The following is a 54,583-nucleotide window of genomic DNA, read 5'->3' as shown; positions in this document are numbered from 1 at the left end:
GGGTAGGTCAAAGAGGGGACCCCGCGCACCCGACAGAGCCCATTGACCCTTGCTGCCTTCCGGCCCTGGGGGAGTTCACAGGATAGACGCCGCGCGGGGTCCTCCGGCGAGTCTAGTACCTGGACGGAAGCGAATAGCGGCGGCCATTAAAGGAACGCGCACGCTCGGTTACCATGGCCCACGGAGGATTCGCCTAGTGGCCTATGGCGCTCGCCTGGAACGCGGGTTGGGTTAACAGCCCTCGCGGGTTCAAATCCCGCATCCTCCGCCACCGGTCGCCCTCGGTTGAGGCGACCACGCACGGGGGTTGTTTGGAATCGCTTTGACCGGCCTTTAGGCTGGCTTGGGCTTACCAGCAGCATGAGGAGGCGTATGGGGCGCAAGGTCGCCATACCGTGGCACGCGTCGTTTTCGGTCGCTGCCGGCGTCCTCTACTTCTTTTTCGTGCTGCCCCGCTGGCCTGAGTTGATGGGCGACACGACGCATTCGTTGGGGACGACGCTTCGGATCGTGACGGGTGTGCTGGTGGCCCTGGCGGCGCTGCCCGTGGTGTTCACCCAGTTGCGGACCCGAAAGCCTGAGCTGGGGACGCCGCAGCTGGCGCTGTCCATCAGGCTCTGGTCGATCGTGGCGCACGTGCTGAGCGGCGTGCTGATCGTCGGCACGGCGATCAGCGAGATCTGGCTCAGCCTGGACCACGCCGGGCAGTGGTTGTTCGCCATCTACGGCGCGGCCGCCGCGATCGGCGTGATCGGCTTCTTCGCCTTCTACCTGTCGTTTATCGCCGAGTTGCCGCCGCCACCGCCGAAACCGATCAAGCCGAAGAAGGCCAAGGAGCCCAAGAAGCGAGGCCTGCGCCGCAAGAAGGCGGACGAGGCCGAAGAAGTCACCGAAGCCGACGAGACCGAAGAGGCCGAGGAAACCGGCGAAGCCGACGAGACCGAAGAGGCCGAGGAAACCGGCGAGGCCGAAGAATCGGAAGCGGCAGAACAGCCGGTCGAGGCCACCGCCGAGTCCGAACCGGCCACCGAGGAGACCGAGGACACCGACGCAGCGCCGGCAGAAGCGGAAGCCGAGGCCGCCGACGCGCCCCGGGGCGGACTGCAAAACCGCCGGCCGACCGGCAAGGGCTCACACCGGATGCGGCGCAGGCGCACCCGCGGCGGCGTCGCGCTCGACGAATGACGCCTCAGCGGCGGCGAAGACTCTCGACGTAGGCGGCGATGCGCCGCCGCGTCTCGTCGGAGGCCCACAGCCGGCGCACCTCGCTGTCGACCAGAGCGCCCTCGCGCATCCGCGCCAGGATCGGGGCCCGCAGCTGCGCCTTCGTATGGCGATAGGCCTCGATCGGAATGCCGCCGAGGTCGGCAGCCTCCGCCACCGCCGCCGCGACCCGGTCGTCGGCGACGACGCGATGGGCCAGCCCGTTGGCGATCGCTTCCTCGCCCCGGTAGACGCGGCCGCCGAGCGCCACCTCCTCGGCGCGGTCCCCGCACGCGTAGCGCATCACCTCGAGCGCGGCGACCGGAAACGCCACGCCGACGCGGACCTCGGTCGCCCCGATCTGTGCTTCCGGAGCGATCAGCCGGCGGTCGCAGGCGCAGGCCAGCACGCAGCCGCCGGCGATGGCGGCACCGTTGATCGCGGCCACCGTCGGGCCCGGGTAGCAGAACAGCGCCTCGAACGCCTCGGACAGCGCCGGGATCAGCCGGTCGGTGTATCCCGCACCGCCTTCCACCACACGGTTGAGCTCGACCCCGGCGCTGAACGCGCGGCCGGCGCCGGTCACGACGAGTGCGCCGCCGCCGGAGTGCTGCAGCTCGCCAAGGGCGTCCGTCAGCTCCTTGAGCAGGTCGACATCGAGGGCGTTGACGCGCCCGGAGGAAATGGTGAGTACGTGGACCGCACCGGCGGCTTCGATCTGGATCACGATGAGACGATAACGACGGGGATGTCGGTGTTCTCGTCGGTGTGATAGCTCGCGCAGACCCGGTGGTAGCCGTCCGCGATCTGCAGCGGGACACCCGTCGTGAAGTCGCCGCGCACCAGCAGAATCGGTGACAGCGCCTGCCCCTTCTTGATCTTGGACAGGTCGGCGGCGACGTGCGGGTTGTCGTCGGGCAGCAACCTCAGCTGCGCCGCCCGCAGAATGTCTTTGGCCTTCTTGTGGCTGACGACCCCGGCCTTGAGTTTTTCGGCCAGCTGATTGGCGGTGCCTGGCTCCGCGAGCAAGGCGAGATAGTCGGCCGCCGCCGGGAAGTCGTGCGCCTCAGGCTGTTCGAGCCACTTCACGCTCGCCATCGCGCGTCTCCCTTCGTTGGGCCGTGTCGAGGCAGCCTACCGGGTGGGCTTCGAAATTGGGATCGGTAGCGACGCGGCCGGTCTGTACTTGCGCCCATGACGACGCCACTGGGGCGGCGCATGAAGGAAGGAAATGCAGTGAATCGACTTCTCGTGGGAGCGATTGGAACCCTCGGCGTCGCATCTGCGCTGGTGGGCTGCTCGAGCGGCGGCCACTCGTCCAGCCCGGCGTCGAGCGCGGCGCCCAGTGCCTCCACCGGCACCGGCACCAACGCGTCGGTCAAGGTTGGCGGCACCGACCTGGCCGGCCTGAACCCGTCCGCGGTGACCTGCGTCAGGACCGGCGGCAAGATCGACATCGGCAGCGGCTCCACCGGCGGGCCCCAGCAGGCGCTGGCCGTGGTCATGACCGACGCGAACCCGCCGTCGGTCGAGTCGCTGGCGCTCTTCGTCGACGGCAACGCCTTGTCGGTCAGCAACGGCATGGGCGCGAAGGTCGGCTCGGCCAATGTGGCGGTGGACGGCAAGACCTACACCATCACCGGGCAGGCGCAGGGCGCCGACATGAAGAACCCGATGGCCGGGATGATCACCAAGGACTTCACCATCAAGGTGACTTGCGGTTGATCGATCGAACGCCGGGGCGGCGGGCGTGCCCTCACTCACACGCCCGCCGCTCCGGTTCCTCGCCACGTCCACGGCGGCGGACTTATGATGCAGCCGTGTCGATCCCCGGCGAATTGGAGAACGCCCGCCAGTTGGCGTTTGCCGCCGACGAAACGCGGGCGCGGGATCTGCTGCTGTCGCTGATCCCGCAGATCGAGCGGGAAGACCGGGACGATCTGATGCTGGAGGCGCTTGCGCAGCTCGGTGAGATCTACCTGGCGCGCGGGGCGAATGACGGAGTGCGCGAGTCTATCCGGCGCATCCGCGACTGCCTTGCCGTCTATGACGCGATCGCCGCGGGCACCATGCCGGAGGCCGCCGAACGCGTGCGCATGTCCGATGCCGAGGTTTCGCACATGAGCGTGCGGTACTCGCGACGGGCGCAGTTTCTGGAAACGGGCCTGGCCGCGGCCCTCGGCGATCACGAGGGCGCCGCGGCGGCGCTGGCGGCGTTGTCGGACCCGGGCCCCGCGAACGATTTTGCCGACCTTGCCGACGAGCACGGCTACCTGGTCACCTATGCCCAAATGCTGTGCGCCGGCGCGCTCTGCGACGACGACCTGCATGTGCAGTCGGTTCCGCTGTGGGAGCAGGTGCTGGCCGCACTGGAGGATCCCGACCGGCTGAGCAGCGCCAGCCCGTTCGGGGACTATGTCCGGGTGGCGGCGGCCACCGAATACGGCAGGTTCTGCGTCGAGACCGGGCGATTGGCCGAGGCCGAACCCTGGCTGCGCCGTGCGGGGGCCCGGGCGCAGGCGAACGGCTGGGAACTGGCAACCGCCAGAACACAATTGGAGCGGGCGGTCGCCTGCTGGTCGTCGGCCGATCACGCCGGCACCGAGAAACTGGTCTCTGAGGCCTACCCCGTCATCGCGCGCTACGATCGGGCGCACGACGTCGCCCGCTGCTGGCTGTACATGGGGTTCACCCGGCTGGGATCCGGTGCCCTGCAGGAGGCCGACGAGTGCTGGGAGCACGCCGAGCGGCACTGGCGCGAGCTGGGCAAGCCGCTGTACCTACACCGTATTCTGTTGCAACGCAGCTGGATCGCGATCTTTTGGAGTAAGTTCGCCGACGCGGTCGAGCTGATCGCCCAGGCCCGGGAACTGCTCGACTCGTCGCCGCGCAGCAGCTGGCTGCAGTACGCCCAGCTCGACAACCACCTCGGCACCGTGTGGCGCGCGGATGCGTTGGCGGACCTCGGCTTTGACAGCTCGGGCGATCCCGACGAGACGCTGGAGGAAACCGAGGCGCGGCAGGCCGAGGGCCTCGGCATCCTCAAGGGTGAGATCGGTACCCCGGAATACTGGCGCGGCATGAGCAAGCTCGAACAGGCCGCGGAGCTCAAGGTGCCGGCGGCGCTCGCCGTGGATTCGGTGCGGTATTCGATCGCCGACGCCGACGCGAGATCGCGCTGGGCGACCAGCGTTTCGGCGCCCATCCTGGCCGGGGCCTTCGCCGTCGCATGGGAATGGGAGAACACCGAGCTGATCAGCGAGCTGGTCGAATACCACAGCGCCCGAGGGACTTTCGACATGGAACCGGAGCGCGCCAAAATCGGCGAGTGGGCATCCACGGCCGCCCCACCGGTGCTCATCGAGGACGGCGAGGCACTGGCCGCGGCCGGTCCGCCGGCGGGCGGTGGCCGCTCGCTCACGCGGCTGGGCCCCTTGCCGCCGCTGCAGATGCAGCCCGATGCCGCGCCGATCATGAGCCACTACCGCGAACTCGCGTTGCAGCGCTACGGCCGCGAGGTCACCGCCCGCGAACCAGCCTGGTCCACTTGGCCATGAGTGATACGGACCGGCCCACTCTGGTCCTGCGGTTCGCCGACGTCGGGATCGTCACGTACGCGAGTTTGCGGATAGTCGGTCAGCCGTCCAGGACCGTCAATTGGGTGATCGAGGAGCCGATCCTGCTCGCGGCCCTACAGGAGCTGGTCGGCGCGTTGCCGGAGCCGCACGGCACCGAGAGCCTCAGCGACGCGATCGAGCGCGCACTGACGACGGGCCCGTTCGCGGCACCGGACACCGAGCTGACGATGGCCTACATCCTGGGCGTGCTGCTCATCGGCGCGCCCGGCTGGCAACTGTTGACGGAATGCGCGGCGACCCCGCGCGCGGCGTTGTTCGTCTCGCCCAGCTCCCGGCTGGCTCGCGTGCCGTGGGGCCTGCTGGCGGTGCCGAAATCGGGGCCGAGCAAGGAAGAGCTGGTGCGGGCCCGCCAGGATGCGATCACCGCCAGCGGCCGCGTCGCGGCCCAGATCCCCTGGCAGCTCGACGATATCGGCGCCCGCACCGACGGCCACCGGCTGATGGAACTGGTCGACGTGCTGATGGCGGTGCCGCCCAACATCGTGCACTCGCCGCGGGCGCCGGCCGGCTGGGACGCCCGGCGCGACGGCCCGCCGGTGCTGGTCCTCGACCCGCGGGTGCCCGGGCAGCGCCCGGACTCCGCGCTCGGCTCGGTGCTCGGCCGGCCCTCGGCGGAAACCCAACTGGCGCAACACTTCGCCGGACTGATGAAGCGCCGGCCGGTGCTGCCGGACGTCGACGACGCGGTCGAGCTGTTCCGCCGCCAGGACGCCGACCGTGTCTGGCTGGCCAAGCAGCTCGCGCGATCCCCGAGTCGGCTCGTGTACGTCGGCCACGCCAGTTCGGCACACGGCCAGGCCGACCGCGCGGCGCTGCACCTGGCCTGCACGGCGGAGATTCCCGGGGACGCCGAGGCCATCGGCGATCATCGGCCGCTGACGGCTTCGGACCTGATGTCGTTGCAATTGCCCATCCCCCCGCGGGTCGCCCTGCTGGCCTGCGGGTCGGGCGGCGACTATCAATTCGACGAGGCGACCGGCCTGGTGGCGGCGATGGTCCTGGGCGGCGCCGAGTTGGTGAGCGCCACTCTGTGGTCGCTGCCCACCTCCGCGGCGTATCGACGGTTTGCGGCCCACGAATCCGCCGACCCGATGGCCGATGTCGTTGTCGCCGTGGACGACGCGCACGACGGACCCGACGCGGGGTGCGCGGTCAACCGTTGGCAGCGCGCGCAGATGCGCCGCTGGCGCGACGGCGCCCTCACCGCCAGCCCGCTGTATTGGGGCGCCATGGTCAGTTTCGCGGTGGACGGCGCGCGTTAGCGCCGTCAGGTCGACGCCAGCCAGGACGCGTTGACGGCCAGCACATCGTCGGGCAGCGAAAGCTCCTCGCGGGCAGCGGGATCGAACGCCACCAAAACGACCAGGCCGGGGCGCAGCATCGACACGTCGGCGTCGCCGTCGCAGCTCGCCAGTTTTCCGATGAACGTCTCGCCGGACACCGCCACCACCTCGATGAATACCTGGCGCTCGTCGCCGACGGTACGCACGGTGCCGACCCCGACGGTGGGCCCCGCCGCGTTCCGGCGCCTGGTGAACCGGATCCCGACGGCCCCCAACAGCAGCATGATCAGCTTGTTCATGCCACCACGCTCTAACGGCCAAGCGGCTACCGAACCCAACTTTTCGGCTGCCGATATTTTTCAAAAGCCCCTATCCTGTCCAGGTGAGCGCGGATTCGCAGGTTGCGACTGACGTCGCCGTGGGCCACCCACGCCGGTCGGTGATCGAGGCCGCGTGGCGTGCGATCGGCCCCGGCGTCGAGGTGCTCAGCAGCGACGACGGCGGCCCCTTGAGCCGGACCGTCAAGCGCATCATCGACCCCCTGGTGCTCCGGCTGCGATCCAATCCGCAGTATTCGGCCCCCGTCGTCGCACCGGAGACCGCGGCGGCGATGCACGAGCTCATCGTCGGCAGCGCACGCGAACTGCGTTCCGCCGCAGCGTGGTTCGACACACTCAAGCTCGAGCGCCGCCGGCAGCGCATCCGCACCGGCAACGCCCAGGAACTGTACTTCCCCGTTTGCTTCGAGCTCGCGGTGACGAAAGGCCCACCGGCGCCGCAGGATAGCGAGACGGCGGCCGCGGTGCTCAACGACATTCACCAGGGCCGCGACCGCACCGCGATCGAGGTGCTGCACCAATACGTGGCGAGCCCCGACGTGGTGGCCGGGCTGGCCGCTCAGCTCGACCGCAGCTGGCGCGACGTGCGTCCCGCGGAAACGGACCCGGCGACCGGCGCCGGGCCGTTTTTTGCCGAGCTCGGCATGGTGCTCGGGCCGGCCAACAGCCACCGCGCCGCGGCGGCCCGGCAGCGGGTCTGGTCGGCGGTGATCGCCGACGCCACCCCGTACAACCTCGGGGCCGTGGCCCGGGTCGAGGCGGCCGAACTGCCGTGGTCGATCGTCGGGCTGGGCCTGAGTTCGGTTCAGCCACAACGGCAACCACCGATCGCGGGTGGCTCCGACAGCGATCGCCCGCTGGATCGCACCGTGGTGGACCGGGTGCGCGGCACGCTGCGGCGCGCGCTGGACCGCGACGCGCTGCCCGACATCCCGCTGCTGTGCGAGGAGGAGGTCGACCGGGCCGCGGCGCCCTGGGGGCTGCTGTCCGAGGACAAACAGGCGACCCTGGTGGCCGGCATCGAGATCGCCGTCGAGCTGGCGCCGCTGGACCCCTCCGTCTCCAGCCGCTACGCGCTGGCGGCCCAGATCCAGGCCCGGCTGCGCAAGGAGGCCTACGTGCTGCACGCCCGGCGCTACCTCGCCGAGGGCGGCCCGATCCATCCGCGCCAACGGCAAGTGGTCGACGACCTCGCCGCATACGCCCAGCCGTACCTGAGCCGGCTGTGGGCGCGGCTGCACGGACGCGACGTCTGGCAGGAGCCGTGCGATGACGTCGACGAGGTGCGGTCCCTGCTGGAGGGCGTCGCGCGGTCGGTGAGCCTCGACCACCGCCAACGCATCAAGGCGATGCTGGAATTGCAGGTGGCCGGATGAGACTGGTTGCCGATTCCGGACTGTGGAGCACCGGCCCGACCACCGCGGATAGCCCGCTGGCCGCGGTGCTGGAGGTCAGCGGCGGCGTGCTGTCGTGGACCCTCGACGACCCACCCGGCGCCGCGTCGGCCCGGATCACCTTCACCGATTTGGCGCGCGCCGACTGGATTTGGCGCGTGCTGGGCGAATCCGGGCACGTCGCGCTCGCCACCGCGGTCGAGGGCGCGCCCGACGAGCCGCACATCGAGCTCGCCGGGGTCGACATCGTGCCGGGCTCGGTCGATCCGCTGCGGCGGCTCGCGATCGGGCACTGGCTGCGGCGGTGGTGGCCCGCCAGTCGCCTCGAGGGCATCGCCGGTCTCGATCGCGCGCTGCTGGACGTCGAGGTCGCGCTGCTGACCTCCGGGGCGCAGGGTTTCTTCACCGACGACACTCTGGATTCCGACGTGGTGGGGCTGCTGGCGCCGCACGCCCCCGCCCTGATCGCACACCTGCGCGGCGGCGATCCGCGGGTCCGCGATTTGGTGCGGGCCGGCGCCGGCCTGGCCGAGGAGGTCGGCGTGGACGGCGACGGCTGGGCGGAACTGTATGCGGCCCTGGATGATCCGGGTGCCGAGGTCGCCGCCCCCAGCGGGCGCCGCGACGACTACGCGCTGGCCGCCGGCGCCGACGCCGGTCCGCGCGGCGGCGCCCCGATCGCCCGCGGTGTCGCGTCCCTCGGCTGGGGCGCCGTTCCGCCCCGGGTCTTTGACGCGGGCGAGGACACGGTCGACTGGACCGTCCAGCTGGCCGACGCGGCGGTGGTCGCCGTCGTGCGGGCGGCCGTCATCGGGCCGGACCCGGCCACCGGCATCGCGGTTCGACTGCGATCCGGGGCCCTCAGCGGCAGCGGCGCCCTGGACGCGCACGGCGGCGCGATCCTCCCACTCGTCGACGGCGGGCAGCACCCGGTGACGGAAGCCGCCGCCTGGGACCATGATTGGTCGGCGACGTCGGTGATCGTCGGCGCCCCGGTGTCGGAGGCCCGCGAGACCCGGGACCGGGTTCGCCGGTGGGCCAGGGCACGGCTGGAACGGCCGCCGCACGACGCGTTCCTGGCGGAGATCCTGGCCGGCGAATCCGACTACTGATCGCACGCGCCGCGCGGAAACTTCACTCTCGCTTCCGAGAGCGTCATTCTCTATGCTGAGCGAGTGCCAAACAACTATCGCGTCGTCCAGTGGAACACCGGGAACGTCGGCAAGAGCTCGCTGCAGTCGATCGCCGACAATCCCATGCTCGAACTGGTGGGGTGCTACGCCTGGTCTCCGGACAAGGTCGGCCGCGACGCCGGCGAACTCGTGGGCATCGCGCCGCTGGGCGTCGCCGCCACCAACGACGTCGACGCGCTGCTCGCCATGAAGCCGGACTGCGTCGTCTACAACCCCATGTGGATCGACGTCGACGAGCTGGTCCGCATCCTGTCCGCCGGTGTCAACGTGGTGACGACGGCGTCGTTCATCACCGGAGCCAACCTGGGCGAGGGCCGCGACCGGATCGTCGAGGCCTGCCAGAAGGGCGGCTCGACGATGTTCGGCTCGGGCGTCAGCCCGGGCTTCGCCGAGCTGCTGGCCATCGTCTCGGCGATGGTGTGCAACCGGATCGACAAGGTCTCCGTCATCGAGGCGGCCGACACCACGTTCTACGACTCGCCCGACACCGAGAAGCCGGTCGGCTTCGGCCAGCCGATCGACCACCCGGAGCTGGCGGAGATGGCCCGAAAGGGGACCGCCATTTTCGGCGAGGCCGTGCGCCTGGTGGCCGACGCGCTCGGCGTCGAACTCGACGAGGTGCGTTGCGTGGCCGAATTCGCCCAGACCACAGCCGATCTCGAGATGGCGTCCTGGACCATCCCGGCCGGATGCGTCGCGGGCGTCTACATCAGCTGGCAGGGCGTCGTCGGCGACAAGACGTTGATCGACCTCAACGTCCGGTGGCGCAAGGGACAGACGCTCGAGCCCGACTGGAAGATCGACCAGGACGGCTGGGTCATCCAGATCGACGGGCAGCCAACGGTGACAACCAAGGTCGGCTTCCTGCCGCCCCCGTACTTCCAGGCCGAGACGATCGCCGACTTCATGGCGCTCGGGCACATCATGACGGCGCTGCCCACCATCAACGCGATCCCGGCGGTCGTCGCCGCCCCGCCGGGCATCGTCACCTACACCGATCTGCCGCTGACGCTTCCTCGCGGCTTCGCGAAGGTGTAATCGGCGAACAGCCCGGGCTAACCCCCGCCGGATGCCACCGCGGCCCGACGCCGGGCGGACTTGTAGGCCGCTCCGAGCGCCGGCACCTCGAGCGGGCCCTGATGGCGGGCGGCCTCGATGGCGTTGCGCAGCGGGCTGGCCAGGCCCGCAAACGATCCCATGTCGAAGAGCAACGGCGTCAAGAGCCGGTTGTGCACAAAACCGAAGGCGCTGCCGGATTCCGGGTCGGCCCAGCCGAGCGTCCCGCCCAGGCCCACGTGACCAAAGCCCTTGAGCAGGCCGGGCACCGGCGACTCGTGGTAGCCCAGGTGAAATGGCATGGGCACCACCATGTTTGCGTCGGGCCACTTGCGTTGCGGCTGCCCCGCCAGGCCGCGCGCCAACTCCTCCGACAGATATTTCTTGCCGTCGATCCGGCCGTCGTTGGCCAGCGCGGCGTACATCTTGGCGAGCCCGCGGCCGGTCACCACGCCGTTGGCCGCCGGCACCTCGCCGTCCAGGAATCCGGTGTCCCCCTTGATGAGCGAGATGACGCCGGGGAAATACATCGCCCCCAGGGCGCCGGAGAAGGGCAGGCCGGCCAGCTTCGGTGCGATGAAGTTGAACACCGGGGCGCGCAGCCTCCCCTGCGGTATCAGGATCTGGGCCGCCCTGGTCGGCGCCCCCTCGGGCGGGCGGCCGAGGTGCAGGCCGTCGGTGTTGAGCGGGCGCGCGATCTCCTGGCGGATCAGCTCCCGCATGCCCTTGCCTGTCACCGCCCGGGCCAGACCGGAGAGCAGCCACCCGTAGGTCAGCGCGTGATAGGCCTGCACGCCGCGCAGGTGATCGACGGGCGCGGCCGCCAGGCGCTCCTCCATGAGCGCGTGGTCCATCAGCTCCGTCTTGGTGACACCGCGCAGGTGCGACAACCCCGATCGATGCCGCAAGACGTCGCGGACCGAGATGTCGCCCTTCCCATTGGCCGCGAATTCGGGCCAGTACTCGGCTACCGGATCGTCGTAGGACAACAGGCCGCGGTCGGCCAGCCGGTGAATCACGGTCGACGCGACGCCCTTGGTCGCCGAGAACACCATCGCGCCGGTGTCGGCGGTCCAGCGCTCGGTTCCGGCCCGGTCCGACCACCCCGTCCAGACGTCGACGACGGGCGCGCCGTCGATGTAGACGGCCAGGGCTCCGCCGCCAAAACGGCGGCCGGGGAACAGCCGCGAGAACAGCCCCACCACGTTCGCGAAATGGGGGTCGGCCGCACCGGACACACCGCGGGGCAAGCCATCGTCGGTCACCAGCAGGGTCGATCCCCGGCGCGATGCCATCACGGCATCAAGCTATCAGCCGCCAAAAGCGCTGAACACAGCTCAATCCGGCGGGAGGTGGGGGTGTTCACCAGGCGGTTGATCCGGGGGCGGGGCGTTCAACCACTTCCTGAGCCGAAACAGCTGATTGACCACCATGCCGATGCCCAACAACATCAGTACGGCCACGATCGCCACCACCACCGCGGTGCCCACAACGTCCATCATGACAGGCGGTGCGACCTGCGGGTTTCGATATGGCCCGCCGCGGGGTAGCCACCATCCCATGAGCGCTACAGACAAAGCAAAGAACAAGATCGACGACTTGGGCGGCCGGGCCAAGGAAGCCGTTGGCCGGGCCACCGGGGACGACCGCACCAGGGACGAGGGCCGAGCCGATCGGGCGAAGTCCAGCCTCAAGGATGCCGGCGAGAAGGTGAAGGACGCCTTCAAGAGGTAATTGGGTCGTCGCCCAGGCCGGCAATCCACGGCCCACGCGGCGTCGAATGTCAGGTAAACGACACCGATGATGCGGAGGGTCTACGAACATGCGCCGATTCACGACATCCCTGGGAGTTGCGGCGCTGTTGGGCGCCTTCGCACTGTTGGGCGCCCCGGCGCCCACCTCCTTAGCTGACCCGTGCCCCGACGTCGAGGTGGTGTTCGCCCGCGGTTCCGGTGAGCCGCCCGGCGTCGGCGGCGTCGGCGGGTCCTTCGTCGACGCGTTGCGCGGACAGATCGGCGGCCGGTCGCTCGGCGTGTATCCGGTCAACTACCCGGCCAGCACCGACTTCGCGAACCCCGATTTCCCGGCGACCGTCGTCGACGGCATCCGCGACGCGGGCACGCACCTCGAGTCGATGGCGGCGAACTGCCCCAAGACCCGGGAGATCCTGGGCGGGTACTCCCAGGGCGCGGCCGTGGCCGGATTCACCACCTCGGCGGCCATACCGCCGGGCGTCCCGGCGTCGGCGGTGCCGCGGCCCATGCCGCCGGACGTCGCGAACCACGTCGCCGCCGTCACGCTGTTCGGGACGCCGTCGGGTCCGTGGCTGCAGAAGTACGGCGCACCGGTGATCGCCCTCGGCCCGCTGTATCAGCCCAAGACGCTCGAGCTGTGCGCGCCGGGTGACGGGATCTGCGGTGACGGCAACGACGCCTTCGCGCACGTGTCCTACTCGGTGAACGGGATGACAGGCCAAGCGGCGACCTACGCGGCGAGCCACCTGTAGGCCCGTGCAGAATCGCAGCATGCATGTTCTGGTCACGGGCGGCACGGGATTCGTCGGCGGTTGGACCGCCAAGGCCATCGCGGACGGCGGGCACTCCATCCGCTTCCTGGTGCGAAATCCCGATCGGCTGAAGACGTCCGTCGCCCAGTTGGGCGTCGACGTGTCGGACTTCGCCGTCGGCGACATCACCGATCGCGTTTCGGTGCGGGAGGCGCTGCGCGGCTGCGACGCCGTCGTGCACAGCGCCGCCCTGGTGGCGACCGATCCGCGTCAGACCAAAGAGATGCTGACGACGAACATGCAGGGCGCGCAGAACGTCCTCGGCCAGTCCGTCGAGCTGGGCCTGGATCCGATCATTCACGTGTCGAGCTTCACGGCGCTGTTTCATCCGGGCCTGGAGACGCTCACCGCGGACCTGCCGGTGGTCGGCGGGGCGGACGGTTACGGAACGTCCAAGGCGCAGGTGGACATCTATGCCCGCGGGCTGCAGGACGCCGGCGCGCCGGTCAACATCACCTACCCCGGCATGGTGCTCGGCCCGCCGGTCGGCGATCAGTTCGGTGAGGCCGGCGAGGGCGTCAAGGCCGCCGTGCAGATGCATGCGATCCCAGGTCGCAGCGCGGCGTGGCTGGTCGTCGACGTCCGCGATCTGGCCGCGTTGCACGCCGCGCTCTTGGAGCCGGGGCGCGGACCGCGCCGCTACACCGCGGGCGGGCATCGGGTTCCGGTGGCCGAGCTCGCGACCATGCTCGGCGAGGTTGCCGGGACCCCGATGGTCGCGGTTCCCATCCCGGATTCCGCGCTGCGCATGGCCGGGGCGGTGCTGGACCGGGCGGGCCGGTTTCTGCCCTTCGAGACACCCTTCACGTCGGCGGGGATGCAGTACTACACGCAGATGCCCGCGTCAGACGACTCGCCCAGCGAGCGAGAGCTCGGCATCACCTATCGGGACCCGAAGGACACCGTGGCCGACACGTTCGAGGCCCTGCGGAGCGCGGGCAGCTAATTTCGGCGCGAGTTTCGCCGAGCCTGTAAATCTGCAGACAAAGTGCGAGTGCGGGCCTGCAGATTTACAGGCTCGGCGAGGCTATCTGGGTGCCGGCCGGCGTAGGAGGATCGAGAGATGAAGACCGTCACGTGCACCAACGCGAAGCTCGAAGTCGTCGACCAGCCGAGCCCGGTGCCGGGCAAGGGCCAGTTGCTGATCGAGGTGCTGCGGTGCGGCATCTGCGGATCCGATCTGCATGCGCGGCACCACTGCGACGAGCTTGCCGACGTGATGGTCGAATCCGGCTACGACGCGTTCATGCGATCGAATCAGTCGGTCGTGTTCGGTCACGAATTCTGCGGCGAGGTGCTCGATTACGGGCCCGGTACCCGCAAGGCCCCACGAGCCGGCACCCGGGTCGTCGCCTTGCCGCTGCTGCGCCGCGGCAAGGAGGTGCACGGGATCGGGCTGTCGACGATGGCCCCGGGCGCGTATGCCGAGCAGCTCCTCGTCGAGCGGTCGCTGACGCTGCCCGTCCCCAACGGGCTGGCTCCCGAGGTGGCCGCCCTGACCGAGCCGATGGCCGTCGGCTGGCACGCGGTGCGGCGCGGCGAGGTCGGCAAGGGCGACGTCGCGATCGTGATCGGCTGCGGGCCAATCGGTCTCGCGGTGATCTGCATGCTCAAGGCGCACGGCGTGCGCACCGTGATCGCCAGCGACTTCTCGCCCGGCCGGCGCGCGCTGGCGACCGCCTGCGGCGCCGACACCGTCGTCGATCCCGCGCAGGACTCGCCCTACACGACGGAGGCGAGCGGCAAGCACCTGCAGGGCATCCTCGAGGCGTTCGACCTCGCGGTCGGCACCATCGAAAAGCTGCAACGGCTGCGGTTGCCCTGGTGGCACTTTTGGCGCGCCGCCGAAGCCGCCGGCGCGGCGACGCCCAAGCACCCCGTGATCTTCGAATGTGTCGGTGTCCCAGGCATTATCGACGGGATCATCGCGGGCGCGCCGCTGTTCTCGCGCGTCGTCGTGGTCGGCGTCTGCATGGGCTCGGACCACATCCGGCCGGCGATGGCGATCAACAAGGAGACCGACCTTCGGTTCGTGCTCGGCTACACCCCGCTGGAGTTCCGCGACACGCTGCACATGCTCGCCGACGGCAAGGTCAACGTCGCCCCGCTGATCACCGGGACGGTCGGGCTGCCCGGGGTCGAGGCCGCGTTCGACGCGCTCGGCGATCCGGAGGCACACGCGAAGATCCTCATCGACCCGAAGAGCGACGCTACGCAGCCGGTGTGATCTCCAGGCCGACGTGCACCTTGTCGATGCCGCCGCGCACGATCGAGTGCGCGTAGAACCACCAGGCGTGGTACCAGTACCGCTTGAGCACGGCGTTGTAGACGCGCCGCGTCTCGGACTTCGGCAGGACCCGGGCGATCCCTTCGACCGGTTCGCCCTTGGGCTTGCCGAGCGCGGTGCTGCGGGCGATCGTCACCCGGGGCGTGTTGTTGATCCGCCTGACCTTCCACGACCCGTCGTCGGTGATGACCAGCAGCTTGTCGTCGTCAGGCACACCCCAGATCGCCGTCGGCTTGGGCCGGCCGTCCTTGGTGAAGGTGGTCAGGAGCAGGTACTTGGACTTCACGACGTCGGAAAAACTGGGAGCCACACCTCATGCTTATCAGGTGTTGCGGCCGCCGTTGACCCCCAATATCTGGCCGGTGACGTAGCCGGCTTCCTCGGACACGAAGAACGCGCACGCCGCGGCGATGTCTTCGGGCCTGCCCACCCGGCGCACCGGGGTGCGTGCGATGTGGTCCTCCACGGTGCCGCCCAGCAGCTGCCGCCGCTCGGCGCTGCGCAACATCGGGGTGTCGACGAACCCCGGCGGCACCGCGTTGACGGTGATCCCGCTCGGACCGTATTCGAGGGCCAGCGACTTGGTCAGGCCGTTGACCGCTGACTTGGCCGCCACATAGTGGGCCATGAAGGGCTGCCCGGAATGAGTGCTCGACGAGGAGATGTTGACGATGCGCCCCCATCCCGCCTCGACCATGTCGGGAAGCACGGCCTGAATGGTGTGGAACACGCCGTTCAGGTTGACGTCGATCACCTTCGACCACGCCTCGAAGGACATGTCCAGGAATTTCTTGAACCCTTCCACGCCGGCCGCGTTGACCAGCACCAGGATTGGGCCGAGCGCCGCGCGGATTTCCGCGATCGCGGCATCGACCTGCGCGCGATCGGTGACGTCCGCGACGTAGCCGAAGCCGTCGTCGGTGGCCGACAGATCGATGACGGCCACGCGGAATCCGTCGCTGCGCAGTCGTTCCGCGACCGCGCGGCCGATCCCGGAGGCACCGCCGGTCACCACGGCAGTCTTCACGCGCACCCACCTTCCTGAGCGATCGCCCAGCACGTGGGCTCGACATTGCCTATCACCCTTTCGCGAGGTGGGTCAAGTGGCCGCACGATCATCGCGGCGGGCGGTTGATTTTTGGCGATCGCCCAATTTAGGGTCGGTAATGGCCAGGGACTCCACGACGCGCGACATGCTGATCGACGCGACGATTCGCATCATGATCGAGGAGGGCTACGCCGCGGCCACGTCCCGGCGGGTGGCCGCCGAGGCCGGCGTCAAACCGGCGTTGGTGCACTACTACTTCCCGACGATGGACGAGCTGTATCTGGACGTCTTTCGTCGCGGCGCCGCCGTCTATCTGGAGCGCCAGCAGAAGGCGTTGGCCTCCGACCGCCCACTGCACGCGTTCTGGGAGACGCTCATCGAACCCAAGGACACCCGGCTGTTGCTGGAGTTCATGGGTCTTGCCAACCACCGCAAGGAGATTCGCGCCGAGATCGCGGCCTGGCAGGAACGCTGGCGCGAGGCGCAAATCACCGCGCTGAACTTCATCGTGCGCGAGCATGACATCGATTCGGATGAATTCCCGCCGGCGGCCTTGGCGGTCGTCATCGCGTCCATCGGCCGCATGCTCATATTCGAGCAGGGGCTCGGTTCCAAAGTCGGTCACGATGAGGCCATCGCGCTCGTCAACCGATTCCTGGACCGGTTCGAGATGCCCAAGAAGGGGCGGCGCGACTGACCGGTTAGGGCAGCACGACCCGCAGGCGCTCCCAACCGCGCACGGTCGACGTGGACGCCAATTGCGCCGTGTCGTAATCGATGTCCCATTCGGGCCACCGATTGAGGATCTCGTCGAGCGCCACGCGGCCCTCGAGGCGCGCCAGGTTCGCCCCGAGGCAGTAGTGCACGCCCTTTCCGAAGGTGATGTGCGAGATGTTGTCGCGGCGGATGTTGAACGTGTCGGGATCGGTGTACCGGCGGTGATCGCGGTTGGCCGCGCCGAACAGCAGCAGCATGGCGCTGCCGGCCGGAACGGTCCTGCCGTAGCACTCGAAATCCTGTGCCATCCAACGGGCGACGTGCGGGCCGGTGGGCTCGAACCGCAGCGTCTCGTCGACCGTTCGGGTCAGCAGCGAGCGGTCCTGGCACACCTCGCGGCGCTGGTCGGGGTGCTCGGCGAGCACCTTGGCCAGCCAGCCGATCAGCCGGCCCGTCGTCTCGTTTCCGGCGCCCGCGACCACCTGGGTGTAATGCAGTACCTCCTTGCGCGTCAGCTTTCGGTGCACCCCGTGCTCGTCGTCGAACTCGACGTTGAGCAGGGTGGTCATCAGGTCGTCCGACGGGTTCTTGGACCGCCATTCGACGTAGTCGGCGTAGATCCGCCCGTCGGCGATGGAGTCGGCGTCGGCGACCTTCATCGGTGTGCCCGGCTTGGTGCGCAGGTTGGCGTCGTTGGCGTCGCGGACCGAAACCTGTTCGGACTCGGGGATTCCCAGCAGCATGCCGATCACCCGCATCGGCATCATCGAGGCGAGTTCGGCGATGATGTCGAATCCCCCGGACCCGACGAGCGGGTCCAGGCACCGCACGCAGTACCGCCGGATCTGGTCTTCGAGCTCGGCCATCCGGCGCGGGGTGAACACGCGCGACATCAGGCCGCGCAGCCTGGTGTGTTCGGGCGGATCCTGGAACATCATGACGCCGCCGGGCATGTCGAATTTCGATTGGATCAGCTCGAGGATGTCGCTTCTGCGGTTGGAGAAGGTCTCCCAGTTCGCCAGCGCGCGTTCGACGTCGGAATGCCTTGATATCGCCCAGAAGTCATAGCGCTCGTTGTAGTAGATCGGCGCCTCTTCGCGCAGCCGCGCGTAGGTCGGGTACGGGTCGGCGATGATGCCGGTGTCGTAGGGGTCGTAGTAGACGTCGGTGTCGTTGGTGACGGTCATCGATGCTTCCTTACTTCAGGCAGCTGCCGGCATCCACCGGCAGCGCCACACCGGTGATGTAGCGCGCTTCGTCGGAGGCCAAGAACAGCACGGCATTGGTGATGTCTTCGGGGGTCACCCAGGGGATCGGCAGGTAATGGAAGCTCTGACACACCGGCGCCAGGTCGTCGGGTCCCGGGTTCTCCAGCTCCGGCCGGAAGGCGCGGTAGGTGGCCTCGTTCATCAGCAGCGGCGAGTTCACGTGCGTCGGGAGGACGGCGTTGACCCGGATCATGCGCTGGCCCAATTCCACCGCGAACGAACGCATCAGCCCGATCACACCGTGCTTGGCCGCGACGTAATGGCCCATGTGCGGATAGGCCTTGTTGCCGGCCACCGAAGACGTCAGCACGATCGACCCGCCGCGGCCGCCGTCCAGGATGTGCGGGACGCCGGCCTTCACCGTCTTCCACACCCCGCTGAGGTTGACGTCGATCATCTCCTGCCACAGCGCCTCGTCGGTCTTGTGCAGCTTTCCCGCCGTCGTGCCGATGCCGGCGTTGGCGACGATGACGTCCAGGCGCCCCAGCTGTTCGACACCGCTGTCGACGGCGGCGCGCAACGCGTCGAAATCGCGGACGTCGACTTCGGCGGTGACGACGCGGCCACCGGCGTCCTTCACCAATCCCGCCGTCTCGTCGAGGTCTTCGGGGGTCGCGCCGTCGGCCGGGGACGCCTCGAACTCGCGGCAGATGTCGACGGCGATGATGTCGGCGCCTTCCCGCGCGAGCCGGACCGCGTGACTCCTGCCCTGCCCGCGCGCCGCGCCGGTCACGAACGCGACCTTGCCCTCCATCCGGCCCATTGCCACCTCGCTCCCGATATTTGGGCGATCGCCCAAACTTGGGCGCACGCCATGTCTAGCAGCACCGGGAGGAGCTAGTCAAGGGCGCAACGCGGCATCGATCAGGGTGGCGGCGGCGGCCCGGGCGTGGACGACGGGCGCGGTGTCGTTCAGCGACGTCGCCATCGCCGTGGCGCCCTCGAACAGCACGGCCAACTGCTGTCCGATCAGATGCGCATCGGCGACACCTGCCTGCTGCGCCACCGCGATGAGGCGTCGGGTGAACTCCTGCTTGTGCGCCCGCACGATCTCGTCCGCGCTCGGCAGACACCCCGCGGATTCCACGGCCGCGTTGTGAAAGGGGCAGCCCCGCAATACTTCTCGAGGCGGCATTTCGAAGATCGCCAACAGGCGGTCCCGCGGGGACATGGCGGTGTCTTCCAGCCGCCGCTCATTGGGCGAGCCGCCGCGGGCCTCGAAGCCGCGCAGGTAGTTGTCCACGAGGTCGTTCTTGCTGGCGAAGTGCTGATAGAGCGTGCGCTTGGAAACGCTGGCCTCCTGGGCGATCCGTTCGACGCCGGTTGCGTGGATTCCGTTGCGGTAGAAGAGCCGCGCCGCCGCGCGCTCGATGCGTTCGCGGGCCCCCCGCCCGCCGGCCGGACGCGTCTGGGATGTGGCATCGTTCACACTGTCATCGTACACCGAACGGTTTACAGAGCTCGTAAGCAGCGGTAGGTTCGGTTACAAATGTAAACCGATCAGTTTCCGGAGGCGGGGGCATGAAGACTTCAGTCGGCTGGGGCGTGGAACAGTCGCGGGTGGTCACCTGGCGCGACCCGATCACCACGCAGGCCGCGGCCGCGTCGATGTCCGGGCTCGCGTACTGGCGGGCGGTCGCCGACGGGCAGCTGCCGCCCTCACCGATCGCCGAGCTGCTGCGGATGCGCCTCGAGGATGTGCAAAACGGGCGCATCGAGTTCTCCTGCACCCCGGATGCGTCCATGTACAACCCGCTGGGCGTGGTGCACGGCGGCGCCGTGTGCACCCTGCTGGACACCGCAGCCGCCTGCGCGCTGCACACCACGTTGCCCGACGGCATCGGCTACACCTCGGTCGAGATCAAGGTCAACTACCTCAAGGCGGTCACCGTCACCAGCGGCACGCTGACCGCCGTCGGCAGCGTCGTCAAAGCGGGATCGCGGATCGGGTTCGCCGAAGGGGAAGTGACCGACGCGTCGGGCAAGCTCGTCGCGACGGCGACCAGCACCCTGTTGATCTTCGAGTTGCCCAGTGGGCCAAAGCCTCCCAGCACCAACGGAAACCACTCCTGAAAGGACTGCCCGCCATGTCATCCGTTCTGATCACCGGAGCCAGCCGCGGCATCGGCCGCGCCATCGCCACCGAGTTCGCCCGCCGGGGCCATCGCGTCGTGGCCACCGCGCGTGACCCGCGCGCGCTCGCCGACCTCGACGTCAGCGAGCGGCTGGCGCTCGACGTCACCGACGACGCGAGCGTGGCGGCGGCCGTCGCGGCCGCCGGCCGGATCGACGTCCTGATCTCCAATGCCGCCGAGATCGTGTACGCCGCCGTGGAGGCCACCCCGCTGGCCGAGCTGCAGCGCCTGCTCAGCCTCAACACCGTCGGCGCCATCCGGGTGGCCCAGGCGGTCCTGCCGCAGATGCGCGCCCGCGGCGAGGGGAAGCTGATGTTCATGTCCAGCGTCGTCGGCCGCGTCGTGCTGCCACCCGGCGCGGCCTATGCGTCGACGAAATGGGCGCTGGAAGCCTTGGTCGAGGCGCTCGCCATCGAGGTCGCCCCGTTCGGCGTCCAGGCCGCCCTGCTGGAACCCGGCGCGGTGAGCTCCGGCGCCCTCGACGACGTGACCACCTACACGCTGCCCGACGATCCGTACGCCGCGATTCTCGCGGGCGGCGGCGCACGCGCCGGGATGATCACCCCGGAGCAGGTCGCCGCCGAGGTTGCCGACGCCGCCGAGAAACCGCAACTTCCGCTGCGTATCCCTATCGGTGACGCCGCGCGGGCATTGCTGTCGGCCCGTCACGCGGCACCCGACGACGTTCCCTTCGTCCCGGCGGCCTATTTCGCCTAGTCGGACCCCGGGTGACCGGCCCGCCGTGATGGTTCCGTGAAGATTAATCACACGCGTGTGAAAGCTTCGTTAAGAACGCGGCAGACACCGCTTTGCGCCTGCACCTTGGAAGCATGACGCTGTCCGAGCTGCTTGTGTCGCAGCGGCGCGAGGTGAGACCGCACCTCGACCGCGCGATCTGGCCGCTGAGCAGCTCCGTCGACGAAACGGGCCGGTTGTGCATCGGCGGGTTGGCGGTCAGCGAGCTCGCGGCGGAGTTCGGCACGCCGGCCTACGTGCTCGACGAGGAGGACTTCCGGGCCCGCATCCGCGGCTACCGCGCGGCGCTGCCCGGCGTCGAGCTGATCTACGCGGGCAGGGCCCTGCTCAGCGCGGCCGTCGCGGGGTGGGCCGCCGAGGAGGGCGCGGGCGTGGAGGTCTGCTCGGGCGGCGAACTGGCTACCGCCCTGACCGGCGAGGTGCCGCCGTCGAACATCGTGCTCAACGGCACGGCCAAGAGCGCCGGCGAACTCGACGACGCCGTCGCGGCCGGGGTGGGCCGAATCGTGATCGACACCCCGAACGAGATCGCGCTGCTCGCCGGGCGAGTGCGCCGCCGGCAACGGGTGCTGATCCGGGTGATTCCCGACATCGACGCCGTCGACCAGAGATTCGGCTTCTCCCTGGCCGGCGGCCAGGCGGCCGGCGCGGTCAAGCGCCTGCTCGGGGAGCCGTGGCTCGACCTGGTCGGGCTGCACTGCCAATTGGGGTCGCAGCTGGCCGACGCCGCCCTCTACGGTGCGGCGATCCGGCAGATCCTCGCCCTGATGGCCGAGGCCCGCGATCGCCATGGTGTCGTACTGACCGAACTCAGCCTCGGCGGCGGACACGCGGTTCCCTACCGGAGCGGCGAACCCGCCTTCAACCCGCGGGCGTTCGGCACGGTCATCGACGCCGCGCTCCAATCCGCCTGTGCCCAATACGATTATCCCCGACCGCGGATCGTCATCGGGCCGGGCCGCGCGATCGCGGCACGCGCCGGGATGACGCTGTACCGGGTGGTCGCGGTCAAGCGCCGGGCCGACGGGCACACCTTCGTCGCGGTGGACGGCGGGATGAGCGACAACCCGCGGCTGGCTCCGGCCGGTGCGAAATACACCGTGGCACTGGCCAACCGGCACGCATCGGCGGCCACCGCGCCGGTCACGGTGGTGGGCCGGCACTGCGAGGCCGGCGACGAGATCGCCCGCGACGTCGAGCTGCCCGCCGACCTCCACCCCGGCGATCTGCTGGCGGTGGCGTGTACCGGCGCTTACCACTACTCGATGGGATCGAGCTGCAGCGTGGCGGGACGCCCGCCGCTGGTCGCGGTCGCGGGGGGCCGGGCGCGTGAACTGGTGCGCCGCGAGACCACGGCGGACTTGCTCGCCCGGGACCGGGGCTGGTCGGGCCGTTCGGATCGAGGCGAATAGCCGTGGCTACCATGGCTATTCGCGACAACGCCGAGCGTTGGTCCGCCGTGGCCGCGCGGACCGTGTCGGGCGCGGCGTCGGTGCGCATCACCGCGGCATACGCCGTCCTCCTGGTCGCGGTGTCGCTCGTGCTGACCGCGCTCGGTCCGCACGCCCGTGAGGTCGCGGTCAGTCGCATGAGCACCAACCTGCACAATTTGGCCCACGGCCGCCTCACCACGCTCATCGGCAGCGCGTTCGTCGACGACGGCGGCGAGATCTGCGCGTGCCTGCCCGGACTCGTCTGCCTGCTGGCTTTGGGCGAATTGATCTGGCGCGGCCGGGGTTTGATCATCGCGTTCGCGGTCGGTCATATCGGTGCCACGCTGATGGTGGCGGTCGGGCTGGTCGTCGCGGTGGAGGTTGGCTGGCTGCCGTTCTCCATTGCGCGGGCGAGCGACGTGGGCGTCAGCTACGGCGCGGTTTGTGTCCTCGGCGCGCTGACGGCATCCATTCCGTCGCGCTGGCAGCCAGTGTGGATCGGCTGGTGGCTCGGCATCGCGGTGACGGTGGCGATGGGAGCTGATTTCACCGCCGTCGGACATGTCCTGGCCCTGCTGCTCGGCATCGCTTTGTCCTACCGGCTGCCCTCGGCGGCCGCGTGGACGCCGCCGCGAGTCGTTTTGCTGTGCGGCGGCGCCGCTTTCGGATACTTCATGCTGTCGGCGTCGTCGGCGGTGGCAACGGTCGCCGGGTTGGCAGCGGCGCTCATCGGCCTGCTGGTCGGCCGGGTATCGCGGTCGCAGCCGTCGCCCGCATAGCTGTCCGGCGGTCCGGCTCCTCTAGCGCCGCTGTGCGCCAACGGATGCCGTGTCGCCCTCCAGGTCGTCGAGAATGGCCTTTTGGGCCTTGGGGGGCAGCGTGTGCAGTATCTCGCGAACCCGAGCGCGGCGGCGCTCGACGGCCTTGCGCTCCGGCATCCCCGGCGTGGCGACGACCTGGGGCGGGACGCCCTCGACGTCCTCGACACCGCCGGCGTGCTGGCCGGCGTCGACCATGGCCTGCTCCTCGGCCATCGTCGACTCGTCCTTCTCCTCCGACATTCCGATCGGGCCGATGCGACGCCCGTTGAGGAATTGCCCCACCACCGGCTCGTCGCTGGTCAGCAGCACCTCGCGCGGGCCGAACATCACCAGCCTGCGCCGGAACAGCATGCCGATGTTGTCGGGCACCGTGCGGGCGACGTTGATGTTGTGCGTGACGATCAGAATGGTCGCGTCGGTCTGCGCGTTGATGTCGATCAGCAGCTGGCACAGGTAGGCGGTGCGCACCGGGTCCAGACCGGAGTCGGGCTCGTCGCACAGGATGATCTCCGGGTCGAGCACGAGCGAGCGAGCGAGGCCGGCGCGCTTTTTCATGCCCCCGGAGATCTCGCCGGGCATCTTGTGTTCATCGCCGCCCAGCCCCACCAACTGAAGCTTCTCCATGACGATGTCGTGGATCTCGCTTTCCTTCTTCTTGGTGTGCTCGCGCAGCGGGAACGCGGTGTTGTCGTACAGGTTCATCGATCCGAACAGCGCGCCGTCTTGGAACATGACGCCGAATAGGCGGCGGATCTCGTAGAGCTCCTTGGCCGTGCTCGTGATGATGTCCTGGCCGTCGATGACGATCGAGCCGCGCTCCGGCAGCAGGAGCCCGATCAGGGATTTCAAAAACACCGACTTGCCGGTTCCTGACGGACCTATCAGCCCGCTGACCTCACCAGCCGGGATGTCCATCGTGACGTCTTCCCAGACTCGGGACGGCCCGAACGACTTGGCCAGCCCCTTGACCGAAATTCCGATGCCCATGTGTGTTCTCCCTGCGGATTTGCCGGCCACCGCATCAATGGCCGTATGACTGGGGTAGCCGTTTAGTCGCCGCGCAACCGTCCCAGCTCAGAATTCATCGCCGGCGGTGCCGCGGGGGCCGCCGGCGGCGCCTTCGTCGGGGGTCCGGTGCCTCGGCAAAGCCACCGGCGGCGACGGCGGGTCGGGCGGCTAGTCCCCGCGCTTGTTTTTGAGGTCCGTATCCCGGCTCGGCTGAACGCGTTTCGGTTCGCCCGGCATCTTCGGGTAGTTCGGCGGATACGGCATATCACCGAGCCCGCGCTCTTCGTCGGCCGCGGACATCTCCAGCAGGGGCGCGATCGACTGGTGCACGTCGTCGATGGCGGCCCACGGGTCGTCCCGCCGCTTCACGAAGTCGGGCACGGTCGCCATCGTGTAGTCGTCCGGGTCGGCGCCCGCCAATTCGTCCCACGTCAGGGGCGTCGACACCGTCGCGATCGGCGTGCGCCGCACCGAATACGGCGACGCCATGGTGCGATCCCGGGCGTTCTGGTTGAAGTCGATGAAGATGCGCTCGCCGCGCTCCTCCTTCCACCACGACGTGGTCACCGCGTCGGGCGCGCGGCGTTCCACCTCGCGCGCGAGCGCGATGCCGGCCCGGCGCACCTGCACGAAATCCCAGTCGGTGGCGACGCGCAAAAACACGTGCACACCGCGTCCCCCGGACGTCTTTGGGTAGCCGACCAGACCGAGTTCGTCGAGCAGCGGCCGCAGCACCTCGACGGCGACCGACCGCGCCTGCTGAAAACCGGTGCCGGGCTGCGGATCCAGGTCGATGCGCAACTCGTCGGGATGATCGGTGTCCGGGCAGCGCACCTGCCACGGGTGCAGCGTCACCGTGCCCATCTGCGCCGCCCACACGATCGCCGACGGGTGGGTCACCTTCAGCGCGTCGGCGGTGCGACCCGACGGAAAGGTCACCCGGCACGTCTCCAGATAGTCGGGGCGATGCTGCGGCACCCGCTTCTGGTAGATCTCCTCGCCGTCGATGCCGTCCGGGAAGCGCTGCAGATGGGTGGGCCGGTCGCGCAGCGCGGTCAGCATCGGTCCGCCGGCCACGGCCAGGTAGTACTCGACGAGCCGCCGCTTGGTCCCGTTCGACCCCAGCTCAGGGAAGTACACCTTGTCGGGGTTGGTCACCCGCACCGAGACGCCGTCGACGTCGATTTCCTCCGCTGCTACAGCCACATGACGATTCCAGCACAATGACCTCATGCAGTTGCCCGTCATGCCGCCGGTGTCGCCGATGCTGGCCAAGCCGGTGCGATCGATGCCGCCGGACTCGTCATACGAGCCCAAATGGGACGGATTCCGGTCCATCTGCTTCCGCGACGGCGACGAAGTCGAGCTCGGCAGCCGCAACGAGCGGCCGATGACCCGATATTTCCCCGAGCTGGTCGCGGCCGCCAAGGCCGAGCTACCGGAACGCTGCGTGATCGACGGCGAGATCGTCGTCGCCACCGACCACGGCCTGGACTTCGAGGCGCTGCAACAGCGGATCCACCCGGCCGACTCGCGGGTGCGGATGCTCGCCGAGAAGACGCCGGCATCCTTCATCGCGTTCGACTTGCTCGCCCTGGGCGACGATGACTACACCGGGCGCCCGTTCAGCGAGCGGCGCGCGGCCCTCGTCGACGCCCTGGCCGACTCCGGGCCGTCGATCCACGTCACGCCGGCAACCACGGACATGGAAGTCGCCCAACGATGGTTCGAGGAGTTCGAGGGCGCCGGCCTCGACGGGGTCATCGCCAAGCCGCTGGCCATCACCTACCAGCCGGACAAGCGCGTCATGTTCAAGGTCAAGCACGAGCGGACCGCCGACTGCGTGGTCGCCGGCTACCGGGTGCACAAGTCCGGCGGTGACGCGATCGGCTCGCTGCTGCTCGGGCTCTACGCGGACGACGGCCAGCTGGCGTCGGTCGGCGTGATCGGTGCCTTCCCGATGGCCGAACGGCGGCGGCTATTCGCCGAATTGCAACCGCTGGTCACGACTTTCGAGGGCCACCCGTGGAACTGGGCCGCGCACGAGGCCGGTGAGCGGACCCCGCGCAAGAACGAATTCTCGCGCTGGAACGCCGGCAAGGACCTCTCGTTCGTCCCGCTGCGACCCGAGCGGGTTGTCGAGGTCCGCTACGACCACATGGAAGGTCCGCGGTTCCGCCACACCGCCCAGTTCAGCCGGTGGCGACCCGACCGCGACCCGCGCTCGTGCACCTACGCGCAACTCGAACAACCGGTCACCTTCAGCCTGCGCGACATCGTGCCTGGCCTGGGGCCGGCCACGGATCACGCGTGAGGGCAGAACATTCCGAGGATCTGCTGGCAGTTGTCCTTGTTGATCAGGCCCGGCGGCGCCGGCGGGGGAGGCGGCGGTGGATTGTCTCCGTCCCAGATGTTTTGGGCGACGTTCCCCTGCCCGAAGTAGACGTAGTAGTACGTGTGGCAGATGTTGTTGTCCCAGATCACCGGGTTGGTGACGTGATTGCCGGTCGGCGGCAGCGGTTCGCCAGGGCACCAGCGGTGCGGGCCGCCATCTGCGTGCGCCGTGGCGGCTGTCAGACCCAAACCGGCCATTCCCATCGCGCCGGCGACGAACGCGGTCGTCGTCCACCGCACGATTCGCCGGGTCATAGAGCGGACGTTGCTCATGATTGTCCTTTCCGTTGGTCGTTGGAGCGACTACACAGGGCCTGCTCGGCTACCGGTCCCAAGTTCAAGGCGCCGAGCAGCGCCGCTAGGGACACATGAACGCGATCGGTGGACACCCTCGCGGTGTGATCGCTTCCGGCGGCGGGTTGTCGCCGTCCCAAATGGACATGGGCCGGCCTTGGCTGGTCACGTTCCCCATCCCGTAATTGGTGGGGTACCAGGTGTGGCAGACGTTCCAATCCCAGTCGATCAAGTCGTTGACCACATAGGGCATGTTCTTGGGGTTTCCCGGGCACCAGCGGTGTGGACCATCGGCGTGGGCGATGCCCTCGCCCAGCCCGAGTCCGGCCGCCGCCAGCCCTCCCGAAAGCAACGCGCCGGCAAGGATCGATTTCCGGGTCCGGGTGTTACCCATGGTGGCTCCTTTCGCCTGTCGGCCGTAAGCTAACGTCGGCCACTTGCGAAATTCTTGCGACTGTCGCGTCGAATTGGAATCCCCGAATTCGGCTGCCGGACACCCACTAGGCTGTCGTGATGCTCAATATCGCCGCGCTGTTCGTGGCCGGTACCGCCACGCTCGACGAGACGGGCGCGATCTATGCCACCCGCGTACCCACGACGGGCTTTCAGGTCGCGCAGATCCCTTTGACGGCAAAGGTTCCGGTCGTCCTGGTGGTGCACGCACGCTGCGGCGGGGACTACGACGCGGAACTACATGTCGTATGCAAAGATCCGACGGGGACGCCGCGCGGCAGCCTCCAGGGTTCTTGGCACTGGCCGGACGAGGCCGATAAACCGTCCAAGTACCGGTGCTTTACCCAAGACCTCGTCATCTCCGTCGAGGCGGAAGGCGAGTACACAATCGGCGCCTATTACGACCCGCACGGCAAAATCGAGATGGCGACACCAATACCGATTTCGATTTCCTTGGTCGCGGCAAGTCCGGTCGGCGATTCCGGGGACGGCACCAACGCCGAGGGCTAAACGGCGTTTATCCGGGCCCGGGAGCGGGCACGCGAAAAAGATGTCAGTAACAGCATTTAAGGACCTTCCGCTGGCCGATCGCGACCGCAAGTGGGACGGCGACGCCGCCGAAAAGCGGGTGCGCAAGTGGGCCGGCGCGGAGGACAAGCCGAACCAGAAATACCGGGACGCCCACATCTGGTACGACAGCGACAAGAAGGACAACTTCACCGCCTACAAGCTGCTGTTCGCCGACGTGATCGGCGGCAAACTCAAGGCGGTTCCGCGGGGAGTGATGATCGCGGGCGCGATCATGGACGGTGCGCGTGGCGGCATCGACCTGCCAAAGGCCGACATCGACCGCGTCAGAAGCCACCTGGCGAAGTACTACCAAAAGATGGACGAGACCGCGCCGTGGGAGCGCGGCTGAACTCACCGGCCCCGACGGTTGCCGGTGAGCAGGTCGTAGCACGTAGATCATCGCGGGCAGCGTTGCCGCAACAGCACTTTCGTACGGTGATGCCATGTTACGACGAGAAGCACGACGATGACCTGGTACTGCTGGGCGACCCAACTGATCATGGTCATTGCCCTTACCGCACGCCAGCTGAGATCGCACGGGACGGAAAGCGACCGGTCGGCGGACCACCGCGGGATCAACGACGAGATCTACCGCCAGCGCATCATGTGAACTTTCGCCCCGGCGGGGACTAGACGGAGACCGTCAGCTGCGACAGACCGCGCAGGGTGACGTTCGCCTTGTATTGCGGCTCGCCTGCCAGTCGGGCGTCCGGGAAGCGGGCGGTTACCGCCGACAGGGCCGCGCCGGCCTCCAGCCGCGCCAGCGGCGCGCCCAGGCAGTAGTGAATCCCGCGGCCAAACCCCAAGTGCCGCACGGTCCCTCGATCCGGGTCGAAGGTGTCGGGCCGGTCGAACTCGGCGGGATCACGCTGGGCCGCGCCCAGCAGGACCATCATGATGTCGCCCGCCGGCACGTCGACCCCCCCGATCGTCATGTCCGCGAGGGCGACTCGCCCGGCCAGTTGCACCGGCGGGTCGTAGCGAAGCGTCTCCTCCACGATCGCCGGCGCCCGGCCGGGGTCGGCGCCCAGCGCAGCCCAATGAACGGGGTTGCGCAGCATGGCCAGGACGGCATTCCCGATCAGGTTCACCGTGGTCTCGTGTCCGGCGATCAGCAGCAGATTGCAGGTCGAGACGATCTCCTCCTCGGTCAGCTGATCGCCCGACTCCTCCACCGCGATCAGGCCCGACAGCAGGTCCTCGCCGGGCTGGGAACGGCGCCGGTCGACCAACTCGTGGAGGTATCCGCGCAGCCACTTCGCCGCCTGCATCCGCTCGTTCATCACCTCCGGCGGCACGCCCGTGATCGTCGAGAACGGGTCCAGCGCCTGTGCCAGCACGGCCGACGCCCAGCTGAATTGCGGCTCGTCGTCCAGCGGCACGCCGAGCAGCCGGCAGATCACCGCCACCGGCAGCGGGTAGGCGAAATCCTCGACGACGTCGAACTCGCCCTTGCCGGCAATCCGGTCGAGCAGCCCACCCACCAGCGCGCTGATTTCGGGCTGCAACGCGTTCACCACTTTCGGCGAGAACGCCTTGGCGACCAGCTTGCGCAGCCGGGTGTGGTCGGGGGGATCGAGGAACAAGAAGCCCGGGGGGAACGTCCGGGGCTGCACCACGCCCTCCTCGAGCTGACGCTTGGTCACCGTCGAGTTCGCGTTGCTGCTGCTGGACGACGGGTGCCGCAAAACCTCGTCGCACTCCCGGTAAGCCGAGAAGACGACCAGCGTCGTCTCCGGCACGACGATCGGTCCGTGGTCACGAAACTGCGCAAACAGCCGATACGGGTCGGCGCGGTTGGCGGGGTCGAGCAGCTGCAGCAGCAGCCCTTGCGATTCGGCCTGGGCGGTCGTCATGCCCACATTCTGCCCGCACCGCGCGGAGGGGCTCAGCGGCGCAGGAACTCCACGATGCAGTTGGCCAAGTCTTCCCCGGCGTCCTCCTGCAGAAAGTGGCCGGCGCCGCGAATCGTCGGATGCTCGATGCCCTGCGCGCCGCGCATCTCGCGCTGGAAGATCGCGGCCATCGGCCCGGTGATGGGATCGCCGTCGCTGAACGCGACCAGCATGGGCGTAGGGCTGACGGACAGCTTGGCCCACGCCGCCCTGTTGGCTTCGGCCGCGGGATCGTCCGGTGTCGTCGGCACCAGGCCGGGCATCGCGCGCGGCCCGGCGCAATAACTGTCGTCCGGGAACGGCGCGTCGTAGCCCGCCCGCTCCTCGCCGCTCATCTGCTCGCGACAGCCGCCCTGCACGAACCAGCCGATGTTCAGGTTCGGAGCGATGGCGATGGCCCTTCGGAAGCGCCACCAGTCGTCGGCCATCGGCTGCTCGCCGTTCGGCAGCCCGGTGTTGGCGACGACCAGGCGGGCGAACCGTTCGGGGTGCTCTGCGGCCAGCCGCAGGCCGATCAACCCGCCCCAATCCTGGCCGACCAGGGTCACGTCGCGCAGGTCGAGGACGTCGAAGGCGACCGCCCGCATCCATTCGACGTGGCGCGCGTAGCTGTGGTCCTCGGGGCGGGTCGGCTTGTCCGAACGGCCGAACCCGACCAGGTCGGGGCAGATGACGCGATGCCCGGCGGCAGCCAGGATCGGAATCATCTTGCGGTACAGGTACGACCACGACGGCTCGCCGTGCAGCATGAGAACCGGATCGGCGCCTCGCGGGCCGTCCTCCACCCAGGCGACCCGCAGCGTTCCGCCGTCGCCGTCGGCGACCTCGCAATAGCTTGGGGCATAGGGAAAGCCGGGCAGGTCGTCGAACCGCTCGTCGGGTGTGCGCAGTGTCTGCATGTCAGTCCCCCTCCGTTAGGCCCGTCACTGCCGGATGCGCCATCAAGCGATCGAGAAACGGGCGCTGCCCCTTGAGCAGCTTCGCACGCGCCTGCGCCACAGCAAACCAGCCGACCCGGTCGACCTCGGGGAACTCCCGCATCCGGCCCGAGCCCTTGGGCCACTCGATCTGGAAGGTGTTGCTGTGCGCGTCGGTGACGTCGAGATCGGCCCCGACGGCGAAGGCGGTCACCACCTTGCCGCTGGGTTGTTTCAGCGGGCCGAAGTCGAGTCGCGGTCCGGCCGGCACCGGCAGCCCGAGCTCCTCGGAAAACTCGCGCTGCGCGACCGTCCAGGGGTCCTCGCCTTCGGTGTACTCACCCTTGGGTATCGACCAGGCACCCTCGTCTTTGCGGGCCCAAAACGGGCCACCCGGATGCGCGATCAGGACCTCGACGACGCCGTCTCGCGCCCGGTACAGGAGCACGCCGGCACTGAGCGTGGGCATGGACGGTCAGACCCCGACGGCGCGTTCCAGATCCTTCAGTGACGACTCCAAGTGCGCGAGTAGGTGCTGCAGGTGCGGAACGCTGCGACGGCATCCGACCAGACCGAAATCGAGGTTGCCCGCGTTGTTCACCAGGGTGATGTTCAGCGCTTGTCCCTCCGGGAGCGCCGACAATGGGTAGCTGCCGTCCAGTCGGGCGCCCCCGTAGTACATCGGCTCGGCAGGTCCCGGCACGTTCGAGATGACGAGGTTGAACGGTGGTGGAGTTGACGAGATGAGGCCCGGGATAAGCGCCAGCGTCAGCGGTGCCATGTAGAGGGCCGATAACGCCAGCACCTGCATTCGTGGAAGTTCGGCCAAGATTTTCTTGTTGCCGCGCATCGACCCGCTAATCGCCTGTATCCGCTCCGCGGGGTCCTCGATGTCGGTGGCCAGGTTGCACAGGATGCTGCCGACCATGTTGCCGCCGGCGTCGGCCTCTTCCTTCGAGCGCAGGCTCACCGGAACCATCGCGATCAGCGGTGCGTCCGGCAGCGCATTCTGTTCGATCAGGTAGTAGCGCAGCGCGCCCGAACACATGGCCAAGACGGCGTCGTTGAAGCTCACGCCGGCGGCCCTCTTGACGCTCAAGATGCGATCGGCCGGCCAGGACTGGGCGGCGCAGCGGCGCGCGCCCCCTATCTTGACGTTGAGCATCGTGTGCGGGGCCGCCATCGGCAGGCTCAACTGTTGCTCGAAGAGAGCCGCACGGGCCAGCTTCACCGTTGAAGGGGCAAGTGCCGCAACGGATCCCGCCGCATTGACCAGCGTGCTCAGCGGGGACGAGCCGCCCGACTTGGGGCGCGGTCGCCGCGGCAGGCTCCACATCGCCCGCACCTCGCGGTCGTCCGGGTCGAGCGACAGCGTGCGCTGCATCAGCTTCATCGCGGAGATGCCGTCGATCAGCGCGTGATGCATCTTGCTGTACAGGGCGAACCGGCCGTCGTCGAGCCCCTCCACCACATAGAGCTCCCAGAGCGGGCGGTGGCGATCGAGCAGGCTGGTATGCAGCCTCGAGGCCAGCTCGAGCAGTTCGCGGACGCGCCTGGGCGATGCCAGCGCCGAGCGCCGGACGTGGTAGTCGACGTCGACCTCGTCATCGACGGCCCACGCCATGGGGGTGATTCCGCCCATCACCGTCGCGGGGTGCTTGCGGAAGGTGGGCTGGAATTCGTCGTTGGCGATCAGGGCGTCGGTGAACTCACGGACGAACTCCGGGCCGGCGTCCTCCGGTGGCTTGAACAACGACAGGCCACCCACGTGCATCGGGTGCTCGCGCGTTTCCGCGAACAGAAATACGCCGTCGGCGGGCGCCATCATTTCCATCCACCCATTAGACCCCCAACGGCGCAGTAAGCAAGGCCTTGCCGTGAGCGCCGCATCCCCGTCCTCGGTTAGGCGACCGACCACGCCGAGGTGGCGATGAGGTCGCCGCGCTCCAGCCCGGCCGCGCGATGCTCGTGCACTTGTGCGTACTCCGGCGTGGTCACCATGTCGATGAATGCCTGCGGCGTCGGGTATTCGACGATGAGAATCGCGTCCCACCAAGGTCGTTCGCCGTCACCGATGACGACGGTCGGTGCCGCGCCGGCGTATCGGAGGGTGGCACCGACGCGTTGCAGGTGCGGCGCGACCTCTTGCCCGTATTGCAGATACGATTCGAGGCCGCCCGCGGTCTTGAACTTCAACAGGTTGACCATCACGACGGGTTCGTCGACGGGCCGCGCCGCCAGTGCCGCGAACTGATCGGGGGTGGGTTCCAGCGAGTTGCTCATCTGAATCTCCTTGCAGCTAGCCGGCGGGCGTGATCCCCGCGTTGGAGATGGAAAAGCCACGACCGGACGTCACCTTGCACGTGACGCCGCTGGCTTCCGACCGACAGCTGAAGGGGCCGAGCGTGGCGGTTTGGCCGTAGGCCAGGGTGGGCGTGCCCTGTCCCGCGTTGCCGAGGCACGACTCGCCGGTGCAGCTCTTGAACGTCCCGTCGGTGGACAGGTGCACGGACTGCGGCGGCGAGTTCGACTGGCAGTACGTTTCGTCGGGCATGCCGGCCGCGCGTTGATAGTCCATCTCGCAGCCGATGTTGCGGGACGGCGACAGGAAGGAACACCACGTCTGGCTACAGACCGGATTGTCGGCCGTGGCCCGGGGCGCACCCACGCACCCAATTACAGCGATTCCGAGTGCGGCCCCCAGTGCGGCAGCGACTGTCCGATGCACCATGCCTCCCCAGCCGAACCATTGGCGTGTCCGGAAAGTAGCAGATCTACGCCGGTCGAGGGAGGCGATTTCTACAGCAGGTCGGTGATGGTCTTCAGGCCCGCGTCGTAGAGCACGCCGGGCAGCATGCCGCCGTCGCATTCGATGGTGGTGCCGTTGACGAAGTCCGCGTCCCCGCCGGACAGGAACACACAGACGCGGCCCACCTCCGCGGGTTCTCCCGCGCGGCGCAACGGCACGGCGGCGAAGTACTTTTCGCCGGTCGGATCGTCCTTGGGCAACACGAACGACCGGAAGTTCTCGGTCATCGTGGGGCCCAGCGCGACGCAGTTGACCCGGACCTTCGGCCCCCACTCCTCGGCCAGCGACCGGGTGAGGTGGTTCAGCCCGCTCTTGGCCGCCCCATAGGAGACCAGGGTCGGAGATCCGGCCGGGTGCCCCGCGCCGCTGGAGATGTTGATGATGCAACCCACACCGTCCTGGGTGCGCATCTGCCGGTAGGCGCGGACCGCGAACCAGAGCGGGCTGATGAGGTTCATCTGCACCGCGAACGCGTGAAACAGCGCCGTGCGCTCGTACTCGTCGTCGCTGCCCGGCGCGCCCTGAATGCGTGAAACGAGTTCGGGAATGCTTTCGGCGTGCGGCGCCGGCACCGTGCCGCCGGCGTTGTTCACCAGGATGTCGAGGCGCCCGTGGGCGGCCACGACATCGGCGATGAACGAGTCGATCGAGCGGTAATCGCCTTGATCGCACACCTTTTGGGAAGCGCGGGGCGCCCAGTCGGCCTCGATGCCCGGGATGGTGTCCAGGGGCGAGCGGGAGCAGCCGACCACCGTGGCACCGGCACGCAGCAATTCGTGCGCGATGCCGACGCCCACTCCGCGGCTGGTCCCGGTGACGATCGCGATCTTGCCGTCGAGTACGCCCATCGCCAGCCTTCCCATGCATCATTGACAGTGACTGTCAGCGGGTCATACTGTGCCATTTCAATCGACGGCGTGTAAAGCACTCGGGAGGTCACATATGGGCATTCGTGTCATCCAATGGGCGACCGGGGGTGTCGGCAAGGCCGCCATCGCGTGCGTGGTGAATCATCCGCAGCTCGAACTCGTCGGGTGCTGGGTGCACAGCGCCGGCAAGGACGGCGTCGACGTGGGGGAAATCATCGGAGGCCCGCCCCTGGGTGTCGCGGCCACCACCAGCGCCGACGACGTGCTGGCCCTCGACGCGGATTGCGTCGTCTACAGCCCCCTGATCCCCAACGACGACGAGGTCATCGCGATCCTGCGGTCCGGCAAGAACGTGGTGACCCCGGTCGGCTGGGTCTACCCCGACCCGGGCAACCCCCGACACAAAGCCGTCGCCGACGCCGCGCTCGAAAGCGGTGTGACCCTGCACGGTTCGGGAATCCACCCCGGCGGAATCACCGAGCGATTCCCGCTGATGCTGTCCTCGCTGTCCTCGGCGGTCACGCACGTCCGCGCCGAGGAGTTCTCCGACATCCGCACCTACAACGCCCCGGACGTCGTGCGCCACATCATGGGATTCGGTGGCACGCCCGAGGAGGCGATGCAGGGGCCCATGGCCGGGCTGCTCGAGGCGGGATTCAAACAGTCGGTGCGAATGGTGGCCGAACACCTGGGATTTCGGATCGAGCCGAACATCAGGACCATCCAGGACGTCGCGGTGGCGACCTCCGACATCGACTACGCGCCGTTCCCGCTCACCGCGGGAACGGTGGCCGCGCGCCGGTTCCGCTGGCAGGCCCTCGTCGACGGCGAACCGGTCATCACCGCCGCGGTCAACTGGCTGATGGGCGAGGAAAACCTCGATCCGGCATGGGATTTCGGCGGGCGCGGCGAACGCTTCGAGGTCGAGATCACCGGCGACCCCAGCGTGAGCCTCACCTTCAAGGGACTGCAACCGGAGACGATCGCCGAAGGACTGGTGAAGAATCCAGGCGTCGTGGCCACCGCCAACCACTGCGTCAACGCCATCCCCGACGTCTGCGCCGCCGAGCCGGGCATCAAAACCTACCTGGACCTGCCGCTGTTCGCCGGGCGCCCCGCGCCCAATCTCGCGGGAACGCCGTGACCACCCTCAGCGACGTGTCGTTCTGTCACCTGGTCATCGGCGTGACCGACATGGACCGCGCGCTGGCGTTCTACCGCGACGCGCTCGGCATGGACGTCGTCTTCGAAACCCTGATCTCCGGCGAGCCCTTCGACGCGGCGCTGCACGCGAGGCGAAAGCAGGAGGGCCGGGTGGTGGGCGGCCTGCTGGGCGGGCTGATGGTCGAGCTGCTCTCGCTCGGCACCAAACCCGACACCGAGAAACAGCGGCGCGGCGTCACCGGCATCCACAACGTGTCGCTGCGGGTTCCAGACCTCGACGACGCTAACCGCCGCATCGCCGCCGCCGGCTACCCGCCCGACCAGGAGCCGTTCGAAATAGGCGGGGTGCGAATGTTTTTCGTCAAGGACCCGGACGGGACACCGGTCGAGTTCATCGAGCTGCCCGACGGCGCGCGCAGCACCTACGAGATGCACCGCGGCGTGCCGCTCCAGTTAGGGCCGGCGCGATGAGTTACTGGCACCCCGACTCGATGCGCGGCCACGTCGCGATCGTCACCGGCGCCGCGCAAGGCGTCGGCAAGGGCATCGCCGCCGCCCTGCTGGAACGCGGCGCGTCGGTGCTGCTGGTCGACATCCAGGACGAGGTCCTGGACGCGACGGCCGCCGAGCTCAAGGAGATCGGGCGCGTCGAGCAGCTCGTCGCCGACTTGCGGGACCCGGCGAGCGCGCAGCGGTCGGTGGCGGCCGCGGTCGACGCCTTCGGCACCGTGCACGGCCTGGTGAACAACGCCATCGCCACCAACGAGCCCAAGCGATTCGTCGACATCACCACCGAAGACCTGGCGCTCGGGTACGACGTCGGGCCGCGCGCCACCTTCCTGCTGATGCAGGCCGTGTATCCGCTGATGGTCGAGGCGGGCGGCGGCTCGATCGTCAACCTGGGCTCGGGCACCGGCACCGGCGGCGAACCCAAGTGGGGCGGTTATGCCGCCGCCAAGGAGGGCATCCGCGGGCTGTCGAAGGTCGCCGCGCTGGAGTGGGGGCGGGACAACATCCGCGTCAACGTCATCTGCCCGTTCGCCGAGTCCGACGGTGTCAAGGCGTGGAAGCAGTTCGCGCCCAACGACTATGCCAAGGCGGTGGGGCGAGTCCCGATGAAGCGCATCGGCGACGTCCGCACCGACGTGGGCGCGCTGGTGGCGTTCCTGCTCGGCACCGACGCGACGTTCATCACCGGTCAGACGATCCAAGTCGACGGCGGGATCGGCAGCTTCCGGTGAGCCAGTCGTTGCGGGAACGGCAGCGCGCCCAGATTCGGGCCGACATCAGGCGCGCGGCGTTCCGGCTGTTCATCGAGCGCGGCTACGACGCCGTGACGACGGAGGAAATCGCCTCGGCCGCGGGCCTTTCGCCGCGCACCTTCTTCCGGCACGTGCCGACCAAAGAGGAACTGCTACTGGCACCGCTGCGCCATGGCGGCGCCGCCATCGTCGATTTGCTCGAACAGCGGCCCGCCACCGAATCCCCCGACGTCGCGTTGGTCAACGCGATCGTCATCCGCACCCGGTCGTTCGACCCGGCCGACTGCGAAGAGTGGCGCGAGGCGCTGCTGGTGGCGCCCGGTCTGCTGGACAAGGTCACGCTGCACACGCCGGCGGACAAGGCGCGGGCGACGAAGCTGATCGGGGAACGAATGGGCGCCAACCCCGAGACCGACATCCGGCCCGGACTGCTGGTCCAACTGGGCTTCGCCGCAGGCGATTTCGCGTTCCAGCAGTGGGTGCGCCAGTCGACCAAGAAGCCGCGCCCGCTCGACCGCTACGTCACCGACGCTGTCGAGGCCATCAAAAGTCCGCACTGGAAGAGAAAGCCGAAATCGTGAACGACACGTACAAGGTCGCGGTCTGGGCCACCGGCGGGGTGGGGAAGTACGCGATCCGAACCATCACCGACCGCCCCAACCTCGACCTCGTCGGGGTGTGGGTGCACTCGGACAACAAGAACGGCAAGGACGCCGGCGAGCTCGCGGGCATCGACCCGTTGGGCGTCGCCGCCACCCGGGACGAGTCGGAAATCCTCGGCGGCGACGCGGACTGCGTCGTCTACGCGGCGCCCGCGCCGCCACGGATGAAGGAAGCCATCGGCGACCTGTGCCGGATCCTGTCCGCCGGGAAGAATGTCGTCACGACCGCGATACCGGGGTTGGTCTACCCGCGGGGGTCGCTGCCCGCCAAGGTGACCGACGCGATCCGCGGGGCGGCCGAAGCCGGTGGCAGTTCGTTGTTCTCGAGCGGCATCGAGCCGGGATTCGGCGCCGACCTGTTCCCCATCGCGCTGATGTCGATGTCACACAAGGTGTACTCGGTGCGCGGCATCGAAATCACCAACTACTCCGAATACCCGGCCGAATACGACATGCGCGAACTGTTCGGCTTCGGCCAGCCCCTCGACTACCAGGGCGGGCTGATGCTGCCCGGCGTGCTGCGCTGGGGCTGGGGCGCCGCCGTCACCATGGTCGCCGAGGCGCTGGGGGTGGAACTCGACGACATCCGGGAGACGTGCGAGTTCTTGCCCACACCGCGCGAAATCCCCACCGCCTTCGGGCTTGTGGCGGCGGGAACGGTCGGCGCCACCCGGGCTCGTTGCATCGGCGTCGTCGACGGCGTCGACGTCATCACCATCGAGCACGTCGACCGCATCGCCGACGACCTGGCCCCGGACTGGCCGAAGGGCCGGACCGGCGGAACCGACGGCATCTGGCGCGTCGTCATCGACGGTGAACCGAGCTTCGACGCCGAATTCGAGGTGGGGCATCGGCCCGGCGACAGCCACAACGATCACGGGCTGCTGGCCACCGGCATGCGCGCGGTCAACGCCATCCCCTGGGTCTGCGCCGCGGAGCCCGGAATCGTTGACGCGCTGCACATTCCGTTGACCTCGCCGGTTGGAGCGCTGCACCCGCACCGCGACGGGATCTCCGCCTTCTAGGGGTCAGAAGCTGTCGTTGCCCCCACCGGAGTCGAACCCGCCGCCGAAATCGCTGCCGCCCGAATCGAACCCGCCGCCCGAATCGAATCCGCCGCCGGAGTCCCAACCGCCGCCGAATCCGACGTCGCCGCCGCCGGAGTACGAGTCGCCGCCGAAACCGGTGTCGCCGCCGCCCGAGTACTGGAAGTTGCCGTCGAACCCGACATCGCCCTGCTGGCTGTCGTAGCCGCTCTGGTAGCCGTCATAGCCCGAATTGGCCAGGGCCGAGTCCCGCCCATCCTCGAAGCCGCGGTCGTAGCTGCCGCCCCAGTGGTCGTCCAGCATGGCGTCGATCAGCAGGACGTCGGCGATGGCCCAGCCCCAGCCGGGGCCCCAGAACGCGTACGGGTAGTAGCCGGGGTAGAAGAACATCCCGTTGTAGTAGCCGCCGGGATAGTAGTTCGCGTAGCCGGGCTGCGGGGTGGTGCTGTAGTTGTTGTTGTTGATCGTCACGACCTGCCCGGTGTCCGGGTCCCGCGCCTGCACGGTGGCCTGCTTGCGGTCCTCGCGCGGCACCGAGGCCACCGCGTTCACGTTCGGGTATGCCGCCGGGTTCAGCTTGCGGTTGGCCTTGTCGACGGTGGACTGCACCGCCCGAAGGTGCGCCCGTGCCGCGGTGTAGTCCCCCGCCTGGTACGCCTTGCGGGCGTCGGACAGGCTGGAGTTGGCCTTCAACGCCTCGGCGCTGACGTCCGTGTCGGCGTTGGTGACCACCGCGCTATCGAGGTCCGCGACCTCGGATTCGGCGGCGATCAACTGTTCCTTGACCCGCTCTCGCGCCTCGGCGTCCTTGCGGCGCTTGCGGTTTCGGCTCACCGCCACCCAGATCGCCAGCCCAACGCCGACGAAGGTCAGCAACAACCACAACCAGGTCCAGCTGGTGTGCTTGGCCGTCCCGACGGGGGAGGTCGCTGCGGGGCCGCCCGACGTGACGCTCGCACCGGCCAGTTTGCCGACGAATTCGCTGGTCGCGCCGTAGGGGTCGTTGCGGTGCGCCCGCGCCGACTGGTCCAGGAAAGAGTTCACGCTGTCGGCGATCTGCCTCGGCACGTTGTAGGCCCGCACGTGGTAGCCCTTGGTATCGATCACCAGGATGACGCCGCTGAACCCGGGATCGCGGCCCACGATGACGTTATGGATGGCATCGGCCGTCGTCACGCCGGTCTGGTCGGGGGCCACCGCGGCCACCCAGAGCCGGGGTGCCGAGCTCCACGCCCAGCGACTGGTCAGGATCTGATCGTTCAGCCTGTCGGGATTCTGCAGGGGCGGCCTGGCCGCCGGGTCGGCCACCACATGGGTCTGCGCGTTGAACCTGTCCACCACCTGGTCGGTGTAGGCGTCGGCCCACGCCGACGGCGCGAGCAGCATCGCCAGCACCGAGATGAACGGGATGACGAAGATCCCGCCGAATCGTCGCGTCACTTTTCTCCTGACCTTGTCTTGTGCTGATCGAACCACACGGTCACACCTCGCCGCCCGGCGATTCACGGCGAGCTGAATGGGCACAGTAATGCCATGAGTGTTGTGGTGATCGGTCAAATCGGGCGCGATCTGGTGTTGCGCACGGACGGGCCGCCGTCGGCGAGTGAGGCCATCACCGTCCTGCGGCGCGACGAGCTGCTCGGCGGCAAGGGCGCCAATCAGGCGGTCGGCCTAACTCAGCTCGGCGTGCCGGTGGCGCTCGTCGGCGTGGTGGGCGACGATCCGGCCGGACGCGCGGTGCTGCAGCAAGCCCACGGTGACGGCATTGACGTCGGCGGTGTCGCGCAGCGCGGCGTGACGGCGCTGCTGATCGATATCGTCGGCCGGCCGCCGGAGCGCATGCTGCTCGAAGACGTGCCCGAGACGTCGCTGGTCCGGGTCGAGGACCTCGACCGGTGCGCCTCGCTGTGGGAGGCCGCCGACACCGTTTCCATTCAGCTGCAGCAGCCGGCCGACACCGCGCTGGAGGCGGCGCGGAGGGCGCGGCGGCGGGGGCTGCGGGTGGTCGCGGATGGCTTGCCGCCGCCCGATGTGCGCGACGATCTGCTCGCGATGGTCGACGTGCTGCGGGCCGACGCGACCGAGGCCGCACTGATCGCCGGCGCGGAGATCACCACCGTTGAGCACGCGGCGACGTTGGCCGGCGATCTGTTGACGCGCGGCCCCGGGCTGGTGGCGCTCGCCGTCCCGGACGTGGGCGACCTGCTGGTGTGGCAGGGCGAGCGCGAGCTGTTCGAGTTCGCGGACGTGGAGGTCGTCGATCCCACCGGCGCCGGCGACGCCTTCGTGGCCGGGCTCATCGCCGCGCTGCGTGACGGCGCGGGGCCGAGCCAGGCGGGCGGCCGCGCGGCGGCGGCCGCCAGCTCGACGGTGCAGCGCCTCGGCGGACGGCCCGACCTCACCGGCCTCGCTTCCTGACTGCGGCGACCCCTTATTCGGCCCGGCAATCAGGTGAGCGCGGGCAGGACCTTGTCGGTGAGCAGCTGGACCGACTTCCACGCTTCGTCGACGGGGATGCCGCCCACCAGCGGGTGCATGACCAGCGGCCCAAAGTCCTCGGCGTCGCGCACCTCGGCGACGAGCTGATCGGGCGTGAGGAACCGGTACCGCCCCGACGCCCTGACCTCGTCCAGGGTCTGAACGCCGGGCAGGTGCATGAGCGAGCGCTGCTCGGCCGACCAGCCGCCGTAAGTGACTGCCTCCCAAAGGATGTGGTCGCCGAGTTCCGCCCAGGCGCGATCCGGGTCCTCGTGCAGGAAGATCATCCCCCGGTTGATCGCCGCGGGCATCACGACGAGCGGCTTGAGGCCGACCTCGGCGCACAACTCGCGATAGTAGGCGTCGATGTCGGGCAGGTGGTCGGCGAGGCTGAGCGGAAGCCGGAAGCGGGCCGCCCGCCGCGCCGTCGCGCGCGAGCCGCCGCCGACGAACAGCGGCGGATGCGGCCGCGTCCAGGTGCCGGTGCAGATTCCCGCGTCCGCGCCCGCACCGGACCACACGCTCAGCATCCGCTCGACCAGGCCGTCCATCAGCTCGCCGCGGCGGCCGAAATCGACTCCGAGCGCGGCGTATTCGACCGTGCGATAGCCCAGGCCTACCGTGGTGAGCAGCCGGCCGCGGCTCATGTAGTCGACGAGCGCGATGTCTTCGGCGAGCCGCACGGGATTCCACAGCGGCCCCAGCGCGCAATCGACGCTGGCGAACAGCGTCGTGGTTCGGGCCAGGAACATCGACGCCGCCATGATCGGGTTGCAGCTCCAACCGTGCCCGGTCGCGTGATGCTCGTCGACGCTGATTGAGGTGATGCCGTGGGACTCGCCCCACTGCGCCAGCTCCAGCGCGGCGCCCAGCAGGGCACTCTGGGTGCGCGGATCGCCTTGCGGCGACGCGAAATTGAAGCGCAGCACGGTCAGCAGCACGTCATACCTCCTCCTGCCCCGCCATCGACTGCAGGAAGGCGGAGAAATCGGGGAAAAGCGCGCGGTCGACGATCTCGATCCGGGTGCCGGAAGCGTCCGTGAAGTAGGCGAACAGCGCAAGGTCGGACCCGGGCGTGTCCGCGGTCATCTCGAGGGTGAAGCCGTTGGCCTTCAACGCCCGGGCGCTCTCGGCCAAGTCATCGCTGAAGTAGCCGAGGTGGTGGACGGCGTTGCCCGGCGCTGCCGTCCACGGGCTGCCCGGTACCTCCTGCACGAGTTCGACGTGGGGGCTTTGCAAGGAGTAGACGATCGTCGAGGTCAACTCGCGGACGCCGGCGGCGGTGCGAAAGGGCAGTGTGTAGCTCATCGGATTGATCCACCGGTACCCGGCCATCGCGCTCAGCCTGGCCATCGCCGCGTCGAGGTCGGGCACGACGATTCCGGTGTGGTAGAGGTCTTCGGGCCGCAAAGCGAATGTCATTGTGAATCCTTGCTATTCAGATGCAGTCCGACGCACCGTCGACGACGAAGAGCGAGCCGCTGGTATAGCTGCTTTGCTCGGTGCACAAGAAGGCCACCGTCGGCGCGATTTCTCCGACGGACCCGAAGCGGTGCAACGGGATGTGGGCCAGCTCGGATTCGACCAGCTCGGCCGCGCCGTGCATGGGGGCGGTCATCGGGGTGTCGATCGTGCCCGGTGCCACCGCGTTCACCCGGATTCCCTTGCCCGCCCATTTCACCGCGAGATTGCGGGTGATGCAGACGATCCCGGCTTTGGCGGCGCCGTAGCCGGGGACCAGCGGGACGGCGCGCAGCGCGGACATCGACGCGAGGTTCACCACGCTGGCGCCCCCGGTCGCGGTCGACGACCTCAGCGCCCGGTACAACGCGACCGTGAGCCGGTACGGGCCGGTCAGATTCAGCGCGACCGACGCGTCGAACCCGTCGGGTTTCGACTCGTCAAGGCCGCCGGGGAAATTCGCGCCCGCGTTGTTCACCAGGACGTCGAGGCGCGCGAAGGCCTGCGCCAGCGCGTCCACCGATTCGGGATCGGTGATGCGCAACTGCCGATAGGTCATGCCCGACAGGTCCGTGTCGTAGTCCGCCGCCGAGGGTTTGGTTCCGGTGATGGTGACCTCGGCTCCGGCGTCGCGGAACAGCGTCGCGGTGGCATGGCCGATCCCGCTGGTGCCGCCGGTGACCAAGACCGCCGTCCCGGTGAAGTCGAAGCTCACCCGCGCCGTCATGAATTCCTCGCTAGTTGGTTTCGCAGCCAGGCGCTTTCCCAGAAGTTGGTGCTGTCGGCCAGCAGCGTCTCATGCGCCCTCGCCAACACGTCGCGGGCCCCGGCGTGCTCGTGGGGAACCAGCTCGGCGAGGTGGATGGCGTGCAGTGGCCGCCCCGCGTCGAGGTGCGCCCGCGCCCGGTCCACCAGGGCGTCGGCGCCGGCCAGCTCCACCACGTCGGCGGCGACGGCGTCGAAGCCGACCGGGTAGAGCTCGGTGGTCGACCGGTGATGGAACCAGCCGGAGTAGTTCTCCCACACGGCGCGCACGTCCCAATCGACCTTTCCGTAGCCTTGGCCCACTTCGCATTCCGGGGGCAAGGCGATCTCGCGCATCAGGGTGCGGACGTCCTTGCCCGCGTTCATCCCGGCCACCGTCTGGTCGTGGACGTGCTGGATCGCGTCGCGCAGGCGGGTCAATTCGGCGTTGATGCGCTGCCGCCCCGCGATCGGCTCGAAGTGACCGGTCACCAGGAGGTCGGGCTCCAGATCGCGCACTCGCTCGACCGACGCGATGGCGGTCAGGGCGTCGCGATACCGGTCGCCGCGCATTGTGACCAGGTTGGGAATGTGGCCGAATATCGGGCCGAAGGTGTTTCCACACAGGCAGATCCGCTCGTCCGGCAGCCACACCACCAGCGAGTCGGTGGTCTCACCGCCGGGCACCGCGATCAACTCCATGCGGCGGCCGCCGAGCTCCAGGGTCAGGGTGTCCTCGAAGTCGAGATCGACGGTCGGGACGCTCTGGGCGGCCAGCCGTTTCGTGCCGAGACGGCGCTGGATGTCTTGGATGCCCGACGCCAGCGTGTCCTTGAACGCGAAGGCGCTGCGGGCGGCGCGGTACGGGATCAGCCGTTCGTTGTCGTCGCGCCACGCGGTCCAGTTCGCCTGCGCGACAACGGTTGTGTTGGGGTCGCGGACGCTGTCCAGGCCGCCGACGTGGTCGACGTGGCCCTGCGTGAAGATGATGTAGCGCACCGGCGAGGGGTCGACGGCGTCGAAGTTGGCGCGGTGCACCGGCCCCTCGAAGCCCATGCCGGTGTTGACGATGACCCGCCCGTCGGCGGTGGTCAGCAGGTAGGCGTTCGACAGGCCCGGCGAGCACCACAGGCCCGGGGCTATCTGCTCTGCCGTGTCGGCCGAAGCCGGGCGTAGCGCGTCGGCGCCCGGCCTGCTGCGATAGACCGGTTCGAACATCGCTGTTGACTCCTTCATTCGGGACGGACGTCGAATCTGTCGAAGTAGAAGCCGAAGCGCCCGCGGAGTTCGTCGGGCGAGATGGCGAAGTGGCGTTGCAGCTCGTAGCGGACGCGGCCGTGCTTCCCGCGTGGATTGCCGTCCAGGTAGTTCTGCAAGCGACCGCGCACCTTGGGCGTCAGTTCGACTCCCCCGCGCTGGTAAAGCTGCTCCAGCAGCGGCATTTCGTTGCCGTTGAGGTGGTGGAAGCTAATGTCGATGCTGCGGTGGGCCGGGACCAGGTCGCGATCGCGCACGCACGCGCCGAGCAGCCGCTGCACGCGGTCGGTCCAGTAATCCAGCAGCCACTCGGGGTCGATGCTCGTTCGGCGCAGCCGGTCGGAGTAGGCCATCATCGTGATTGCCGACTGGACCACGGCGACGGGATCGCGGTGGGTGAAAGCCACCGTCGCGTCGGGGAAGGTCGCCATCAGCGGACCGAGCTGCTCGCAGTGCTGCGGGCTCTTCAGCACCCAGGTCCGCGGACCGCGCAGGAAGGTCAGCGCCTGCAGGACCTTCTTCATGTACGCGTAGTGCCGGGTCTGGTCGAGGCCCAGGTAGTAGTCGCGCCAATCCGGCACGCGCGCATGCCATTCCAGGACGTAGGCGGCCAGGTCGAGGTCGAGGAGTTCGACCTCCTCCTCGATCGCCTCGGGGAAGCGGTCGTGCATGGCGGCCACCACCGGGGCGCTGGCCATCAGCGCGTCGTGCTCGGCCTTGGCCCGCGCGTAGCGGGGGTCGACCCCGAAAATGTCGGGGCCTTGGCCGCGCGCGGGTATCGGTTCCTGGCTCTCCCAGTACGGCAGCGCGCGCCGGCGCGGGTCGGCGGCAATGAGGTTGACCAGATGCGTGGTTCCGGATCGCGGCATCCCGACCACGATGAAGGGCTTCTCGATCGCGATCGATTCGATTTCTGGATACCGCTTCACCAGTTCGGTCAGCGACAACCGGTTGCGCAGCAGGCGAACCACGCGTTGCCGCAGCGTGTTGCGAGTCAGCTGGGTCAGGCCTTCGTCGGCTTCGATCGCCGCCACGTGCGCGGTCAGCCGGTCGCCGAACCCGGCGGTGTCGTCGAGGTCGTCGGCACCCGCCTGCTCGACCGCGTCGGCCAGCATCGCATCGACATCGAAGTCGACGCGTTTGGCCTCGGTGAATTCCAGAATCTGGCGCTGGATGTCGGTCAGCCGGGGCGACGTCAGGTCGTCGAAATCGATGTCCTCCACGTCGACCGCATGACCCACGCGCCCGCCTCCTCGACATCGACTGCGTCGAAGTTACCGTGCGGCGTGCGGGCGCGTCAGGGAGCTCTACAGGTTGGCCAGGTCGTCGGGAACGTCGACCTTGTGTTCCTGCAGCGCCTCCAGGGGCACCACCTCGAGCGTGCGCTCGTGGGTGGACGCCAACACCACGGGCGCGGCGCACCCGTCGTTGTGGGCCCGGAGCCAGTTCAGGGCGGTGACGCACCAGCGGTCGCCGGGCAGCAGGCCGGGGAACCGGTGCTCGGGAACCGGCGTCAGCAAGTCGTTGCCGATGGAGCGCTGGTGTTCCAGGAACTCAGCGGTCATCACCGCGCACACCGTGTGCCGGCCGAGGTCTTCTTGGCCGGTCGAGCAACAGCCGTCGCGGTAGAAACCTGTCAGCGGGTCAGTGCCGCACGGTTCCAGCGGGCCGCCGAGCACGTTGCGATCAGGCACCGGTTAAGTATCGCGCTCCCGGGCGCAAAAGTTGTAGTCACTTTCGCCATCCGCGCGGGCTTTTTTCCGGGTGTCCGGCGAGCTGTGGACGGACGCGGCGGCGCGGCGTTGCATCCAGCCACTGTCGACGCCGAACCAGCCGGGGCCCCTTCGGCGACCCGGCCCGCGGCTGGCAGCAGCAGCCGGGCATCGCGTGGGCCGTCGTCGACGCGACCATGATGTTCACCGGCGGCGTTAAGGACAATTACGGGCGCAAGCCGCGTTAGTCATTCCATACGCGATCGGCCCCGCTGCGCGGTAGGTTCTGCGTGTGAAACTTTCCGGGGCTTTCCTGGCGGAAGCGGCCGCGACGGTCGACAACAAGCTCAACGTGCAAGGCGGCGTGCTGTCGAAATTCACGGTCGGGCCCGACCGGTATGCCCGATTTGTCCTCGTGGTGCTGACGCAGTCCGAAAGCGAGGATTCGGACCGGCGAGTCGACGTCGAGATCAAGCCCCCGACGCTCGACGCGGCGCAATACAAATGGTTCGACGCGCCGGAGGCCGCGGTCGGGGAATTTCCGGGGTTCGCCTTCTTCGAAATCGAGTCGCGGCTGCCCGTCGACGGCCGCTGGACGATCGAGGTCAGTTGCGGCGATTCGTCGGTTTCGCTGCCGCTTGTCGTGAACGGGTGGACACCGCCGTCCCTTGACATTTGAGCAAGCCCGTTTTCGCCCCGCGCGCAACGGCGTTGCACACCAAGGGAATCCGCCGCTCGTGGGCCGCCCGCCTGGCGTAGCCCGCGGCCGAGCACGCGAATGCCGGTAGGTCACAACAAGATAACAATTCGCGCTGCGCCGAGAAGCCGGCGCGACGCGCTGGCCAAATGCCGGGTACCGGGCCCCCGGAAATTTATCGTCTTTTTGTGCACCGTCGTACGGCCCTGAAGCTCCCATTGCTGCTGGCGGCGGGCACGGCCCTGGCCCATGCGCCTCGCGCCTCCGCGGACCCGGCGCCGCGCTCCTCCGGGGAGATAATCCGGTGGTCCCCCGACCGCGCGAACCGCTGGTATCAAGCGCAAGGATGGCTGGTCGGCGCGAACTACATCACGTCGAACGCCATCAATCAGCTCGAGATGTTCCAGCCGGGCACCTACGACCTTCGGCGCATCAACACCGAGCTGGGCTGGGCCCGGGCCTACGGCTTCAACAGCGTGCGGGTCTTCCTGCATGACCAGCTGTGGGCCCAGGACGCCCGGGGCTTTCACAACCGCCTCGCGCAGTTCGTCAGCGTCGCCGCGAGCCACGGCATCAGGCCACTGTTCGTGTTCTTCGACTCCTGCTGGGACCCGTTCCCCAAACTGGGGCCGCAGCGCGCGCCGCGGCCCGGCGTCCACAACTCGGGGTGGGTGCAGAGCCCCGGCGCGGAGCGCCTCGGCGACCCCGCCTACACCCAGGTCCTGCACGACTACGTGACGAGCGTTTTGACCCAATTCCGAAGCGACAACCGGGTTTTGGGATGGGACATGTGGAACGAGCCCGACAACCCCGCGCGCGTGTACGCCAAAGTCGAACGGAAGGACAAGCTGGAGCGGGTCGCGGAGCTGCTCCCCCAGGTGTTCCGTTGGGCCCGTGCGGTCGATCCCAGCCAGCCGCTGACGAGCGGGGTTTGGCGTGGCGCCGATCAGGGCGAGCGCGCCGGCGCCAGCGCCATCAGCGACATCCAGCTGAACAACGCCGACGTGATCACCTTCCACTCCTACGCCGAGCCGGCGGGCTTCGAGGCGCGGGTCGCCGAACTCGCGCCGATGGGGCGGCCGATCATCTGCACCGAATACATGGCCCGTCCCCAGGGCAGCACGATCGAGTCGATCCTGCCCATCGCGAAGCGCCGCAACATCGGCGCGTTCAACTGGGGGCTGGTCGCCGGAAAGACCCAGACCTACTTCCCGTGGGACTCGTGGGATCACCCCTATGCGGCGCCGCCGAAGGTGTGGTTTCACGACCTGCTGCAACCCGATGGCCGGCCCTATCGCGACAGCGAATTTCAAACGGCCCGCAGCCTGGGCGGCGGCGGGCCCACGTAAAACGCCCTCCGAACTGCGCAAAGAGCCGGAGGGCTGTGGCGGTGGCGGAGGGATTTGAACCCTCGGACGGTTTTAGCCGTCACACGCTTTCGAGGCGTGCTCCTTAGGCCGCTCGGACACGCCACCGCCAGGCAGCTTACCGAACGCCTGGCCGCTCACCCCAATCGCTGGCGCGCGAAGAACGCCTCCAGCGGCGCGGCGCACTCCTGCGCGAGCACGCCGCCCCGCACCTCGGGGCGATGGTTGAGCCGACGGTCGCGGACCACGTCCCACAGCGACCCGACGGCTCCCGTCTTGGGTTCCCATGCCCCGAACACCAGCCGCGCGACGCGGGCCAGCACCAGCGCGCCGGCGCACATGGTGCACGGCTCGACGGTCACCGCGAGCGTGGCCCCCTCCAGCCGCCACCCGTCGCCGAGCGCGCCGGCCGCCGCCCGCATCGCCAGGATTTCCGCGTGCGCGGTCGGATCGCCAAGGGCCTCACGGGCATTCACCGCCCTGGCGAGCTCCGTCCCGTCGGCGCCGACGACCACCGCACCGATCGGCACGTCGCGGGGACCCGCCGTCGCGGCAACCTCCAGCGCGGTGCGGATCAGGTCTTCGTCTGCGATCACCGACCGGGCTTGATGGCGGCGACCCGCTTCGCCCGGCTCCGCCGCGCTCGCGATCACCGACCGAGGCGGTCGATCACCGCCGACAGCTGGTCGGCAAAGCCCATCTCGCGGGCAATGCGCCCCAGTTGCTCGTCGGCGTACAGGTCGGTCTCGTCGAGGATGACGCCCAGCACCGCCTCGGGCAGCCCGACGTCGGAGAGCAACCCGAGATCGCCCTCCTCGAACGGGTCCGCGTCCTCGAGGTCCTCGGGATCGATGTCGGCGTCGAGATTGTCCAGCACCTCGGCGGCGATGTCGTAGTCCAGGGCGGCGGTGGCGTCCGAGAGCAGCAGCTGGGTCCCGGACGGGCCGGGGCGCACGATGACGAAGAATTCGTCGTCGACGTCGAGGAGCCCGAACACCGCGCCCGAGCTGCGCAGCTCGCGCAGCTCCGTCTCGGCGGTCTGCAGGCTCGTCAACGCCTTGGCGCCCATGGGGTAACAGCGCCACTGACCCTCTTCCCGCACGACCGCGACGCCGAAGCCGTCCGGTGTGTCCGCGGACGGGCCTTGCGCTGGCGCCCGCTGTGCTCCCATGGGCGCCTACGCTAGTCGCTGAGCAGGCCACCTGACCAGATGGAACACCGCCGCCCGCCAAAAGTATGCAAACCTAAGACGGTGGGCCGCCCTGTATCCAAGACCCCCGTCTGCGTGCTCGGACTGGGCCTGATCGGCGGCTCGATCATGCGGGCCGCCAACGCGGCCGGGCGCGACGTGTTCGGCTACAACCGATCGGTCGAGGGCGCGCACGCCGCCACCGCCGACGGCTTCGACGCCAGCACCGATCTCACCCAAACCCTGACCCGGGCGGCCGACACCGGCGCGCTGATCGTCCTTGCCGTGCCGATGCCGGCGTTGGCGGGCATGCTCGCCCACGTCGCCGAGCTGGCCCCCCACTGCCCGCTGACCGACGTCACCAGCGTCAAGAGCGCGGTGCTGAGCGAGGTTGCCGCGGCCGGCCTGCTGGAACGCTTCGTGGGCGGTCACCCGATGACGGGCACCGCCGACTCGGGCTGGGCCGCCGGATATGCCGGGCTGTTCACCAGGGCCCCGTGGGTGATCAGCGTCGACGACCACGTCGATCCGGGGGTCTGGTCGATGGTGATGACGCTGGCGCTGGACTGCGGCGCGCTGGTGGTACCGGCCAGGTCGGACGAGCACGACGCCGCGGCGGCCGCCATCTCGCATCTGCCCCACCTGCTCGCCGAGGCGCTGGCGGTCGCCGCCGGCGAGGTCCCGCTCGCGTTCGCGCTGGCGGCCGGCTCGTTCCGCGACGGCACCCGGGTGGCCGGCACCGCCCCGGACCTGGTCCGGGCGATGTGCGAGAGCAACGCCGAGCAGCTGCTGCCCGCCGTCGATCAGGTCATCGAGCTGCTGGGCCACGCCCGCGAGTCGCTGGCCAGCCACAACTCACTTGCGGACCTCATCGACGCGGGCCACGCCGCGCGAACCCGTTACGACAGCTTCCCGCGCTCCGACATCTTCACCGTCGTCATCGGCACGGAGAAGTGGCGCGAGGAACTGGCCGCCGCCGGCCGGGCCGGCGGGGTGATCAGATCCGCTCTGCCAAGCTTGGATAGTCCACTATGAACCCGTGCTCGTCGACGCTCACGGTGGTGTCGGCGACGGGTGAGCGCAACTTGATTCCGTCGAGCCGGCCCTCGCTGGTGTAGCTCACGGTCGCCGCGGTGACGGACATGTCGGGCACGTTCACGTAGACCATCGGCAGCGTGACCATGTCCGCCCGCTCGTGCAGCGCGAGTCGCCGGATCGGCAGCGCATTGAAGAACGGGCTGAACACCACGTCGACGTCGAGCGCGCCATTGAATCCGGCGCGCCGCTCGCCCTGGTGGTCGGTGATCAGCCACATGTTTTCCTCGTCGCGGGCGATGGAAAGCACGCGTTCGCGCTCGGCCAGCGTCACGGTCAGGCCGAGCCGCTTGGTGGCGCCGGTCTCGTCGGTCTGCAGGTCGTAGTAGGCGCCGAACGCCGGGTTGGTCGGGGTGGCGGCGGCCACGATGCGCCCGTTGGCCCTGATTCGCTTGTTGGACAGCTGGATTCGTACCGATTCCATGCGCGAGATGTCCTGTGCGCGCCAGGTCAACATCGCCTGCCATACGCGCCGGGCGGGGTCGGAGGGGGCTGCGTTCACGCCTCTACCGTAAAACTTGTCCACCGACGACGGCAGCTTTGTCCGGAAGTGCGGTGGGCGTCACGTGGTCGCGCGGGCGGATGCGCCCGCGTAACCGGCCGGTGCCGGGCGCCGACGCCCACACCGCGAGCGCCAACAGGCCGTCCAGGATCAGCGCCAACGCGGCCACCATCAGCGCGCCGACCAGCGCGAGCTGGAACTGGCGTTCCTTGATCCCGTCGATCAGGTATCGGCCCAGGCCGCCGAGGCTGGCGTAGGCGGCGACGGTGGCGGTGGCGACCACTTGCAGGGTGGCGTTGCGCAGCCCGCCCAGGATCAGCGGCAGCGCGTTGGGGATCTCCGCGCGCAGCAGCACCTGCGCCTCCGTCATGCCCATCGCGCGGGCGGCGTCGACGACCGTGGGCTCGACGTTGGCGATGCCCGCATAGGTGCCGGCCAGCAGCGACGGCACGCCCAGCAGCATCAGGGCGACCAGTGGCGGCCCCAAGCCCAGCCCGAACAGCAGCACCCCCAACAGCAACACGCCCAGCGTCGGCAGGGCTCGCAGGCCGTTGACGGCGCCGACCACCAGGAGCGTGCCGCGGCCGGTGTGCCCGATGATCAACCCGATCGGAACGGCGATCAGCGCCGACGCGCCCACCGCGATCGCGGTGTACTCCAGATGCTCCAGAATGCGCGCCGCCAGCCCGACCGGACCGGTCCAGTTGTCCGCGGTCAGGAGGTAGTCGAGGGCCTGCTGCACGAAGTTCATCGCGCTCCGCCCACGACCGGGGCCACCACCGAGCGGCGGCGGGGCGTGCGCCCGGCCCGTTCCCACGGCGTGGCCAGCCGGCCCGCCAGGACGATGAGCGCGTCGATGGCGATCGCCAGCACGAACAGCGCGATGATGCCGGCGACGATCTGATCGCTCTTGTCGGTCTGGTACCCCTCGGTGAACCAGGTGCCCAGGCCGCCGATGCCGATCACCGAACCCACCGAGACCATCGCGATGTTGGTCACCACCACCACGCGCAGCCCGGCGACGAGCACCGGGATGGACAGCGGCAGTTCGACTCTCAGCATCCGCTTGATGGCGGGGTAACCGACGGCGGTGGCGGCGTCGCGCACCTGGGCCGGCACCGCGTCCAGCGCCTCGAGCACCGCCCGGACCAACAGCGCGGCGGTGTAGGCGGTCAGGGCCACCATGACGTTGGCCTCGTCGAGGATGCGGGTTCCGATGATCGTCGGCAACACCACGAACAGCGCCAGCGACGGGACGGTGAACACGACGCTGGCGGTCGCCGTCGTCAGCCGCCGGGCGATCGGCGCGCGCTGCACCAGCACGCCTAGCGGCACCGCGACGGCCAGCCCGATCACGACCGGCACCAACGACAGCCGCAGGTGGACCACGGTCAGGGCCCAGGCGTCGTCGAGATGGGTGAGCAGGTAGTGCATGCCTAGGCCCGTCGCCGGGCTTCAACCGCGGCCAGCACGTCGGCGGCCAGCACGCCGCCGATGAGCGTGCCGCCGCCGTCGACGGCCACACCCAGGCCCGACGGCGACGACAGCGCGGCGTCGAGGGCGTGGCTGAGGTTGCCGTCGGGGCGGAACACCGACCCGATGCCGCCCATGCTGTCGGACAACGACGCGCCCGCGCGGTGCTTGCGCAGGCCGTCGGCGTCGATCCAGCCCACTGGAGCGCCGGCCTCGTCGACCACCACCGCCCAGCCGCCCGGCAGCTCGGCCTCCGGGAGGGTGCCCTGGGTGATCCGCGCGATGTCGTGCAACGGCAACCCGTCCGCGTCCATGAGCTGCAACCATCGGTATCCGCGGCCGAGACCGATGAACCTGGCGACGAATTCGTTGGCCGGACGCGAGAGCAGCTGCGCGGGTTCGTCGTATTGCTGCAGCACGCCGTCCCTGAACACCGCGATCCGTTCGCCGAGTCGCAGCGCCTCGTCGATGTCGTGCGTGACGAACACGGTGGTCTTGTGCAATTCGCTTTGCAGACGCAGTATTTCGTTCTGCAGCTCGTGGCGCACCACCGGGTCGACGGCGGAGAACGGCTCGTCCATCAACAGAATCGGCGGATCCGCGGCGAGCGCGCGCGCCACGCCGACGCGCTGCTGTTCGCCGCCGGAGAGCTGCGCCGGGTAGCGGGTGGCGATCTTGGCGTCGAGCCCGACGCGCTCGAGCACCTCGTAGGCGGCCCTGCGGGCGTCCCGGCGCGGCCGGCCCTTGAGCACCGGAACCGTTGCCACGTTGTCGATCACGCGTTGGTGGGGCATCAGGCCCGCATGCTGGATGACGTAGCCGATCCCGAGGCGCAGCCGCACCGGGTTGACCGTCGAGACGTCGGCCCCGTTGACGGTTATCCTGCCCGAGGTCGGCTCGATCATCCGATTGATCATCCGCAGGGCCGTGGTCTTGCCGCTGCCCGAAGACCCCACGAATACCGTCAATTCGCCGTTGGGGACGACCAGGCTCAGCCGGTCGACGGCGGTCGTCCCGTCGGCGAATACCTTGCTGACATTGTCGAATACGATCACCGCGATTGGCCGATCGGGTGGTTGAAGCCGTTGTCGCGCACCCAGTTTCGCGCCGCCTGGTCGGGATCGATGCCGGCATTGCCCGACACCGCGGCGTTGAGGCCGGCCAGGCCGGCGGTGGTCAGCTTCGCCGAGACGGCGTCCAGCACATCCTTGAGGTGGTCCGATTTCTTTTGCGAATTCACCAGCGGCACAATGTTGCCGGCCAGGAAGTTGTGCTGCGGATCCTCGAGCGGCACCAGATGATTCTGCAGCATCGCCGGGGAGGTGCTGAAGATGTTGGCGGCCGTCACCTTGCCCTCCACCAGCGCGCGCACGGTCACCGCGCCGCCGCCGTCGTTGATCGCGACGAAGTTGCCCGGGGCGATGTTGAGTCCGTACTTCTGTCGCAGGCCCGGCAGCCCGGACGGGCGCGTCTCGAATGCCGAGGGCGCCCCGAAACGCACGTCCGGCGAGTGCGCCGCCAAATCGCCGATGGTCCGCAGGTTCCAGTCGCCGGCCGTGACGGCGGTGACGGTGACCGTGTCGGTGTCCGAAGCCGGCGACGGCGTCAGCACCGAGAGGTCACCGGGCAGCTTCTTGTAGAGCTCCAGCTCGACGTCGTCGAGCATGGTCGCGGTGGAGTCGGGGGCGAAGTACAACAACAGGTTGCCGATGTATTCGGGCACCAGGTCGATGGAATGATCCTTGAGCGCAGGCACATAGGTCTCCCTACTGCCGATACCCATCCGCCGCCCGATCTCGAAGCCATTGGCCTGCAACGCTTCCGCGTAGATCTCGGCGACGATCTCCGACTCGGGAAAGTCGCCGGAACCGACCACGATTGATTTTGGGCTGCGCATCTGCGCACCCAGCGGATCGGAATTGCTGCACGCGGCGATCAGGCATACCGTCGCCAGCCACGCTGCCGCCCGGACGGTCCCGCGGCGGACGCGCAGCGGCATCCTCATACCGCCGACACTAACGGCAGAACCGCCGCGGCGCCCCCGGTGGCGCGGGCGGTTTTGGGTGGATTTGTTTCAATCCGCGCAGGAAGGGACAAAGATGACACTATGAGCGGCCAACCCCCTGCCA

Annotated in this window: 64 protein-coding genes, 2 tRNA genes and 1 other RNA gene; 30 read left to right on the top strand and 37 right to left on the bottom strand. The window is 68.9% G+C overall.

The genetic code is table 11. From position 1 onward, the window contains the following. Positions 1-9: 9 nt before the first annotated feature. An RNA gene (gene ffs, locus A5655_RS00375) (signal recognition particle sRNA small type) lies at positions 10-106 on the bottom strand. Positions 107-182: 76 nt separating this feature from the next. On the opposite strand from ffs, the gene A5655_RS00370 reads away from it, so the two are divergent. Next, positions 183-271, top strand: a tRNA-Ser gene (locus A5655_RS00370). Between the two features lie 101 nt (positions 272-372). Continuing rightward, positions 373-1,185, top strand: coding sequence for a hypothetical protein (locus A5655_RS00365; RefSeq protein WP_067004376.1), 813 nt, complete (start codon positions 373-375; stop codon positions 1,183-1,185). A gap of 4 nt (positions 1,186-1,189) precedes the next feature. On the opposite strand, the gene A5655_RS00360 is transcribed toward A5655_RS00365, so the two are convergent. Both A5655_RS00360 and A5655_RS00355 read right to left on the bottom strand, forming a co-directional pair. Then, positions 1,190-1,930 (bottom strand): enoyl-CoA hydratase/isomerase family protein, encoded by a 741-nt coding sequence (locus A5655_RS00360; protein ID WP_067004374.1) that lies wholly within the window; start codon positions 1,928-1,930, stop codon positions 1,190-1,192. Then, positions 1,927-2,301, bottom strand: coding sequence for a hypothetical protein (locus tag A5655_RS00355; protein ID WP_067004372.1), 375 nt, complete (start codon positions 2,299-2,301; stop codon positions 1,927-1,929). Before A5655_RS00355 ends, A5655_RS00360 begins: the two co-directional genes overlap by 4 nt. 120 nt (positions 2,302-2,421) lie before the next feature. Here A5655_RS00355 and A5655_RS00350 point away from each other — a divergent pair, with 120 nt between their 5' ends. From A5655_RS00350 to A5655_RS00340, 3 genes are all read left to right on the top strand, one after another. Further along, on the top strand, positions 2,422-2,928 hold the full coding sequence (locus tag A5655_RS00350) for a lipoprotein LpqH (protein ID WP_197508555.1): 507 nt from the start codon (positions 2,422-2,424) through the stop codon (positions 2,926-2,928). 95 nt (positions 2,929-3,023) lie between these two features. Further along, positions 3,024-4,760, top strand: coding sequence for a hypothetical protein (locus A5655_RS00345; protein WP_067004368.1), 1,737 nt, complete (start codon positions 3,024-3,026; stop codon positions 4,758-4,760). Continuing rightward, entirely contained in the window at positions 4,757-6,103 is a 1,347-nt protein-coding gene (locus A5655_RS00340; RefSeq protein ID WP_067004366.1) for a CHAT domain-containing protein, read from the top strand. The genes A5655_RS00345 and A5655_RS00340 overlap by 4 nt, the downstream gene beginning before the upstream one ends. A 5-nt stretch (positions 6,104-6,108) precedes the next feature. Here the strand turns inward: A5655_RS00340 and A5655_RS00335 are convergent, their stop codons facing one another. Continuing rightward, positions 6,109-6,462 carry a hypothetical protein gene (locus A5655_RS00335; RefSeq protein WP_067004364.1) on the bottom strand — a complete coding sequence of 118 codons (354 nt, stop codon included), beginning with the start codon at positions 6,460-6,462 and terminating at the stop codon, positions 6,109-6,111. 44 nt (positions 6,463-6,506) lie between these two features. On the opposite strand from A5655_RS00335, the gene A5655_RS00330 reads away from it, so the two are divergent. The 3 genes from A5655_RS00330 to A5655_RS00320 all read left to right on the top strand — a co-directional run bounded on the left by A5655_RS00330 (position 6,507) and on the right by A5655_RS00320 (position 10,087). Further along, a complete protein-coding gene (locus tag A5655_RS00330) occupies positions 6,507-7,838 on the top strand; it encodes a hypothetical protein (RefSeq protein ID WP_067004362.1) in 1,332 nt (443 codons plus the stop codon). Then, on the top strand, positions 7,835-8,968 hold the full coding sequence (locus A5655_RS00325; protein WP_067004360.1) for a hypothetical protein: 1,134 nt from the start codon (positions 7,835-7,837) through the stop codon (positions 8,966-8,968). The genes A5655_RS00330 and A5655_RS00325 overlap by 4 nt, the downstream gene beginning before the upstream one ends. Before the next feature lie 63 nt (positions 8,969-9,031). Next, positions 9,032-10,087, top strand: a complete 1,056-nt coding sequence (locus A5655_RS00320; protein WP_067004357.1) for a dihydrodipicolinate reductase — start codon at positions 9,032-9,034, stop codon at positions 10,085-10,087. 17 nt (positions 10,088-10,104) lie between these two features. Here the strand turns inward: A5655_RS00320 and A5655_RS00315 are convergent, their stop codons facing one another. Both A5655_RS00315 and A5655_RS28110 read right to left on the bottom strand, forming a co-directional pair. Beyond that, the gene (locus A5655_RS00315) at positions 10,105-11,400 is read right to left on the bottom strand and encodes a serine hydrolase domain-containing protein (RefSeq protein ID WP_067004355.1); all 1,296 of its coding nucleotides are present in this window, start codon (positions 11,398-11,400) and stop codon (positions 10,105-10,107) included. A 42-nt stretch (positions 11,401-11,442) separates the two neighbouring features. Next, positions 11,443-11,595, bottom strand: a complete 153-nt coding sequence (locus A5655_RS28110) for a hypothetical protein (RefSeq protein ID WP_197508557.1) — start codon at positions 11,593-11,595, stop codon at positions 11,443-11,445. Between the two features lie 70 nt (positions 11,596-11,665). Between A5655_RS28110 and A5655_RS00310 the strand changes: the two genes are divergently transcribed. From A5655_RS00310 to A5655_RS00295, 4 genes are all read left to right on the top strand, one after another. Next, a complete protein-coding gene (locus A5655_RS00310; RefSeq protein ID WP_067004353.1) occupies positions 11,666-11,839 on the top strand; it encodes a CsbD family protein in 174 nt (57 codons plus the stop codon). Positions 11,840-11,927: 88 nt separating this feature from the next. After that, positions 11,928-12,611, top strand: coding sequence for a cutinase family protein (locus A5655_RS00305; RefSeq protein WP_067004351.1), 684 nt, complete (start codon positions 11,928-11,930; stop codon positions 12,609-12,611). Positions 12,612-12,630: 19 nt separating this feature from the next. Beyond that, positions 12,631-13,617: an SDR family NAD(P)-dependent oxidoreductase gene (locus A5655_RS00300; RefSeq protein WP_067004349.1), complete on the top strand. Its 987-nt coding sequence runs from the start codon at positions 12,631-12,633 to the stop codon at positions 13,615-13,617. A 117-nt stretch (positions 13,618-13,734) separates the two neighbouring features. Next, a complete protein-coding gene (locus A5655_RS00295; protein ID WP_067004347.1) occupies positions 13,735-14,898 on the top strand; it encodes a zinc-binding dehydrogenase in 1,164 nt (387 codons plus the stop codon). On the opposite strand, the gene A5655_RS00290 is transcribed toward A5655_RS00295, so the two are convergent. Both A5655_RS00290 and A5655_RS00285 read right to left on the bottom strand, forming a co-directional pair. Then, complete coding sequence (locus A5655_RS00290) at positions 14,882-15,268, bottom strand: PPOX class F420-dependent oxidoreductase (protein WP_067004346.1); 387 nt, start codon at positions 15,266-15,268, stop codon at positions 14,882-14,884. The two genes, A5655_RS00295 and A5655_RS00290, sit on opposite strands and share 17 nt — an antisense overlap. A gap of 12 nt (positions 15,269-15,280) precedes the next feature. After that, positions 15,281-15,985: an SDR family NAD(P)-dependent oxidoreductase gene (locus A5655_RS00285; RefSeq protein WP_067004344.1), complete on the bottom strand. Its 705-nt coding sequence runs from the start codon at positions 15,983-15,985 to the stop codon at positions 15,281-15,283. Between the two features lie 166 nt (positions 15,986-16,151). On the opposite strand from A5655_RS00285, the gene A5655_RS00280 reads away from it, so the two are divergent. After that, on the top strand, positions 16,152-16,703 hold the full coding sequence (locus A5655_RS00280; protein WP_067004426.1) for a TetR/AcrR family transcriptional regulator: 552 nt from the start codon (positions 16,152-16,154) through the stop codon (positions 16,701-16,703). A 4-nt stretch (positions 16,704-16,707) separates the two neighbouring features. Here A5655_RS00280 and A5655_RS00275 read toward each other — a convergent pair whose 3' ends face one another. The 3 genes from A5655_RS00275 to A5655_RS00265 form a co-directional block, all read right to left on the bottom strand. After that, positions 16,708-17,910 (bottom strand): cytochrome P450, encoded by a 1,203-nt coding sequence (locus A5655_RS00275; protein ID WP_067004342.1) that lies wholly within the window; start codon positions 17,908-17,910, stop codon positions 16,708-16,710. A gap of 10 nt (positions 17,911-17,920) precedes the next feature. Next, complete coding sequence (locus A5655_RS00270) at positions 17,921-18,754, bottom strand: mycofactocin-coupled SDR family oxidoreductase (RefSeq protein WP_067004340.1); 834 nt, start codon at positions 18,752-18,754, stop codon at positions 17,921-17,923. A 78-nt stretch (positions 18,755-18,832) separates the two neighbouring features. Then, positions 18,833-19,420 (bottom strand): TetR/AcrR family transcriptional regulator, encoded by a 588-nt coding sequence (locus A5655_RS00265; RefSeq protein ID WP_067004337.1) that lies wholly within the window; start codon positions 19,418-19,420, stop codon positions 18,833-18,835. A 92-nt stretch (positions 19,421-19,512) separates the two neighbouring features. Between A5655_RS00265 and A5655_RS00260 the strand changes: the two genes are divergently transcribed. From A5655_RS00260 to A5655_RS00245, 4 genes are all read left to right on the top strand, one after another. Then, entirely contained in the window at positions 19,513-20,064 is a 552-nt protein-coding gene (locus tag A5655_RS00260; protein ID WP_067004335.1) for a PaaI family thioesterase, read from the top strand. A gap of 14 nt (positions 20,065-20,078) precedes the next feature. Then, positions 20,079-20,843, top strand: a complete 765-nt coding sequence (locus tag A5655_RS00255) for an SDR family NAD(P)-dependent oxidoreductase (protein WP_067004333.1) — start codon at positions 20,079-20,081, stop codon at positions 20,841-20,843. A 113-nt stretch (positions 20,844-20,956) separates the two neighbouring features. Further along, positions 20,957-22,294, top strand: coding sequence for a diaminopimelate decarboxylase (gene lysA, locus A5655_RS00250; RefSeq protein ID WP_067004331.1), 1,338 nt, complete (start codon positions 20,957-20,959; stop codon positions 22,292-22,294). A gap of 11 nt (positions 22,295-22,305) precedes the next feature. After that, the gene (locus A5655_RS00245; RefSeq protein WP_231999030.1) at positions 22,306-23,094 is read left to right on the top strand and encodes a rhomboid-like protein; all 789 of its coding nucleotides are present in this window, start codon (positions 22,306-22,308) and stop codon (positions 23,092-23,094) included. A 21-nt stretch (positions 23,095-23,115) separates the two neighbouring features. Here the strand turns inward: A5655_RS00245 and A5655_RS00240 are convergent, their stop codons facing one another. Together A5655_RS00240 and ligD are read right to left on the bottom strand one after the other, a co-directional pair. Then, a complete protein-coding gene (locus A5655_RS00240; RefSeq protein WP_067004329.1) occupies positions 23,116-24,123 on the bottom strand; it encodes an ABC transporter ATP-binding protein in 1,008 nt (335 codons plus the stop codon). A gap of 189 nt (positions 24,124-24,312) precedes the next feature. Continuing rightward, on the bottom strand, positions 24,313-25,350 hold the full coding sequence (gene ligD / locus A5655_RS00235; protein WP_156764606.1) for a non-homologous end-joining DNA ligase: 1,038 nt from the start codon (positions 25,348-25,350) through the stop codon (positions 24,313-24,315). A gap of 25 nt (positions 25,351-25,375) precedes the next feature. On the opposite strand from ligD, the gene A5655_RS00230 reads away from it, so the two are divergent. Beyond that, positions 25,376-26,458, top strand: a complete 1,083-nt coding sequence (locus A5655_RS00230) for an ATP-dependent DNA ligase (protein ID WP_067004324.1) — start codon at positions 25,376-25,378, stop codon at positions 26,456-26,458. Here A5655_RS00230 and A5655_RS00225 read toward each other — a convergent pair. Further along, positions 26,449-26,793: a hypothetical protein gene (locus A5655_RS00225; RefSeq protein WP_067004322.1), complete on the bottom strand. Its 345-nt coding sequence runs from the start codon at positions 26,791-26,793 to the stop codon at positions 26,449-26,451. The two genes, A5655_RS00230 and A5655_RS00225, sit on opposite strands and share 10 nt — an antisense overlap. Before the next feature lie 103 nt (positions 26,794-26,896). Continuing rightward, complete coding sequence (locus A5655_RS00220; protein WP_067004320.1) at positions 26,897-27,226, bottom strand: hypothetical protein; 330 nt, start codon at positions 27,224-27,226, stop codon at positions 26,897-26,899. Positions 27,227-27,345: 119 nt separating this feature from the next. On the opposite strand from A5655_RS00220, the gene A5655_RS00215 reads away from it, so the two are divergent. The 3 genes from A5655_RS00215 (at position 27,346) to A5655_RS27595 (ending at position 28,465) form a co-directional block, all read left to right on the top strand. After that, positions 27,346-27,795 carry a hypothetical protein gene (locus A5655_RS00215; RefSeq protein WP_067004317.1) on the top strand — a complete coding sequence of 150 codons (450 nt, stop codon included), beginning with the start codon at positions 27,346-27,348 and terminating at the stop codon, positions 27,793-27,795. Between the two features lie 40 nt (positions 27,796-27,835). Beyond that, positions 27,836-28,204, top strand: coding sequence for a hypothetical protein (locus A5655_RS00210; RefSeq protein WP_067004314.1), 369 nt, complete (start codon positions 27,836-27,838; stop codon positions 28,202-28,204). Between the two features lie 117 nt (positions 28,205-28,321). Next, positions 28,322-28,465, top strand: a complete 144-nt coding sequence (locus A5655_RS27595) for a hypothetical protein (protein ID WP_156764605.1) — start codon at positions 28,322-28,324, stop codon at positions 28,463-28,465. A gap of 19 nt (positions 28,466-28,484) precedes the next feature. Here the strand turns inward: A5655_RS27595 and A5655_RS00205 are convergent, their stop codons facing one another. From A5655_RS00205 to A5655_RS00175, 7 genes are all read right to left on the bottom strand, one after another. Continuing rightward, positions 28,485-29,711 carry a cytochrome P450 gene (locus A5655_RS00205; RefSeq protein WP_067004312.1) on the bottom strand — a complete coding sequence of 409 codons (1,227 nt, stop codon included), beginning with the start codon at positions 29,709-29,711 and terminating at the stop codon, positions 28,485-28,487. Between the two features lie 32 nt (positions 29,712-29,743). Next, on the bottom strand, positions 29,744-30,649 hold the full coding sequence (locus A5655_RS00200) for a haloalkane dehalogenase (protein WP_067004310.1): 906 nt from the start codon (positions 30,647-30,649) through the stop codon (positions 29,744-29,746). 1 nt (position 30,650) lies between these two features. After that, on the bottom strand, positions 30,651-31,136 hold the full coding sequence (locus A5655_RS00195; protein WP_067004307.1) for an NUDIX domain-containing protein: 486 nt from the start codon (positions 31,134-31,136) through the stop codon (positions 30,651-30,653). A 6-nt stretch (positions 31,137-31,142) separates the two neighbouring features. Further along, complete coding sequence (locus A5655_RS00190) at positions 31,143-32,501, bottom strand: wax ester/triacylglycerol synthase family O-acyltransferase (protein ID WP_067004305.1); 1,359 nt, start codon at positions 32,499-32,501, stop codon at positions 31,143-31,145. Positions 32,502-32,569: 68 nt separating this feature from the next. Next, positions 32,570-32,950 (bottom strand): DUF1330 domain-containing protein, encoded by a 381-nt coding sequence (locus A5655_RS00185; protein WP_067004303.1) that lies wholly within the window; start codon positions 32,948-32,950, stop codon positions 32,570-32,572. Positions 32,951-32,966: 16 nt separating this feature from the next. Continuing rightward, complete coding sequence (locus A5655_RS00180) at positions 32,967-33,335, bottom strand: hypothetical protein (RefSeq protein WP_231999026.1); 369 nt, start codon at positions 33,333-33,335, stop codon at positions 32,967-32,969. Positions 33,336-33,466: 131 nt separating this feature from the next. Further along, a complete protein-coding gene (locus A5655_RS00175) occupies positions 33,467-34,324 on the bottom strand; it encodes an SDR family NAD(P)-dependent oxidoreductase (protein WP_067004301.1) in 858 nt (285 codons plus the stop codon). A gap of 94 nt (positions 34,325-34,418) precedes the next feature. On the opposite strand from A5655_RS00175, the gene A5655_RS00170 reads away from it, so the two are divergent. Genes A5655_RS00170 through A5655_RS00150 form a run of 5 tightly spaced genes read left to right on the top strand, consistent with a single transcriptional unit; the run spans position 34,419 to position 38,458 of the window. Then, a complete protein-coding gene (locus A5655_RS00170) occupies positions 34,419-35,489 on the top strand; it encodes a dihydrodipicolinate reductase (RefSeq protein ID WP_067004299.1) in 1,071 nt (356 codons plus the stop codon). Further along, positions 35,486-35,980, top strand: coding sequence for a VOC family protein (locus tag A5655_RS26770; protein ID WP_255361973.1), 495 nt, complete (start codon positions 35,486-35,488; stop codon positions 35,978-35,980). The genes A5655_RS00170 and A5655_RS26770 overlap by 4 nt, the downstream gene beginning before the upstream one ends. After that, on the top strand, positions 35,977-36,750 hold the full coding sequence (locus A5655_RS00160; RefSeq protein WP_067004296.1) for an SDR family NAD(P)-dependent oxidoreductase: 774 nt from the start codon (positions 35,977-35,979) through the stop codon (positions 36,748-36,750). Before A5655_RS26770 ends, A5655_RS00160 begins: the two co-directional genes overlap by 4 nt. Continuing rightward, positions 36,747-37,352, top strand: a complete 606-nt coding sequence (locus tag A5655_RS00155; RefSeq protein ID WP_067004294.1) for a TetR/AcrR family transcriptional regulator — start codon at positions 36,747-36,749, stop codon at positions 37,350-37,352. The genes A5655_RS00160 and A5655_RS00155 overlap by 4 nt, the downstream gene beginning before the upstream one ends. Beyond that, positions 37,349-38,458: a hypothetical protein gene (locus A5655_RS00150; RefSeq protein ID WP_082978394.1), complete on the top strand. Its 1,110-nt coding sequence runs from the start codon at positions 37,349-37,351 to the stop codon at positions 38,456-38,458. Before A5655_RS00155 ends, A5655_RS00150 begins: the two co-directional genes overlap by 4 nt. Before the next feature lie 3 nt (positions 38,459-38,461). Here the strand turns inward: A5655_RS00150 and A5655_RS00145 are convergent, their stop codons facing one another. Then, the gene (locus A5655_RS00145) at positions 38,462-39,919 is read right to left on the bottom strand and encodes a hypothetical protein (RefSeq protein ID WP_067004293.1); all 1,458 of its coding nucleotides are present in this window, start codon (positions 39,917-39,919) and stop codon (positions 38,462-38,464) included. A 93-nt stretch (positions 39,920-40,012) separates the two neighbouring features. Between A5655_RS00145 and A5655_RS00140 the strand changes: the two genes are divergently transcribed. After that, positions 40,013-40,897 carry a PfkB family carbohydrate kinase gene (locus tag A5655_RS00140; RefSeq protein WP_067004291.1) on the top strand — a complete coding sequence of 295 codons (885 nt, stop codon included), beginning with the start codon at positions 40,013-40,015 and terminating at the stop codon, positions 40,895-40,897. Between the two features lie 29 nt (positions 40,898-40,926). Here A5655_RS00140 and A5655_RS00135 read toward each other — a convergent pair whose 3' ends face one another. From A5655_RS00135 to A5655_RS00110, 6 genes are all read right to left on the bottom strand, one after another. Beyond that, complete coding sequence (locus A5655_RS00135; RefSeq protein WP_067004289.1) at positions 40,927-41,898, bottom strand: LLM class flavin-dependent oxidoreductase; 972 nt, start codon at positions 41,896-41,898, stop codon at positions 40,927-40,929. 1 nt (position 41,899) lies between these two features. Further along, complete coding sequence (locus A5655_RS00130) at positions 41,900-42,379, bottom strand: VOC family protein (RefSeq protein WP_067004287.1); 480 nt, start codon at positions 42,377-42,379, stop codon at positions 41,900-41,902. A 16-nt stretch (positions 42,380-42,395) separates the two neighbouring features. Next, positions 42,396-43,145 (bottom strand): SDR family NAD(P)-dependent oxidoreductase, encoded by a 750-nt coding sequence (locus A5655_RS00125; RefSeq protein WP_067004285.1) that lies wholly within the window; start codon positions 43,143-43,145, stop codon positions 42,396-42,398. Then, positions 43,142-44,380, bottom strand: a complete 1,239-nt coding sequence (locus A5655_RS00120) for an MBL fold metallo-hydrolase (protein WP_067004283.1) — start codon at positions 44,378-44,380, stop codon at positions 43,142-43,144. Before A5655_RS00120 ends, A5655_RS00125 begins: the two co-directional genes overlap by 4 nt. Positions 44,381-44,394: 14 nt before the next feature. Then, positions 44,395-45,660 carry a sulfotransferase gene (locus tag A5655_RS00115; protein WP_067004281.1) on the bottom strand — a complete coding sequence of 422 codons (1,266 nt, stop codon included), beginning with the start codon at positions 45,658-45,660 and terminating at the stop codon, positions 44,395-44,397. A gap of 66 nt (positions 45,661-45,726) precedes the next feature. Beyond that, complete coding sequence (locus tag A5655_RS00110) at positions 45,727-46,113, bottom strand: DUF2237 family protein (RefSeq protein ID WP_067004279.1); 387 nt, start codon at positions 46,111-46,113, stop codon at positions 45,727-45,729. Positions 46,114-46,423: 310 nt separating this feature from the next. Between A5655_RS00110 and A5655_RS00105 the strand changes: the two genes are divergently transcribed. Together A5655_RS00105 and A5655_RS00100 are read left to right on the top strand one after the other, a co-directional pair. Beyond that, positions 46,424-46,810, top strand: coding sequence for a hypothetical protein (locus tag A5655_RS00105; protein WP_067004277.1), 387 nt, complete (start codon positions 46,424-46,426; stop codon positions 46,808-46,810). 206 nt (positions 46,811-47,016) lie between these two features. Next, the gene (locus A5655_RS00100; protein WP_067004275.1) at positions 47,017-48,177 is read left to right on the top strand and encodes a cellulase family glycosylhydrolase; all 1,161 of its coding nucleotides are present in this window, start codon (positions 47,017-47,019) and stop codon (positions 48,175-48,177) included. A 36-nt stretch (positions 48,178-48,213) separates the two neighbouring features. Here A5655_RS00100 and A5655_RS00095 read toward each other — a convergent pair. The 3 genes from A5655_RS00095 to A5655_RS00085 all read right to left on the bottom strand — a co-directional run bounded on the left by A5655_RS00095 (position 48,214) and on the right by A5655_RS00085 (position 49,366). Beyond that, positions 48,214-48,303: transfer RNA gene (locus A5655_RS00095), tRNA-Ser, on the bottom strand. Between the two features lie 29 nt (positions 48,304-48,332). Beyond that, on the bottom strand, positions 48,333-48,791 hold the full coding sequence (locus A5655_RS00090; protein ID WP_067004417.1) for a nucleoside deaminase: 459 nt from the start codon (positions 48,789-48,791) through the stop codon (positions 48,333-48,335). A 53-nt stretch (positions 48,792-48,844) separates the two neighbouring features. Beyond that, complete coding sequence (locus A5655_RS00085; RefSeq protein WP_067004273.1) at positions 48,845-49,366, bottom strand: tRNA adenosine deaminase-associated protein; 522 nt, start codon at positions 49,364-49,366, stop codon at positions 48,845-48,847. A 114-nt stretch (positions 49,367-49,480) separates the two neighbouring features. Here A5655_RS00085 and A5655_RS00080 point away from each other — a divergent pair, with 114 nt between their 5' ends. Next, positions 49,481-50,419 (top strand): prephenate dehydrogenase, encoded by a 939-nt coding sequence (locus A5655_RS00080; protein WP_067004271.1) that lies wholly within the window; start codon positions 49,481-49,483, stop codon positions 50,417-50,419. On the opposite strand, the gene A5655_RS00075 is transcribed toward A5655_RS00080, so the two are convergent. Genes A5655_RS00075 through A5655_RS00055 form a run of 5 tightly spaced genes read right to left on the bottom strand, consistent with a single transcriptional unit; the run spans position 50,382 to position 54,459 of the window. Continuing rightward, complete coding sequence (locus A5655_RS00075; RefSeq protein WP_082978392.1) at positions 50,382-50,981, bottom strand: putative glycolipid-binding domain-containing protein; 600 nt, start codon at positions 50,979-50,981, stop codon at positions 50,382-50,384. The genes A5655_RS00080 and A5655_RS00075 overlap by 38 nt on opposite strands. Before the next feature lie 4 nt (positions 50,982-50,985). Further along, the gene (locus A5655_RS00070) at positions 50,986-51,732 is read right to left on the bottom strand and encodes an ABC transporter permease (RefSeq protein ID WP_067004268.1); all 747 of its coding nucleotides are present in this window, start codon (positions 51,730-51,732) and stop codon (positions 50,986-50,988) included. Further along, positions 51,729-52,415, bottom strand: coding sequence for an ABC transporter permease (locus A5655_RS00065; RefSeq protein WP_067004266.1), 687 nt, complete (start codon positions 52,413-52,415; stop codon positions 51,729-51,731). The genes A5655_RS00070 and A5655_RS00065 overlap by 4 nt, the downstream gene beginning before the upstream one ends. Positions 52,416-52,417: 2 nt before the next feature. After that, positions 52,418-53,509 (bottom strand): ABC transporter ATP-binding protein, encoded by a 1,092-nt coding sequence (locus A5655_RS00060; protein WP_067004264.1) that lies wholly within the window; start codon positions 53,507-53,509, stop codon positions 52,418-52,420. Further along, positions 53,506-54,459, bottom strand: coding sequence for an ABC transporter substrate-binding protein (locus tag A5655_RS00055; RefSeq protein ID WP_067004262.1), 954 nt, complete (start codon positions 54,457-54,459; stop codon positions 53,506-53,508). The genes A5655_RS00060 and A5655_RS00055 overlap by 4 nt, the downstream gene beginning before the upstream one ends. Positions 54,460-54,583 lie beyond the last annotated feature (124 nt).

Source organism: Mycobacterium sp. 1081908.1, assembly GCF_001673535.1.
In the GTDB taxonomy this organism is placed as follows: Bacteria; Actinomycetota; Actinomycetes; order Mycobacteriales; family Mycobacteriaceae; genus Mycobacterium.
This window is presented reverse-complemented; position numbering and strand designations above follow the sequence as displayed.

Coding starts and splice junctions, on each gene's coding strand:
- A5655_RS00260 (WP_067004335.1), top strand. CDS start 19,513: ATGAAGACTTCAGTCGGCTGGGGCGTGGAACAGTCGCGGGTGGTCACC.
- A5655_RS00340 (WP_067004366.1), top strand. CDS start 4,757: ATGAGTGATACGGACCGGCCCACTCTGGTCCTGCGGTTCGCCGACGTC.
- A5655_RS00175 (WP_067004301.1), bottom strand. CDS start 34,324: ATGGGCGTACTCGACGGCAAGATCGCGATCGTCACCGGGACCAGCCGC.
- A5655_RS00315 (WP_067004355.1), bottom strand. CDS start 11,400: ATGGCATCGCGCCGGGGATCGACCCTGCTGGTGACCGACGATGGCTTG.
- A5655_RS00230 (WP_067004324.1), top strand. CDS start 25,376: ATGCAGTTGCCCGTCATGCCGCCGGTGTCGCCGATGCTGGCCAAGCCG.
- A5655_RS00160 (WP_067004296.1), top strand. CDS start 35,977: ATGAGTTACTGGCACCCCGACTCGATGCGCGGCCACGTCGCGATCGTC.
- A5655_RS00195 (WP_067004307.1), bottom strand. CDS start 31,136: ATGCCCACGCTCAGTGCCGGCGTGCTCCTGTACCGGGCGCGAGACGGC.
- A5655_RS00255 (WP_067004333.1), top strand. CDS start 20,079: ATGTCATCCGTTCTGATCACCGGAGCCAGCCGCGGCATCGGCCGCGCC.
- A5655_RS00140 (WP_067004291.1), top strand. CDS start 40,013: ATGAGTGTTGTGGTGATCGGTCAAATCGGGCGCGATCTGGTGTTGCGC.
- A5655_RS00270 (WP_067004340.1), bottom strand. CDS start 18,754: ATGGGCCGGATGGAGGGCAAGGTCGCGTTCGTGACCGGCGCGGCGCGC.
- A5655_RS00120 (WP_067004283.1), bottom strand. CDS start 44,380: ATGTTCGAACCGGTCTATCGCAGCAGGCCGGGCGCCGACGCGCTACGC.
- A5655_RS27595 (WP_156764605.1), top strand. CDS start 28,322: ATGACCTGGTACTGCTGGGCGACCCAACTGATCATGGTCATTGCCCTT.
- A5655_RS00300 (WP_067004349.1), top strand. CDS start 12,631: ATGCATGTTCTGGTCACGGGCGGCACGGGATTCGTCGGCGGTTGGACC.
- lysA (WP_067004331.1), top strand. CDS start 20,957: ATGACGCTGTCCGAGCTGCTTGTGTCGCAGCGGCGCGAGGTGAGACCG.
- A5655_RS00190 (WP_067004305.1), bottom strand. CDS start 32,501: ATGGAAATGATGGCGCCCGCCGACGGCGTATTTCTGTTCGCGGAAACG.
- A5655_RS00130 (WP_067004287.1), bottom strand. CDS start 42,379: ATGACATTCGCTTTGCGGCCCGAAGACCTCTACCACACCGGAATCGTC.
- A5655_RS00170 (WP_067004299.1), top strand. CDS start 34,419: ATGGGCATTCGTGTCATCCAATGGGCGACCGGGGGTGTCGGCAAGGCC.
- A5655_RS00205 (WP_067004312.1), bottom strand. CDS start 29,711: ATGACGACCGCCCAGGCCGAATCGCAAGGGCTGCTGCTGCAGCTGCTC.
- A5655_RS00365 (WP_067004376.1), top strand. CDS start 373: ATGGGGCGCAAGGTCGCCATACCGTGGCACGCGTCGTTTTCGGTCGCT.
- A5655_RS00185 (WP_067004303.1), bottom strand. CDS start 32,950: ATGAGCAACTCGCTGGAACCCACCCCCGATCAGTTCGCGGCACTGGCG.
- A5655_RS00070 (WP_067004268.1), bottom strand. CDS start 51,732: ATGAACTTCGTGCAGCAGGCCCTCGACTACCTCCTGACCGCGGACAAC.
- A5655_RS00125 (WP_067004285.1), bottom strand. CDS start 43,145: ATGACGGCGCGGGTGAGCTTCGACTTCACCGGGACGGCGGTCTTGGTC.
- A5655_RS00240 (WP_067004329.1), bottom strand. CDS start 24,123: ATGGGCATCGGAATTTCGGTCAAGGGGCTGGCCAAGTCGTTCGGGCCG.
- A5655_RS00220 (WP_067004320.1), bottom strand. CDS start 27,226: ATGGGTAACACCCGGACCCGGAAATCGATCCTTGCCGGCGCGTTGCTT.
- A5655_RS00200 (WP_067004310.1), bottom strand. CDS start 30,649: ATGCAGACACTGCGCACACCCGACGAGCGGTTCGACGACCTGCCCGGC.
- A5655_RS00350 (WP_197508555.1), top strand. CDS start 2,422: ATGAAGGAAGGAAATGCAGTGAATCGACTTCTCGTGGGAGCGATTGGA.
- A5655_RS00210 (WP_067004314.1), top strand. CDS start 27,836: ATGTCAGTAACAGCATTTAAGGACCTTCCGCTGGCCGATCGCGACCGC.
- A5655_RS00055 (WP_067004262.1), bottom strand. CDS start 54,459: ATGAGGATGCCGCTGCGCGTCCGCCGCGGGACCGTCCGGGCGGCAGCG.
- A5655_RS00245 (WP_231999030.1), top strand. CDS start 22,306: ATGGCTATTCGCGACAACGCCGAGCGTTGGTCCGCCGTGGCCGCGCGG.
- A5655_RS00310 (WP_067004353.1), top strand. CDS start 11,666: ATGAGCGCTACAGACAAAGCAAAGAACAAGATCGACGACTTGGGCGGC.
- A5655_RS00275 (WP_067004342.1), bottom strand. CDS start 17,910: ATGACCGTCACCAACGACACCGACGTCTACTACGACCCCTACGACACC.
- A5655_RS00325 (WP_067004360.1), top strand. CDS start 7,835: ATGAGACTGGTTGCCGATTCCGGACTGTGGAGCACCGGCCCGACCACC.
- A5655_RS00215 (WP_067004317.1), top strand. CDS start 27,346: ATGCTCAATATCGCCGCGCTGTTCGTGGCCGGTACCGCCACGCTCGAC.
- A5655_RS00295 (WP_067004347.1), top strand. CDS start 13,735: ATGAAGACCGTCACGTGCACCAACGCGAAGCTCGAAGTCGTCGACCAG.
- A5655_RS00280 (WP_067004426.1), top strand. CDS start 16,152: ATGCTGATCGACGCGACGATTCGCATCATGATCGAGGAGGGCTACGCC.
- A5655_RS00065 (WP_067004266.1), bottom strand. CDS start 52,415: ATGCACTACCTGCTCACCCATCTCGACGACGCCTGGGCCCTGACCGTG.
- A5655_RS00305 (WP_067004351.1), top strand. CDS start 11,928: ATGCGCCGATTCACGACATCCCTGGGAGTTGCGGCGCTGTTGGGCGCC.
- A5655_RS00225 (WP_067004322.1), bottom strand. CDS start 26,793: ATGACCCGGCGAATCGTGCGGTGGACGACGACCGCGTTCGTCGCCGGC.
- A5655_RS00355 (WP_067004372.1), bottom strand. CDS start 2,301: ATGGCGAGCGTGAAGTGGCTCGAACAGCCTGAGGCGCACGACTTCCCG.
- A5655_RS00085 (WP_067004273.1), bottom strand. CDS start 49,366: ATGGGAGCACAGCGGGCGCCAGCGCAAGGCCCGTCCGCGGACACACCG.